Raw genomic sequence first — 46203 nt, forward strand, 5'->3', positions numbered from 1 at the left:
GCGGCAGCGGGCGGCCACCGCCGCCGATCTGGCCGCGCTGGCCGCGGCCGAGCGGGCGCTGTCCGGAGCCGCGGCCGGCGAACCGGCGGCCGTGTGCGGCCGGGCCCGGGAGGTGGCCGCGGCACAGGGCGCCCACCTGGTGCGGTGTGCCGTGCCGTGGTCCGGCGCCGCCGATCTGTCCGTGGAGGTCAGGGCCGGTCCGTACCGGGTGCGGGCGCGCTCCCGCGCAGCAGTGCCGTGAGCACCCGTATGGCGCCCCGCTTGTGCAGCGGCTCGTTGCCGTTGCCGCACTTGGGGGACTGGATGCAGGACGGGCAGCCGTGGTCGCACTCGCAGGCGGCGATGGCGTCCCGGGTGGCGGTGAGCCACTCCCTGGCGGTGTGGAAGCCGCGCTCGGCGAAGCCCGCGCCGCCCGGGTGCCCGTCGTGGACGAAGACCGAGGGAAGGAGGGTGTCGGGATGCAGCGCGGTGGAGACGCCGCCGATGTCCCAGCGGTCGCAGGTGGCGAACAGCGGCAGCATGCCGATGGCCGCGTGCTCGGCGGCGTGCAGCGCTCCGGGCAGGAGCTCGGGTCCGATGCCGGCCGCTTCGAGCTGGTCCTCGGTGAGGGTCCACCACACGGCCCGGGTGCGCAGGGTGCGCGGCGGCAGGTCGAGCCTGGTCTCGCCCAGCACCTCGCCGGTGACCAGCCTGCGCCGCAGATAGGACACCACCTGGTGGGTGACCTGCACCGAGCCGAAGCACAGCCGGGCCTCGCCCCAGGGGATCTCCCGCTCGGTCTCCAGCACGCCGATCTCGGTGGTGTCGCGCGGCCAGGTGCTCCACGGCGGGCTGGACTCCTCGACCAGCGCCACATGGCCCGCCAGGTCCAGGTGGCGGACCACGTAGCTGCGGCCCTGGTGGAGGTGGACCGCGCCCTCGTGCACCGCGGTGTGCGCCGCGGCCTGGTCCACGGTGCCCAGCAGCCGCCCGGTGGCCTCCTCGACGACCTGCACCTGCTCACCGCCGCTGCCGCGGATGTCCACCAGGCCGGCGGGCCGCTCCCGTCTGGTCCAGTACCAGGCGGTGCCCCGGCGGCGCAGCAGGCCCCGCCCCGCCAGCTTCTCGGCCAGCGCCGCCGCGGACGGCCCGAACAGTGCCAGCCCGTCCCCGGTGAGCGGCACCTCGGCAGCCGCCGCGCACAGGTGCGGCGCCAGGATGTACGGGTTGGCCGGGTCCAGCACGGTGGACTCCACCGGGCGGCGGAAGAGGGCATCGGGGTGGTGGACCAGATAGGTGTCCAGCGGGTCGTCACGGGCCACCAGCACGGCCAGCGCGCCCTGCCGGTGCCGGCCCGCCCGCCCGGCCTGCTGCCACACCGAGGCCCGGGTGCCGGGGTAGCCGGCCAGCAGCACCGCGTCCAGCCCGGCGACGTCCACGCCCAGCTCCAGGGCGTTGGTGGCGGCCAGCCCCAGCAGGCCGCCGCTGTGCAGGGCGCGCTCCAGGGCGCGGCGCTCCTCCGGCAGATAGCCGCCCCGGTAGGCGGCGACCCGCCGGCCCAGCGCCGGGTCCCGGCGGCCGAGCTGCTCCTGGGCGATGACCGAGATCAGCTCGGCCCCCCGGCGGGAGCGGACGAACGCCACGGTGCGCACCCCGTGCCCCACCAGGTCGGTGAGCAGCTCGGCGGCCTCGGCGGTGGCGGTGCGCCGCACCGGGGCGCCGCGCTCGCCCCGGCCCTCGGTCAGCGGCGGCTCCCAGAGCGCGAAGACCAGTTCGCCGCGCGGCGACCAGTCCTCGGTGATCTCGGTGACCGGCACGCCGGTGAGGCGCTCGGCGGAGACGGCCGGCTCGGCGGTGGTGGCGGAGGCCAGCAGGAAGGCGGGTTCGGTGCCGTAGTGGGCGCACACCCGGCGCAGCCGCCGCAGCACCTGGGCCACGTGCGAGCCGAAGACGCCCCGGTAGACGTGGCATTCGTCCACCACCACATAGCGCAGCGAGCGGAGGAAGGAGGACCAGCGGCGATGCCCGGGCAGCAGCGAGCGGTGCAGCATGTCCGGGTTGGTGAGCAGCAGATTGGCGTGCCGGCGGGCCCAGGTGCGTTCCTCGGGCGGGGTGTCGCCGTCGTAGCACACGGCCCGCACGGCGGCCGGTCCCAGCGGCCCGGCCAGGGATTTCACCGCGCGCAGCTGATCGGCGGCGAGCGCCTTGGTGGGAGCCAGGTAGAGCGCGGTCGCGGTGGGGTGCCCGGTGGTGCCCCCGGCGGTGCCCCGGGCCCGGCGGGCCGCGGCACGCCCGGCGGCGGGGGCGGCTTCCGGGGCGGTTTCGGGGGTGATGAGGGCGTTGAGCACCGGCACCAGATAGCAGAGCGACTTGCCCGAGGCGGTGCCGGTGGCCACCACCACCGACTCCCCGTCCAGCGCGCGGGCGACGGCCTCCGCCTGGTGGCGCCAGGGGCGGTCGATGCCGGCCGCCGCCAGGGCCGCGGCCAGATCCGGGTGCACCGTCTCCGGCCAGGGGGAATGCCGGGCCGGACGAGCGGGCACATGCTCTGTGTGGGTGACACGTCCCGCGCGTTCGGCGCCGCTGCTCAGACGATCGAGCAGGGCGCGTGGCGCGGGGCGGACCGCCGCACCGCCGACAGCGGCGGCCGGGGCTTCTTCGTGGGACATCACCACGAGTGTGGCACCCGGCTCTGCCAGGTGTGGTTGTCACCGGTCCGACGGACAATGGCGCTAAGTCGTCGTCCCGGACCGGCGGTAAGTGATTGAATGCCATCGCGGCTGCCGAATCCGTCCCCGTGCCGCGCGGGGTCTTGCCGGGCGACCGTACGTTGGCTGAGGTGCTGGAGGTTCCGTGGACCTGTCCCTGTCGACCCGTTCCGTTGGCGACCGGACGGTCGTCGAGGTAGGCGGCGAGATTGACGTTTACACCGCGCCCAAGCTGCGCGAACAGCTGGTCGAGCTGGTGAACGAGGGCAACCATCACCTTGTGGTGGACATGGAGCGGGTCGATTTCCTCGACTCCACGGGCCTCGGTGTGCTGGTCGGCGGGCTGAAGCGGGTGCGGGCCCAGGAGGGGTCGCTGCGTCTGGTGTGCAACCAGGAGCGCATCCTGAAGATCTTCCGGATCACCGGTCTGACCAAGGTCTTCCCCATCCACGCCACGGTGGACGAAGCCGTCTCGGCGACCGACTGACCCGGCCGTCCGGCCGCCGCCCCCCGCGCGCCGTGCAGGCGCGCGAGGGGGGAGCCCGCCCGACCGGGCACGCCGCCTGTGCACGCCGAGCGGCGGTCGGCCCGGCCGGGAGGTGGGCCCTGCGCCGGACCAGAATCACCAACGCTGCGACACAAGCATCACCCGGATGCCGCTCCAGGCCCGTCCGTACCCGGCCGGCCGCCGGGGCGGCATCCGGACGCCGACCTGGAGGGGAATCATGGCCACCGTCGAACTGCGCTTCAGCGCCTCTCCGGAGCATGTACGGACCGCACGGCTGGTGGCCGCGGCGGTGGCCCGCCGCGCCGGGGTGGACGAGTCGGTCCTGGACGAGCTGAGGCTGGCGGTCGGCGAGGCCTGCAGCCGGGCCGTGGGCCTGCACGCGGTGCACGGCCTGACCACGCCGGTGCGGGTGACCCTGAGCGAGGGCGAGACGGCGTTCTCCATCGAAGTGGGGGACGACGCGCCGCTGCCCGGCGCGGCGGCCCCCGGCGGCCCGGCCGCCGGGCAGTCCGGGGAGGGCGAGGCGGACGAGCTGGGCCTGGCGGTGATCCGCGGCCTGGTGGACGATCTGGAGGTCACCTCGGACGCGCGCGGCGGGCTGATCCGGATGAGCTGGCCCGCCAAGCCGCCCACCCTGACCTGACCCCCGGGCGGGTCCCGGCCCGGCTCCCGGCCCGGCTCCCGCCCGTTCCACGGCCCGCCCGCCCACCCTCCTGCACACCCCGGCGACGGCGACGCCGGGGCGGCCGACGGGGGCCCGTCACGCTCCGGCCATCCTTCCGGCCCCCGCCGTCGCCGTCCGGTCCTCTCCGGGCCTGCGTGCCGCGGCAGAGGCATGCCGCGTGTGCATGAACCAAGCCGTGCTGCGGTGCGCCTGTTTGACTCCCTGAATCCCGACGACCAGGGAGTTTTTGCGTTGTGGATCTTTTTCGTGATCACTCGTCCGGCTGAACCACATGAATAATGATGGAGCTTTTCGTAACTCCATCCGCCCTTCCGGTATTCGCTCTGGTCTTTGCCAGTGAATTGCCCTACGTGGCCCCTGTCTGAATTCGGGTCCTCTCTCTACACTCCGGCCACACCTGTGTGTACTGGAGCAGCCCGAGCGTCAAGCCCGAGCGTCAAGGAGGACGAAATGGTGGGGTCACCAACCCCCCTGGGGAGTCTCACCGGGGCAGCGTCAGCAGCCGAGCTCACTAGCGGTAACCGTGTACTGGTCCTGGTCATCGCGGTGATCGCCGCGGCAGCCCTGGCACTCGCCGTGGTTCTGGTCAGGCAGGTCCTGACCGCGGACGAGGGCACCGACAGCATGAAGCAGATCGCCGCCGGCGTGCAGGAAGGCGCGAACGCCTACCTCGCCCGGCAGTTGCGCACCGTCTCCGTCTTCGCGGTGATCGTGGTGTTTCTGCTCCTTCTCCTTCCCGCCGACGACTGGAATGAGCGCATCGGCAGGTCACTCTTCTTCGTGATCGGCGCCGCATTCTCCGCGGGCACCGGCTACCTGGGAATGTGGCTGGCGGTGCGCAGCAATGTGCGGGTGGCCGCGGCCGCCCGCGAGGCCAATCCTTCCTCCGACGGCTCGGAATCCTCTCCCGCCGCAGTCGAGGCCGTCCGCCACAAGGCCATGAAGATCGCTTTCCGCACCGGCGGCGTGGTCGGCATGTGCACCGTCGGCCTCGGCCTGCTCGGCGCCACCTGCGTGGTGCTGGTCTACGCCGCCGACGCGCCCAAGGTGCTGGAGGGCTTCGGCCTGGGCGCCGCGCTGATCGCGATGTTCATGCGGGTCGGCGGCGGCATCTTCACCAAGGCCGCGGACGTCGGCGCCGACCTGGTGGGCAAGGTCGAGCAGGGCATCCCGGAGGACGACCCGCGCAACGCCGCCACCATCGCGGACAACGTCGGCGACAACGTCGGCGACTGCGCCGGCATGGCGGCCGACCTGTTCGAGTCCTACGCCGTCACCCTGGTCGCCGCGCTGATCCTGGGCTCGGTGGCGTTCGGCGACGCCGGCCTGGCCTTCCCGCTGCTGGTGCCCGCCATCGGGGTGCTCACCGCCATGCTCGGCATCTTCGTGGTGCAGCCGCGCGCCGGCGACCGCACCTCGATGACCGCCATCAACCGCGGCTTCTTCATCTCCGCGGGCGTCTCCCTGGTGCTGGTGGCGATCGCCGCCTTCGTCTACCTGCCCGGCACCTTCGCCGAGCTGACCGGCGCCTCCGAGGAGATCCTCGGCCACGACGCCGACCCGCGCTGGTTCGCCCTGGCCTCGGTCGCCATCGGCATCCTGCTGGCCGCGGTGATCCAGCAGCTCACCGGCTACTTCACCGAGCCGTCCCGGCGCCCGGTGCGGGACATCGGCAAGACCTCCCGCACCGGCCCGGCCACCGTGGTGCTCTCCGGCTTCTCCCTCGGCCTGGAGTCCGCGGTGTACACCGCGCTGCTGGTGGCGCTCGGCGTCTACGCGGCCTTCGCGCTGGCCGGCGGCACCATCATGCTGTCGCTGTTCGCGGTGGCGCTGGCCGGCACCGGGCTGCTCACCACGGTCGGCGTGATCGTCGCCATGGACACCTTCGGGCCGGTGGCCGACAACGCGCAGGGCATCGCCGAGATGTCCGGCGACGTGCACGGCGGCGGCGCCCAGGTGCTGACCGACCTGGACGCGGTCGGCAACACCACCAAGGCGGTCACCAAGGGCATCGCCATCACCACCGCGGTGCTGGCCGCCGCCGCGCTGTTCGGCTCCTACCAGGACGCCGTCATCGAGGCGGTGCGCGACGCCCAGCTCACCGCCTCGCAGATCGCCGACGAGACCGGCCTGTCGCTGGACATCTCCTACCCCAGCAACCTGGTGGGCCTGATCATCGGCGCCTCCGTGGTGTTCCTGTTCTCCGGGCTGGCGATCAACGCCGTCTCCCGCTCCGCCGGCTCGGTGGTCTACGAGGTGCGGCGCCAGTTCCGCGAACACCCCGGGATCATGGACTACTCGGAGAAGCCGCAGTACGGCAGGGTGGTCGACATCTGCACCCGGGACTCGCTGCGCGAGCTGGCCACCCCCGGCCTGCTGGCGGTGATGGCGCCCATCGCGGTCGGCTTCGGCCTGGGCATCGGCGCGCTGGGCGCCTACCTGGCGGGCGCGATCGGCACCGGCATCCTGATGGCCGTGCTGCTCGCCAACTCCGGCGGCGCCTGGGACAACGCCAAGAAGCTGGTGGAGGACGGGCACCACGGCGGCAAGGGCAGCGAGGCGCACGCCGCCACCGTCATCGGCGACACCGTCGGCGACCCGTTCAAGGACACCGCCGGCCCGGCCATCAACCCGCTGCTGAAGGTGATGAACCTGGTGGCGCTGCTGATCGCCCCGGCGGTGGTGGCGCTCTCCTACGGCGACGACGCCAGCGCGCCGCTGCGCGGCCTGATCGCCGGTCTGGCCGTGGTGATCATCGTGGGCGCGGTCTACGCCTCCAAGCGGCGGGACATCACGGTCGGCGACGACAACCCCGAGGACGGGGCGGAGCCGCCCGGCGGCGGCACGGGCCCCGGGAACGCCGCCCGGGCCGTGGCCGGGCCGGCCGGAAAGGAGTAGCCCCGGGCCGCGGGCGCCCGCCCGGTGCCGGAGACCTCCGCTCCGTGCCGGGCGGTCGACATCGAGTGACGAGCGCCGGGCGGGCGGTGTGCCGATGGCACGCCGCCCGCCCGGCGGTGCTAGGTTCCGGGGCCGAACCGGCAGAAGGGACCGAAACGGTGAAGAAGAAGCTCGCGACGGGGGTGTCCGGCTGGCTCTCCGCCTGCATGCTGCTCGTCCTGACCCTCACCGGGTGTTCGGACGACAGCGCGGGGAAGCGCGAGGCATGGGCCCGTACCTTCTGCGATCTGCGGCAGCCGCAGGCGGAGAAGATCGCCGCCGCCCACCGGTCGATCGCCGAGGTCAGCGAACGGGAGGACGCCACCCCGGAGGAGGTCAAGGAGGTCGACGTCCAGGCCTACCAGGACCTCTCCGAGGCCTATGCGGCGCTCTCCGACGCGCTCGGCGAGGCCGGTGACCCGCCGGTGGAGGACGGTGCCCAGCTGCGCGAGGACGCCCAGGGCGAGCTGCAGGCCCTCTCCGACGCGTACGAGGGGCTCCAGTCCGTGGCGGAGGAGCTGGACACCTCGGACCGCGCCAAGTTCGCCGAGGGCCTGCGGGAGCTGGCGGGCAAGGTGGAGGAGCTGACCCGGTCCGGGGACGCGGCGCTGAGCGAGCTCCAGTCCGGCCGGCTGGGCGAGGCGCTGGCCGCACAGCCGAGCTGCCAGACCCCCACCCCGGGCCCGCCGGACACCGGGGACACCGGGGACACCGGGGACACCGAGGGCACCGGGGACAGCGAGGGCTCGGCGGACACCGAGGGCTCCGGGAACGGCGGGGACGGCGGGGACGATGCGGCCCGGGACGAATCCGAGGAGGACCCGGAGAGCGGGGAGAGCGCCGGGAACGGGCAGGGGTGACCGGCACGGAAGGGAGAGCCCCTTCCGGGGCGAGGATGGACCTGTGACCAAGACCGAACTGCCCGTCGCCGGCCCGGACACCGCCCGGCTGCGCGACGCCCTGCTGTCCGCCTCCTTCACCGCCGACGGCGTGCTGGAACTGCTCGGCGCCCCCGCCTACGCGGCACTGGCCCGCAACGAGACCGTGCCCGCGCTGCGCACCACCCGGGACGGTTCCCCGCTGTCCGCGCTGATCCGCCTCTTCCTGCTCCAGCAGCCCGTGCCGCTCCGCCGTGCCGCCGCCGCGCTGCCCGTCCTGGACGCCGCGCTGGCCGACGGCTGGCTGCACCGGGACGGGGACGAGGTGCGCGCCACGGCCGACGTCCGCCCCTTCTCCGGCCCGGACGGCCAGGACTGGTGGATCGTCTCCGACCTCGGCTGCGCGGTGGGCGGCGCGGCCGGCAGCCGCGGCCGGGACCCGGACGTGGTGCTCGGCGTCGGCGGCGCCTCCACGACCCTGGCGCAGATCACCGTGGACGGCCCGGTGGGCCGCGCCCTGGACGTCGGCACCGGCTCCGGCATCCAGGCCCTGCACCTGTCGCAGCGCGCCGCCCGGGTCACCGCCACCGACGTGAACCCGCGGGCGCTGCGCGCCGCGCGGCTGACCCTGGCGCTCTCCGGGGCGCCCGGGGCCGAACTGCGGCAGGGCTCGCTGTACGAACCGCTCCGCACCTCCCGGGGCCGGGGCGGCAGCGCGGGTGATGAGCGGTACGACCTGATCGTGTCCAATCCGCCGTTCGTGATCTCGCCGCCCGGCGCGGACGGCCGGCTGACCTACCGGGACGGCGGCATGCCCGGCGACGAGCTGTGCCGCGCCCTGGTGCGCGGCTGCGCCGCCCACCTCACCGAGGGCGGCTGGTGCCAGCTCCTGGCCAACTGGGAGCACGTGGCGGGCGAGGACTGGCGGGAGAGGGTGGCCGCCTGGGTGCCGGACGGCTGCGACGCCTGGATCGTGCAGCGCGAGCAGCAGGACGTCACCGAGTACGCCGAGCTCTGGCTGCGGGACGCCGGGCTGCACCCGGACGGCGAGGAGTACGCCGCCCGGTACGACGCCTGGCTGGAGGAGTTCGCGGCACGCCGCACCACCGCCGTCGGCTTCGGCTGGATCACCGTCCACCGCACCGGCAGCGGCAGCGGGGCCTCGGGCTCGGCCGTGGTCGCCGAGGAGTGGCCGCATGCGGTGGAGCAGCCCCTCGGCCACGCCGTCCGGGACCACTTCACCCGCCAGGCGTTCCTGCGCGACCACGACGACGCCGCACTGCTCCAGACCCGTTTCCGGCTCGCGCCCGGCGTGGTGCAGGAGCAGATCGGCGAGCCGGGCGCGGAACATCCCGAGCATCTGGTGCTGCGTCAGCGGCACGGCATGAGGCGGGCGATGACGGTGGACACGGTGGCCGCCGGACTGGCCGGAAGCTGCGACGGCAGCATGACCGCCGGCACCCTGGTGGACGCCATCGCGCGGCTGCTGGAGGAGGACCCGGTGGTGCTGCGGGCCGCCGCGCCCGATGTGCTGCGTTCCCTGGTGGAGCAGGGCTTCCTGCGCCCGGCCCCGGCCGGGGGCTGAGCACCGCGCTCGGCCCCGCCGTCCCGCCGTCCGGCCGCCCCGGCGTCCGGCCGCCCCGGCGTCCCGGTGTCCCGCGCGGTCCCGTGCCGGGCCCGGAAACGCGGGCGGGCCGTGCGGGAGGAACCCGCACGGCCCGCACCGGGTGCCGCCGTGATGCCGTGATGCCGGACGGTGCGACGGCCGGAGCCGTCACCGCGGCGTCGGCGTGCCCGCGCTCAGGGCTTCAGGATGCGGCCCTGGGCGTCGGTACGGTCGTTGCTGGTGAGGAAGAGGATGCCGTCGATCAGCGCCCACACGCCGAGGCCGCCGCAGGTCAGGAGCTGCGCGATGGCGATGCCGGTGTGACCCGTGTACCAGCGGCCGGCGCCCAGGCCGCCGACCAGGATCTGCAGGATCCCGGCGACCATCTTCGACTTCTCGGAGTACGGCTGGCCGTTGGGGGCGGTCTCGTAGTTGGCCATGATGTGTGTGACCTCTATCTGGTGTTCCGTTGAGCGGTTTGACGGATGAAACGGTTGCTCATGGACGGGAACTTCTGTGCCATGAGCATCGTTTGTGACCCCTCACACCGGCGCGCGGTTGCGGAATTCGGCAGATCTTGATGCAACCGTGATCTCATCGGCTTTTCGCCATGATCGTTTCCTCTGCTGTATCTCAGCCGGTGAGATTGCGGACCACCGTCCAGAGCACGGCCAGACCCAGGACGACCGCCGTCCCGGCGGTACCGATCCGCGGCTTCCACCGCCGCCCGCGCACCCCCTCGTACAGCCAGCGCCCGCCCAGATACGCGCCCAGCGGCATGCCGAGCAGCAGCAGTGCGGCATTGTCGTGAAAGGCCGCGGCGAAGTCCCCGTGCATCAGGTCGTAGGCCATCCGGGTGCCGCCGCAGGCCGGGCAGAGCAGACCGGTGGCCCAGTTGAACGGGCAGCGCGGCAGCAGCTGACCGCCCTGGTGCGGATCGGTGTGCCACAGATGGACGCCGCCCGCCAGGCCCGCGCCCAGCACCGCCAGCGGCGGCACGGCCGGATGCGACAGCCACCCGGGCAGCGGCAGGGACCGCGAGGACCGCCGCGGCGGCGGCGACGACGGCGACGGCGACGGCGGCGACGGCGGCCGTGACGTGGCCCGCGGCACGGGCCCGGGCTGCGGCGGCGCGGTACGCGCGGGCGTCGGTGTCTGGGTCATGCCTGCCACCCCGGCGGGCTCAGCTCGACCGCAGCACGCGGCCGTCGGAGTCCGTGACGCCGTCCTTGACCAGCAGGTAGATGCCGTCGATCAGCGCCCAGATGCCCAGGCCGCCGCAGGTCAGCAGCTGTCCCACGGCCAGGCCGTAGTGACCGGTGTAGAAACGCCCCGCACCCAGGCCGCCCACCAGCAGCTGGAGCAGCCCGGCCACCAGCTTGGTCTTGGAGGAGTACGGCCGGCCGTAGGCGTCGTAGCCGTACGGCGCGTTCGGGTCGTAGCCGTACGCCGCCTGCTGCGGCGGGTAGCCGGCGGACCCCGCCTGCGGGTAGCCGTAGCCGGGCTGCCCCTGCGGCGGCGGCTGCTGCTGGTAGGGGTTGTTCCCCACGGGCGGCGGGTAGCCGTAGCCCGGCTGTCCGGGCTGGCCCGGCGCTCCGGTCTGACCGGGCTTGCCCGGCTGCTCGGACGGCTGTCCGTAAGGGTTCGGGTTGGACACGTCTCCCCCTGAGGGTCGATTCTTCCGTAAGGGTCGGAAGCCGGCAGGACGCACAGTGCCCGGGGCGGCGGCCCGGCACTGCGGCCGGTCCGCTCCGCACCGCACGGATCCGGGGTGACCGGCCACGCACATCCTGCCAGGGGCGATCGGGCGGCGGGAATGCCGGTCGTTCGGTTACCGTCGGAAGGCGTTGTGGGGTATTCCCGTTTGACACGCATGCGGGAGGTACCGTCACACTCCGCAGACAGCCGTATGTTCCCGGGCCGCCGCCCGGGGGAGCCCGGAAGGGCCGACACCGACCGGAGAGAGAAGAGCGAGAAGACGTTGTCCCCGACCAGCGACACCGCGAAGGGCGGACGCCGACTTGTGATCGTCGAGTCGCCTGCCAAGGCCAAGACGATCAAGGGCTACCTCGGCCCGGGGTATGTGGTCGAGGCCAGCGTCGGGCACATCCGCGACCTGCCGAGCAGCGCCGCCGAGGTGCCGGCCAAGTACAAGGGCGAGCCGTGGGCCCGCCTCGGGGTCAACGTGGACGAGGGCTTCGCACCCCTCTATGTGGTCAACAGCGACAAGAAGGACCAGGTCAGGAAGCTCAAGGAGCTGCTGGCCGAGTCCGACGAGCTCTACCTCGCCACCGACGAGGACCGGGAGGGCGAGGCCATCGCCTGGCACCTTCAGGAGGTGCTCAAGCCCAAGGTGCCGGTGCGCCGGATGGTCTTCCACGAGATCACCCGGGACGCCATCCAGGCCGCCGTGGCCAATCCCCGCGAGCTGAACCAGCGGCTGGTGGACGCCCAGGAGACCCGCCGCATCCTGGACCGGCTCTACGGCTTCGAGGTCTCCCCGGTGCTGTGGAAGAAGGTCATGCCCCGGCTGTCGGCCGGCCGGGTGCAGTCCGTGGCCACCCGGCTGGTGGTGGAGCGGGAGCGGGAGCGGATCGCCTTCCGCACCGCCGAGTACTGGGACCTGACCGGCACCTTCGCCCGCGACCCGGAGACCGCCGAGACCTTTGCCGCCCGGCTGGTCACGGTGGACGGCCGGCGCGTCGCCCAGGGCCGCGACTTCGGCCCGGACGGCCGGCTCAAGAGCGGCAGCGCCGGCGTGCTGCACCTGGACGAGCAGGCCGCCCGCGCCCTGGCCGCCGCCCTGGAGCGGACCGCGTTCGCGGTCCGCTCGGTGGACTCCAAGCCCTACCGCCGCTCGCCCTCCGCGCCGTTCCGCACCACCACCCTCCAGCAGGAGGCCTCCCGCAAGCTCGGCATGGGCGCCAAGGTCACCATGCAGGTGGCCCAGCGGCTGTACGAGAACGGCTTCATCACCTATATGCGGACCGACTCCACCACCCTCTCCGAGACGGCGGTGGCGGCGGCCCGCGCACAGGTCACCCAGCTCTACGGCTCCGGCTACCTGCCGGACAAGCCCCGCACCTACGCCAGCAAGGTGAAGAACGCGCAGGAGGCGCACGAGGCGATCCGGCCCTCCGGCGACCGCTTCCGCACCCCGGCCGAGACCGGGCTGCGCGGCGAGGAGTTCCGCCTCTACGAGCTGATCTGGAAGCGCACCGTCGCCTCCCAGATGAAGGACGCCACCGGCCAGTCCGTCACCGTGCGGGTCGCCGGCACCTCCGCCGACGGCCGGGACTGCGAGTTCACCGCCTCCGGCACCATCATCACCTTCCACGGCTTCATGAAGGCCTATGTGGAGGGCTCCGACGACCCGGCCGCCGAGCTGGACGACCGCGAGCGCCGGCTGCCGGCCGTGACCGAGGGCGACGCCCTGGCCGCCCGCGCCATGGCGGTGGACGGCCACGCCACCAAGCCGCCCGCCCGCTACACCGAGGCCACCCTGGTCAAGGAGCTGGAGGAGCGGGAGATCGGCCGCCCCTCCACCTACGCCTCGATCATCGGCACCATCCTGGACCGCGGCTACGTCTTCAAGAAGGGCACCGCGCTCGTCCCGTCCTGGCTGTCGTTCGCCGTGGTCAACCTGCTCAAGCAGCACTTCGGGCAGCTGGTCGACTACGACTTCACCGCCAAGATGGAGGACGACCTGGACCGCATCGCGGCCGGCGACACCGAGGCCGTGCCGTGGCTGCGCCGCTTCTACTTCGGCGAGGACGCCGGGGGCGGCGACCACCTGGCCGGGCTGAAGGACCTGGTCACCGACCTGGGCGCGATCGACGCCCGGGAGGTGTCGTCCTTCCCGGTGGGCGACGGCGTGGTGCTGCGGGTCGGCCGCTACGGGCCGTACCTGGAGGCGCCGCCCGAGCCCGGCGCCGATCCGGAGGCCCCGGCCCGGCGTTCCGACGTGCCGGAGGATCTGCCGCCGGACGAGCTGACCCTGGAGAAGGCCCGGGAACTGCTGTCCCGGCCGACCGGCGACCGCGAGCTGGGCACCGACCCGGCCACCGGCCACCTGATCGTCGCCAAGGAGGGCCGCTACGGGCCCTACGTCACCGAGGTGCTGCCCGAGGACGTGCCCCGGACCGGGAAGAACGCGGTCAAGCCGCGCACCGCCTCGCTGTTCAAGTCGATGAGCACGGACACCGTCACCCTGGAGCAGGCGCTGAAGCTGCTCTCCCTGCCCCGGGTGGTCGGCACCGACCCGGAGAGCGGCCAGGAGATCACCGCGCAGAACGGCCGCTACGGCCCGTATCTGAAGAAGGGCACCGACTCGCGCTCGCTGAGCAGCGAGGAGCAGATCTTCACGATCACCCTGGAGGAGGCGCTGGCCATCTACGCCCAGCCCAAGCAGCGCGGGCGGGCCGCGGCCAGGCCGCCGCTGAAGGAGCTGGGCGAGGACCCGGCCACCGGCCGGCCGGTGGTGGTCAAGGACGGCCGCTTCGGCCCGTACGTCACGGACGGCGAGACCAACGCCACCCTGCGGCGGGACGACGATCCGCAGGCCATCACCCCGGAGCGCGGCTTCGAACTGCTGGCCGAGAAGCGGGCCAAGGGGCCGGCGAAGAAGACGGCCAAGAAGACCGCCGCGAAGAAGACCGCAGCCAAGAAGACGGCCGCCAAGAAGACCGCGGCGAAGAAGACGGCCGCCAAGACCACGGCCAAGAAGACCACGGCCAAGAAGACGGCCGCCAAGACCACGGCCAAGAAGACAGCGGCGAAGAAGACGGCCGCGGCCGGGACGACCGCCGCCGCCACCCGGGAGGCCTCCGGCTGACCGTGTCGCCGAAGCGACATATCACTGGGCCCGCATTCTCGCGCGCATGTTCGGGGAGAGTGGCGGACCAGTGGGTGCGGACCGATACGCTGGCCGAATGACGCGAGCAGAGCAACCGAAGGTTGTTGACCCCACCGCTGGCGCCACCGACGAGACGCTCGCGGCGGACTCACGGCAGCGGGCGGTGCGCGCCCTGCTGCGCGTGCCGGACCTGCGCCGCCTGTGGGAGGCGCAGTTCTCCGGCGGCGTGGCGGACGTCGTCGCCACCCTCGCCCTGCTGCTCCTGGCCGTCCAGGCCGCCGCGGCCGGCGGCGGCGTCTTCGGGGACGACGACCGCGCGTTCTTCCTGGCCCTCACCGTGGCCATCGCCACCCGCCTGGTGGCCGGCCTGCTGTTCGGCGCGGTGCTGCTCGGGCCGCTCGCCCGGCTCGTCTCCGGCAGCGGCCCGCTGGACCGCCGCTGGACCATGGTGGGCGCCGACACCCTCCGCGTGGCCGCACTGATCGTCGCCCCGCTGTGGATCGACTGGGCACCCGGCAGCGCCTACATCTGGATCCTGGTGACCCTCTTCGTCACCGGCGCCGCCGAGCGCGTCTGGGTCGTCACCCGGGACAGCGCCGCCCCCGCGCTGCTGCCGGCACCCCCGCCCGAGGGCGCCGCGGTCCGCCCGCTGCCCGACCACCCCGAGGCGCTGCGCCGGCTCTGGCTGCGCACCGCGTTCCTCTCCGTGCCGCTGGGCGCCGCCGCCCTGGTGCTCGCCTCCCTGGTGAGCAACCTGCTGGCCACCGGGCTGGACTGGTTCGGCACCCACCAGGCCGCGCTCGCCTCCTACGTCGCGGCCGGCTTCTTCGCCGCCTCCGTCTCCGGCCTGATCTTCCTGAAGCTGCCCGGCAGCGAGACCCCGCGCCCGCGCTCCCCGCTGGAAGGGCTGCGCCGCCCCTCCGCCGGGACCGTACCGGAGAAGGGCCGCACCGGCGCCGTGCCGCTGCTGGTCGCCGGCTGCGCCGCGCTGACCGCCGGCATCGCCGCCGCGGTCGCCCTGGCCGTGCCCCGCGCCCTCTTCCTGGGCGGCGGCCCGGTCTCCTACGGACTGCTGGTGCTCGCCCTCACCGGCGGCACGGCCCTCGGCATCCGGCTGGCACCCCGCGCACTGCCGGGGCTGACCCGGCGCCGGCTGCTGGCGGTGACGGTGGCCGTCACCGGACTCGGCCTGTTCGCCGTCGGCCTGGTCTCCGACCCGGCCACCGTGCTGTTCTGCGCGCTGCTCACCGGCCTCGCCGCCGGGCTGGCCGCCCGCACCGGCCACACCCTGCTGGACCAGGAGACCGAGGAGTTCCGGCGCCCCCGGCTGACCCAGCACCTGCACGCCGTGCTGCGCCTGGCCGTCGCGCTGGCCGCACTGGCCGGTCCGCTGCTCGCCGCCCTCATCGGGCACCACCGGGTGGAGCGCGGCGACTTCGTCATCGACCAGGGCGGTGCCGGCTTCGCGCTGATGATCATCGGTGCGCTGCTGCTGCCGGTCGCCGCCCTGCTGCTGCGCGCCACCGACGACCGGCGCGGCGTGCCGCTGCGCCAGGACCTGCGCCGCGCCCTGCACGACCCGGAGCCGGAGCTCGCCCCGTCCGAGAACGGCTTCTTCCTCGTGGTCGAGGGCGGGGACGGGGCAGGCAAGACGACCCAGGTCGAGGCGCTCGCCGAGTGGATAAGGGCCAAGGGCCACGAGGTGGTCGTCACCCGGGAGCCGGGCGCCACCCCGCTGGGCCAGCGGCTCCGGTCCATCCTGCTCGACGTCGCCTCCGGCGGGCTGTCCCACCACGCCGAGGCGCTGCTCTACGCCGCCGACCGGGCCGAGCACGTGGCCACGGTGGTCCGGCCCGCGCTCGCCCGCGGCGCCGTCGTGATCAGCGACCGCTACATCGACTCCTCCGTCGCCTACCAGGGCGCCGGGCGGGATCTGTCCGCCACCGAGGTGGCCCGGATCTCCCGCTGGGCCACCGGCGGCCTCGTGCCGCACCTCACCGTGCTGCTGGACATCTCCCCGGAGACCGCCCGGGAACGCTTCACCGAGGCCCCGGACCGCCTGGAGTCCGAGCCCAGCGAGTTCCACCAGCGGGTCCGGGGCGGCTTCCTCGCCCTGGCCGCCGCCGACCCGGCCCGCTACCTGGTCATCGACGCCGGCCAGGACCCGGAGTCCGTCACCACGGCCGCCCGGCACCGGCTCGACCAGATGCTTCCGCTCTCCGAGGCCGAGCACAAAGCCCTGGAGGAGGCCCGCAAGAAGGCCGAGGAGGAGGCCCGCCGGCGCGCCGAGGAGGAACGCAGGCGCAAGGAGGAAGAGGAACGCCGGGAGCGCGAGCGGCAGGCCGAACTCGCCCGGCTGCGCGCCGAGGAGGAGGCCCGCAGGAAGGCCGAGGAGGAGGAGCGCCGGCGGCGCGAGGCCGAGGAGCGCCGCGCCGAGGCCGCCCGGCAGGCCGAGGAGGCCCGCCGCCGCGCCGAGGAGATGCGGCGCCAGGCCGAGGAGGAACGCCGCCGCCGGGAGGCCGAGGAACGGGCCCGCCAGGAGGAGGCGCGGCTGAGGCGCCAGGCGGAGGAGGAGGCCCGGCTGCGCCGGGAGGCCGAGGAGCGCCGCCGGGAGAAGCAGCGCAAGGCCGAGGAGGCCCTGCTGCGGGCCGAGCAGGCCCGCCGAGCCGCCGAGGCCGAGGCCGCACAGTCCGGCCCGTCCGGCCCGTCCGGCCCGTCCGGCCCGTCCGGCCAGGCTGCCGCCGCCCCGCCCGAGGCCGAGACCACCCGCCTGCCCAAGGCGCAGCCGCGGCCGCAGCCGGAGCAGCAGCCCCCCGCCGCCTCCCCGGACGACGAGACCACCGTGCTGCCCCGGATGAAGCAGGACGGCTCCGGCCCCGAGGACGAGACCGCGGTCCTGCCCCCGGTGTCCGAGGACGAGACGGCCGTGCTGCCGTCCGTCGGCCCGGCGGACGAGACCGCACGCCTGCCGCGCGCCGAGCGTCCGCCGTGGGCCGAGGAGACCCCGCTGGACGACCTGCCCACGCTCGCCGACGAACTGCTCGGCCCCCGCGACGACGACGCGGACGCCGGCCCGGACGGGGACGACGACGCGGACGGCGGCGGCCGGGGCCGCCGGGGCGGCCGCCGCCGCTGACCGGACCACGGGGCATCGCCGCTCCGTGCCCGGCCCCGTCCGGCCTGCCCTGTCCCTGCCCTGTCCCGTCCCGGCCGGACCCGGCCGGGACGGGACAGGACGCGGCCGCCCCTGCGCCGGTGGCACCGGCTGTCAGTCCCACCCCCCACAATGGGTCACGCCCCTCCACCGCGGCACCACGGCCCGGCGGCACGGCGGCACCGCGGCACGGCAACAAGGAAGGGCACGGCACACGGCAATGCCAGTCTGGGACGACCTGGTCGGGCAGGACCGGGCCGCGGCGCAGCTCGCCGCCGCCGCCCGGGACGCCGACGCCTACGTCACCGCGCACGAGCGCGGCGAGCAGCCCCCGCTCACCGGCTCGGCCATGACCCACGCCTGGCTGTTCACCGGCCCGCCCGGCTCCGGCCGCACCGCCGCCGCCCGCGCCTTCGCCGCCGCCCTGCAGTGCGTCAGCCCCGACCGCGCGCTCGGCGGGCAGCCCGGCTGCGGCTTCTGCGACGGCTGCCACACCACCCTGGTCGGCACCCACGCGGACGTCGAGATCGTCCGCACCGACCTGCTCTCCATCGGCGTCAAGGACACCCGCGAGCTGGTCCGCCGGGCGCAGCTCTCCCCGGCCGGCGGACGCTGGCAGGTGATCGTCCTGGAAGATGCCGACCGCCTCACCGAAGGCGCCGGGAACGTCCTGCTCAAGGCCGTGGAGGAACCTGCCCCGCGCACCGTCTGGCTGCTCTGCGCCCCCTCCATCGAGGACGTCCTGCCCACCATCCGTTCCCGCTGCCGCCTGCTCGCCCTGCGCACCCCCCCGGTGGAGGCGGTGGCCGACGCCCTGGTCCGCCGGGACGGCCTGGAGCCGGAGACGGCCGCCGAGGTCGCCCGCGCCACCCAGGGCCATCTGGAGCGCGCCCGCCGCCTGGCCACCGACGAGCGTGCCCGCGCCCGCCGCGCCGCCGTGCTCCGCGTTCCCGAGCGCGTCGCCGACATCGGCGGCTGCCTGCGCGCCGCCCAGGAACTGGTCGACACCGCCACCGAGGACGCCAGGGAACTCGCCGAGGGCGTCGACGCCAAGGAGACCGAGGAACTGCGCACCGCCCTCGGCGGCACCGAGGGGAAGCGCATGCCCCGCGGCACCGCCGGCCTGATGAAGGACCTGGAGGAGCGCCAGAAGCGCCGCGCCACCCGCGCCCAGCGGGACGCCCTGGACCAGGCCCTGACCGACCTGGCCGCCTTCTACCGGGACGTCCTGGCCCGGCAGTTCGGCACCGCCCCCGCCCTGGCCACCGGCGAGAGCGCCGCCGCCGTGGAGCGCCTCGCCGCCGCTTCCCGCTCCGAACAGACATTGCGCCGCCTCGAAGCCATCCTCCAGTGCCGGGAGGCCCTGGACCGCAATGTCGCGCCCCTGCTCGCCCTCGAAGCCATGACGCTCACCCTCCGCGCCGCCTGACGCCCGCCACCGGTTACCCTCCTACCTCTGACCTCCGACGCCAACTCACCTTCCACCGACCGGGGTTCCATGGCCACCGCCCACCCAGCACGCCGCCGCGCCCGCACCGCGCTGGCGGCCCTCACCGCCCTGCTGCTGCCCGCCTGCTCGGCGTTCGGCAGTGAACGCTCCCAGGGACCGGCCACCCCCGGCACCGGCAGCGCCACCGCCGCCCCCGCCGTCTCCGAGAGCCTGCGCCCCTACTACGAGCAGGAACTCAACTGGCGCCCCTGCGACGAGCCGGGATTCCAGTGCGCCACCCTCAACGTCCCGCTGGACTACGGCGACATCGACCCGGCCGAGGACCTCCAGCTCTCCCTCTCCCGCCGCCGCGCCGGTTCCCCGGCGGACCGCATCGGCTCCCTGCTGCTCAACCCCGGCGGCCCCGGAGCCTCCGGCATCGGCTTCCTCCAGGGCTTCGCCGCCCACGGCCTGCCCGCCGACATCCGCTCCGGCTACGACCTGGTCGGCTTCGACCCGCGCGGCACCGGCCGCAGCGAGCCCGTCGCCTGCATGGACGGCGCCGCCATGGACGCCTTCACCGCCACCGACCGCACCCCCGACGACGACGCCGAGATCGATGCCCTCCTGGACGCCTTCACCGCCTTCGCCGAAAGCTGCCGGGACCGCTCCGGCCGCCTCCTGGAGCACATCTCCACCGAGAACGCCGCCCGCGACCTCGACATCCTCCGCGCCGTCCTGAACGACGACACCCTGCACTACTACGGCGCCTCCTACGGCACCCTGCTCGGCGCCACCTACGCCGACCTCTTCCCCCACCGCGTCGGCCGCCTGGTCCTGGACGCCGCCGTCGACCCGTCCCTGTCCGCCTACGAGACCGACCTCCAGCAGGCCGCCGGCTTCGAGACCGCCCTCGCCTCCTTCCTGGCCTCCTGCCCCACCCTTGCCTCCGGCCCCTGCCCCCTCACCACCCCGGACTCCCTCTCCGCCCTCCTCACCCGGCTCGACGCCGACCCCCTCCCCACCAACGACCCCGGGCGCCCCCTCACCGAATCCCTCGCCCTCACCGGCGTGGCCATGGCCCTCTACTCGCCCTCCTCCTGGCCGCAGCTGCGCACCGCCCTCGCCGCAGCCATCGACGACGGCGACGGCGCCCCCCTGCTCGCGCTCTCCGACGCCTACCACGACCGCGGCCCCGACGGCAGCTACGGCACCCTGATGTACGCCTTCCCGGCCATCTCCTGCCTGGACCACCCCCCGGCCCTCACCGGCCCCGACGCCGTGGTCTCCGCCCTGCCCGACTTCACCGCCGCCTCGCCCACCTTCGGCGCCGACTTCGCCTGGTCCACCCTCCTGTGCGCCTCCTGGCCCGTCCCCTCCCCGCACGAGCCGGGCCCCGTCACCGCCCCGGGCACCCCGCCGATCCTCGTCCTCGGCACCACCCGCGACCCGGCCACCCCCCACGCCTGGGCCGAGTCCCTCGCCTCCCAGCTGGGGACCGGCGTCCTCCTCACCCACGACGGCGACGGCCACGGCGCCTACCCCGGCACCACCTGCGTCAACGACGCCGTCAACGCCTACCTCCTCACCGGCACCACCCCGCCCCCGGACACCACCTGCACCTGACCCCGGCGCACCCCACCCCTCGCCTTGTGTAAACTGACCACCGCCCCGCCGCCTTAGCTCAGTCGGCCAGAGCGACGCACTCGTAATGCGTAGGTCAAGGGTTCGATTCCCTTAGGCGGCTCCACAAAGGCCAGGTCAGGCCCCCTCTGACCTGGCCTTTACCCTTCCCTTCCCCTGACACCCGCCGAAGGCTGTGGCTGGGAACGCGAGATCGAACGCCACGAGTCCTTGCCGACCGCATCACCAGCCTCCTTGATGAGCCGGGCGAGCCCCATGACGAGCCTGCCGACTGAGCCGCGAGACCGGTTGCAGGCTGGTTGAACCGCGTCGCCCAGGACAGGAGGATTCACCCATGCGTTACGCCCATGAGGACCGCGAGTTGCTGCGCCTTGTCCGCCGCTACGTCGTGCCGGGACAGCGTTATCTCAAACTCGGCGGTGGCATCCTTGGCATGACCGGACGCGAGCGCGCCGCGTTCGCCCGGAAGCTGGGCGACGACGCGAACAAGATCGCATCCTACGAACTGGGCGCGCTACTCGAAGGGGGATGGCGCGAGCGCCAAACCGCGGCATGGTTCATCGCCGTAGCCCGCAGAACCGAATTTCGCGCACGTCTCGGTGAACTCCTGCTCGCCAGCGAAGTCTGCTTCGCAGGCCAGGCATACTCGTCGCCCTGGCCACCTTCGGCACGCCCGCGGACGCCGACCTTCTGGCCGCCTACCTCGATCGATATCTGCGCTGCCCGGACCTCGACTGCGACCAGGCAGCCGCCCTGGGGGCACTCCTGTACCTTGACACCAAACTCGGCCATGATCAGGCGACCCGATTCCTCGAGCCAGGCGGCCTTTGGCAGCAGTGGGTCGATGGGCCGCGCAGCCAGGGCTACGACGTCCCAGACAACTACCGCGAGATTATCGGCCAATTGTGTGCTTTCGCTGCCGAAAGTGCCGGTCAGGCCACTGGAGCGAATCGATGACTGCGCGCTCGGCAGGGTGACAACCTGATCGAAGGAAGCCACCACCGCAGACGCAAGACTGTCTACGCGCTCCCGGCGGTGGGGCGCTCCGACATCGGAGGTCCGAAGCATGCTGCATCGAGTAACGCGCCCGAGGTCGACCAGGGACCCGAGTACGGAATCCAGAGTCGCGCAGCAGGTAGGGCAAGCGTGGTAGTACCCCGGCCACATCTCTCCGGAGCTACCTTCGCCGGTTGTCCGGACGACAACCGTGAGGCCGGAAACCATCTGGGATCGGGTAACTCATCGATCTACGATTCGTGCCGTCTGTGACATCCGCTCTGGAGGTCCAGACCCGTAGACGTCAGTAGAGGTGGGACCGCATGAGAGGAGAGATTGATGCCCCCACGCATGTCCCGTAGTTCGGCTGCGAGGATTTGTGTGATCGCTCTGACGTTGCTCGTGATACCCGCATCCTTATCGGGAAGGGAGTACGGACCGCCCGATCCCGGAGTGATCCCGGCGTCGGCCACAGCGGAAAACCGTGTCATTCCCGATATGGGTGCCAAGAGCGAAACTCCGACCGCGGAGGAGATTCTCTCCGACCCTCGGTTGTTGGGCCAAGCAGCAGCTCAGCAGGTCGCCGACACGGTCCGTACCACTGTCGAGGAGAAAAACCTGACCGGCTTCGTGGACGCCAAAGTCGCCGCCGATTCCGTCGAAATTCTATGGCACGGTAAAGTGCCGGGAGCCATCAGGAGGATCGTCGAACGGACGGACGACGTCACGGTGACCCTCACACCGTCGGCGTACTCGCTGGCTGAGATCGATGCGGCTGTGGAGGCTCTGCTTGGCGAACTGGCGGAGCACTCCAGCGACGGGGTGGTCATGGTGGGGCCGACGAATGACTACGCTGCCCTGCAGGTCACTCTCGCTGAGCAGGCGACCAGAACTTTCCGCGCGCTGCCCAAGGAGTCACTGGGTATCCCAGTCGTCTACACGGACGGCCCGACCGCGGTTCCGGCGGTTCGCTGGGATGACACATCTCCCTTCTGGGGAGGCAGCGTGATCACCAACTCCTTCTCGGATTGCAGTACCGCCTTCGCCGTACGCCATGCGAACCAACAGAAGGGACTGCTCACGGCTGAGCACTGCCACAATCCCTCGGCGGGGAACACCTGGGTTGTGGCATTGGGTGGCCGCCCGGTCGGAGACCGTTACGCGTGGAACCGGGCGCGAGACGCCATGACCCTCTCCGGCGCCGATTACGCCAATCGCATCTATATCGGTCCATGGAACTCCGGGGTCAATCAGAGCCGTCCGGTGCACGGTGCCATTAACCCGAGTGTGGGTACCTTCGTCTTTCACTCGGGCGGCTACTCGGGGGCGCATGTGCTTCTGGTGGAAGCGGTGCGGCAGTACGTCATGATTCCGGATCGGAACGGCGAGCTGTACACCGTGGGGCCGGGCTTCGTCACCAGGGACGCAGATGGGCTCGCCTCCGTCGGCCAAGGTGACAGCGGCGGACCGGTGGCGGGGGTGTACAACGACGATCCCACCAAGGTGACTGCTCGCGGCCTGATATCCGCCATCTTCCTGGGCGACGATGTGGAGGGTCCGTGCCAGGGCGTTCCCATTGTGCGTCGCTGTTCTTCGCTGTCGTTCCACATCGGTATCGACAACATTGAGACGGCCATGAACCTCACGGTTCTCACCAGCTAGCCCTGACCGGGCAGGGCGGCGACAGCTGGGCATGTGAGCCGCCGCCCTGCCGCGGCGGACAGGACCCGGCGGAGACGGAGAAACCATGACGGAGGACGGGCACCGGGAAGAGGTGGACGTGGGCATGGAGGCGGCCTGCCGTGACATCGAAGCCCTGGGCGTGCGGGACTACCCCGAGGTGTTCACCGGATGTCTTCTCCACGGCGACGAACTGCACGTCTACCGCACCGCTACGGGGAGCACAGGACTGGAGGACACCATCGCCCAGTGCTTCCCCCACCTGCGGGTGAGATATGTGGCCTCGCAACGAAGCTGGTCACAGCTGGACGCGGTGCTGCAGGAGGTGCTGAGCGAAGCGACGCAGTGGCAGGACGCCGGCATCCGAATCGCAACTGTGGGGCACGACATCACCAGCGGCGTGATCACGGTTTCCACTCCGGATGTCGACCGTGCCCGCCGACTGCTGACTGAGCGTTACGGCAACGCCATACGAGTTGAATCGCTGATGGCACGCCCCTTGCCGGCCAGGCCGCGACATCTCCGGGAGCCACCACCGGCAGGTTCGTGAGTTGATGCGATGTGGTGGCAGGTGCAAGCGCCAAGTTCCGGTTCGTGGGGGTAGGTAGCCGCTCGTGAAGGGTGTCGTTCTGAGCGAGCCATGGCGGGTAGGGGAGCGCGGTGACCTGGGGGTGTCATGCACGTTTCCGTTGGGTAGTGCGACGTGCGGGGTGGGTCGCGCTGGACGCGGATGGCACAGCAGCGGGCCGGTTGACGCGGAACTGCTGGCTGCGGGCGCGGGCGGCCTGCGCCCGTATGGACGGGGCCCGGGTGGGTGGTTGTGCTGGCCTGTCCTCGGGCGGCGGTTCGGATGTGGCCTGCCGCCAACGGGTGCTGACCTCGTCCAGTGGGCGGAGGGCGTGGAGCGCGCGGCCGATCAGGCGGCCGGGGGTGAGGGCGTCGTTCTCGGCCAGAGAGCGGACGGTCCGCGCCGAGGCGGCGGCGACGCGGAGCAGGGATGCCCGGAGGACTTGTTCGGCCAGGTACTCGACTGAGCCGGCGCTGATGCCGGTGTCGAGGTCGCGGACCTCGTCGCTGGTTACGGTTCCGTCGGCGAGTAGCCCTCGCCGCTGGGCCTCCCAGAGCAGCGTGAGGCTGTCGACGGGGTCGCCCCGGTGGTGGAGGGCAGTCAGACAGAGGTAGAGCGGGCCATGCGCGGGAAGGGCAAAGTCCGCCGGACGCAGCCAGGGCGCTACCTCGTCGAGGCCGTCCGGGCGGGCGATCAGCGCGGAGAGCAGTAGCCGTTCCTCCGCCACCGCTTTCGCCTCCGGAGAACGATGCTCGGCGTCAGCCGGGCACGGTGTGGAACCGTGTGAGGTGGAGCCGGGTTCTGTTCCCCATCGCCGGCGGAGGTTGGTGAGGGATTCGGTGAGCACCTGGGCGTAGTGCAGGGGTGTCCTCGACCTCGCTGCGAGCAGCGTCGGTGCGGGCGGCTTGGTGGAGCCGGATGGCGTGCTCGGTGACGCGGCGGTGGATCGCGCCCTCCAGGACCATGCGCCCGTAGAAGGGAGCGTGCCGGGGGCGGGGGCAGGCCCGGACGAGGGAGTGGGCGTATGCCGATGTGAGTCCTCGGACGTGCTGGCCGGCCTCGGTGACCGCGTCGTTCACCCAGGACAGGGACGTCGCCGTGTCAGCGGCGGAAGTCATGCCGGGGTGGCCGTCCCGGTGGAGTTTGAGCAGGGCTGCGTAGAGCGCCTGGTGCATCGGGTGGTGGAAGTGGTCCGGTTCCAGCCAGCCCGAGAGCCCAGCCACCCGCTCCGGTTCGAGCAGTGCCGCTCCCAGCACCGCCTGCTCGGCCTTATGCAACGGCTTCATGCCGTCTGCCCGAAGTCATGGCAGGTGGGTCGGCCCTTGGCGAGGGCGCGGTCGGTGATGGCGGCGGTCGCGCGTGCGGAGGCGGCGCTGAGCCGCTGGGCGTCCGGCTCGCGGTACCAGGGTTTGAGGTTGATCAGTGCCGGCCGCACTCCGGTGGCCAGGAGCAGGGCGGAGCCCTTGGGCAGTGCGCGGATGGCGTCCGCGGCCAGGATGCGTTCCTGGCGCATTGAGACCGAGGTGGAGCGGCCGGAGGCGCCGTGCGACTTGGAGACGGTCTGCACGTCGTGGTCGCCGACCAGGCGGGAGAGTTTGTCGGCGAAGTCGGCGTCGTCGATTCCGGAACCGATCAGCTTGACGGTGGCCGCGGACCACAGGGCGTCCATGCCGGCCTCGCTCCACACCCGCACGCCCTGCCGGTAGGACTGCAGGATCGTGATGGGGATGACGCCTCGGCTGCCGAGGTGCGAGTACAGGTCGGGCAGATCGCTGATCTTGCAGACGTTGGCGGCCTCGTCGAGGATCGCCAGCAGGGGTGGGTCGAGGCGTCCGCCGTCGCGTTCGGCCTGTGCCACGGCGGCGCGCATGACGGCGTCGGTCGCGGCGGCGATGATCGCCGAGGCCGAGCCGCCGCCGTCCTTGGACAGCAGGAGAGTGTGTCGGTGCTGGTGGCGAACTCCCGGGGCCGGAACTGCGGGATATCGGCGGTGGGGGTGACCCAGGCGGCGATGTCCGGATCGAGGAGGCAGGCGGCGTACTGGCGGGCGGTTTCGAAGATGCCGTCGCGGGTCTCCACTGCGCCGGCCACGGTTCCCTGGAGCTGGGCGGCGACGGCGTGCAGCCCGGCGTCCTGGAGCACGTCGACCGGGGTGCGGTCGGCGGGGGAGGCGAGCCAGCCCAGCACGTCGGTGATCGGCCTGCCGTCCCGGGCCGCCGCGAGGAACAGCGCGGTGAGCGTGTTCGCCGCCGCGGTGGACCAGAAGTCACCGGAGGTGGATTCGTCCACTGAGGCGGTCACGAAGTGCTGGGCCAGGCGGCGGGCACCGGCCAGATCGTGGGCGTCGGCGAGGATGTCCCACCACATCTCGCGGGGCGCGTGGGCGATCTGCTGGGGGTCGAGTGTCCAGACGGTGCCGAGCTCGGCCCTCATCTCCAGCGTCGCCGTGTAGGCGTCCCGTGCTGCCTTGTTGGAGGTCAGCAGTACCGGCCCGGGGGCGCGGAGGATAGCGGGGATGGCCAGTCCGGACGTCTTGCCGGAGCGGGGAGCCATGATCGCCAGGAGCACGTCCTCCCACGAGGAGCGGACCTCGTCCTCACACGGGGGAAGCGTGCCGAGCAGCACGCCCCGGTCCTCCGGACGAATGTGCCGGGGCTTGTGCCCGGACAGACTCGGCCGCAGCTCGGCGGCCTTGGCGGCTGACTGCCTGGGCAGCAGCGCCGCGAGCTCCCGTCGACCGGCGAGGCCGGCGACGCCCAGGACCCGGCGGCCGGCATCCGCCCCGCCGACCCCCTCCGGGCGGCCGAGCACACAGCCCGCGCCACCCTCCCCGTCCTCCGCAACGGCGAGGACCCCGCCGCCCAGGCCCACCTGGCCGCCTACGGTGAACTCCTTCACAACGCCGCCCTCATCAGCCGGGATGCCGCCCGGCGCGAGTTCGCGCTCGCCGCGGCTGCCTTCGACCGCGCCACCCGCTCCGCCATCCGGGCCGAGCACCGCGCGGCAGCCCGTCTGCGCACGGCAGCCAAGGACCTCCTCTACGAGGTGACCTCCGACCGAGACGGAGCCGCCTTCAGCGCCCTTCTCTCCACCCTGATCCTCATCACCATCGCCGCCGCCAACTGGCACGAGCGGCGGCACCACGAGCAGCAGGTCGCCGCCGCCCGGCAAGCCCTCTCCCACCTGGAGAACGCCTACGGCCACATCAGTCGGCCCCACCTCGCCGCGTCCATGGCCCACGCGCCCGTACCCACGGAACTCAGCCCTTACGAGGCCATGCTGCGCGCCACCCTCCCGGCCCACGCCGACCGCATCCTCGCCGACCCCGCCTGGCCCGCCCTGGCCGCCGCCCTCTCCCACACCGAGCGAGCCGGCCACGACCCGCCGCCACCCTCGCTACCGCAGCAGCCCAACGCGAACTCGACACAGCCCACGCCCCCGCTCACGTCGTCATCTGGCGCATTGAGGGCAAGCGGGAGGCGCAGGACACCAGCCAGAAATGCAGGTCTGCCCCTCGCGCCTTTGCAGACCAGCACCCGGCGCCCTCGTTCGCGTTGATCTTGCTGCGCAGGGCACCGGCTTCCGAGCCGGTGCAGCCTTGTGCACCGCCGACCTTCTGTCTTCCGGGGTGACGGCAGGTGACCGACAGCTGGGTCAGCGTTCCGTCGAGCACAGGAGGATGCGTCCGTCACTGGTACCGATGAGCAACCGGCCCGGCTGGGTGATGGTGAGCGCGGTCGGTATCGCCGGCACCTTCCCGACGGTGAGGTACTGCCGCCAGGACACGCTGCCGTCGGCGAGTGCGAGCGCGACGATCTCGCCGTCGTCGTAGGCGATATAGACGGTGTCCGGGTCGGTGTCCAGCGCGGTGGCCTGCCTATCGGTGCGGAAGACCCAGCGCGGCGCTCCGTCAGTCAGGGACCGCCGCACCACGAACGAGCCACCTGGCTGAAGTCCTTGGCCGTCGTAGACCGTTCCGGCATGGACCAGTGTCCCGTCGGCGGTCTCCACCGCCGGTCCGCCGAAGTGCGTCTCCCCGGGTATCCACGAGAAGGGGAAGAGGCGCTGGGCGTCGGGTCGCACGGGCTCCTCCGGGCGGCCCGTGCCGCCGTCGGGCAGGCCGGCCGCGGCAAGCCACTGCTTTCCCGGAGCTTGGCGCCCTGGCCTGCCCGGACCCTCCGCCTCCTGGAAGTAGATCCGGCGCCCGCGCCGGACCGGGAGGGAACTGCGGACACCGTTCGTACCCCTGGGCATGAGAACGGGCCGGCCGTCCGCGGACCGCAGCAGGGAGACGGGGCGGGAGGGGACGACACGGTCCAGTTCGCTTCCATCGACGAGGGAGATCCGGGCGAGGAACCGTGGGGTCCGGTACCCGCCGGCATCGCGGGACGCGGCCACGCTGACCCAGGCCGACTGTTCACCGGCGGCGACCACGATCTCCCGTCCGCCTTCCTCGTCGGCGACCGCCCATTCACGCTCGCCCGACGGCAGCCAGGATTCGAGCCGCACTCCGTCGAGAGCAGCCAGGCACCGGCCGTCCGCCAGCTGCTCGACGGCGCGCACGTCGTGGCGTGGCGTCCACTCCGGCGCCAGTTCCTCGACCAGCCGACGGGCGGTCCGGCTGGTCTCGCGGCGCGGCGCAGGCCCGCGCGGCCCGGCCAGCTCTTCATGGGCGAGCGGCCGTGGGGCGAACAGGCGCCAGTCGGGCCGGGTCACCGTCGCGGTGTGCCCTTCGTGGTGCGCCTGTTCGTCGCCCCAGTCATCGGGCGGGGCCATCGTCAGCCGCAGTTCGGTCCCGCTCAGCCACTCCAGCTCCAGCACCTGCCGGCCGAGCCCCTCCTCGAAGGCGGAGACGACCTCGCCGGTTTCCAGGTTCAGCAGGAGAAGTTCCCCCTCGAAGAAGTAGCCGCCGTCGTAGCCGCCGGCGCCGATGGCCAGAAGGCCCTGCGACGGGTGGAACGCCATGGCGCGGACCGGGTAGCGGCAGCGGACCAGCGCACGGCAGGTCTGGTCGCCGATGCCGTAGACCCCGACGGGAGCACCGCTGACGAAGCCGTAGCGGTGCCTGCCGGCAATGGCGAGCATGCCACGCTCCCGGTCGGCGACCACCAGGGCGGGATTGCCGGTCTCCGCGAAAGGCCGGTCCCCGAGAATACGATCGACATGCAGCGGCGAAGTCATGTTCTCGATCATCCCAAGGGCTCCGAGCTGAGGGCGTTCGATGCGGTCGGCAGGATACGGGTGGCAAGAGGTGCCCACGCTGGTCAGGCTGCCTGACTCCTGGGCCGCAAGGCGGGCGAGTTCTCTGCGCCTTTGAAGCTCGTGATTTCTACCTGTTCAGTCCCGGGAGCGGCGCGACGCTGGCACGGATGACGGACTCGCTGGTCGTCAACGCGGTGGTCAGTTCCGTCCCCAGGTCATCAGGAAGGATGCCGGAGCCGAGGGCGCAGTGCTGGAGAAGGTTGGTGCAGTCTCGTATCTGCTGGTCGGTGGCGAGCGTACGGAACCGGGGATGGGCGAGGCATTCCCGGGCCGCGTAGCCGTCCGTGGCGGTGACGGTGCGGTGGTGCAGGCGGTTGATGACCTGCCGAGCGGAGCGGTCGTGTGCTGCGTCGGTGGCATCGAGGATGGACAGGCCGAGACGGATGTCGAAGACGGTCAGGCCGGGTTCGGCCGCTCTGCGGGCGTAGCCCTCGATCAGCGTGGCGAGAAGTTGGTCTGCGGGGCGGCCGAGGGCCTGTTGGCAGAGCAGGGAGAGGCAGTGGGTGACGGCCTGTTCCCATGGAGTGCCGGGTGTCGTGGCTGCCAGCAGGGCTTCGGCGGCAGCCGCGTCTTCGGAGACCAGAGCCGCGACGATGGCGACTTGGCGGCCGTCGAGTATGTGGTTTCCCAGGCCGCGGTGTGCGGTGATGTGTGCCAGGGCCTCGGCCCATCGGCCGGCCGTGGTGAGGGTGCGGGTGCCGTCGGCGAGCAGCACTCGCCACAGCCAGGCGCGGACTTCCTGGCTGTCCTCGGCGGTCGGGGTGAGGTGCGCGGGAATGGTGACGCCTTCGATGTGGGTGGCGGTGCCGTTGCTGACGGCTTCGTAGAGGGTGAGGAGGTGTTGGCGGCCGTGGTCGCCTTGGCCGGCGCGGATGTGCAGGCGGGCGAGGTTCACGACGGGTTCGAGGGCGCGGATCGCGGTCATGCCGGACAGGGGGCAGGCGTGGAGGCAGGCGGCGGCGTGCTGGAGGCACATCGTGCGGGCCAGGCCGGGCAGGCCGAGGTCGGAGGCGATGAGTGCGGCCTGGTTGAAGACTGCCGAGGCCAGGCCCTGGTCGGCCTCGCGCCGGGCCCGCCGGGAGAGCTCGGTCAGGGCGGCGACGCGTTCGGGCAGCGGCAGGCATGCGGGCCGGAAGCGGGCGACGAGCGGGAAGCGCTGGGCCGTGGGGCCGTGCGGGTCCATGAGCCCTCCGAGGGGCGGGCGGGCGAGGCGTGTGGGCGGGTGCCCGCCGGGGCCGGTCCGGCGGGCACCGTGTGTCCGGGCGGGTGCCGTCAGGTCCAGTCGACGACGATCCGGTTCAGCGGGGTCGTGAGGGCGAACACGCCTGGGCGGTCTTCTGGGGCGGGGGCGTCGAGCGGCTGGATCTCGAAAGAGGCGGTGCGGTCGCGGTATTCGCGGTCCCAGGTGCGGATGGCGTCGGCGACCTTGGCGGCGAGTTCGTCGCTGCCGGGGCCGTGGCCGATGACGCCGAATTCCCAGAGCTTGCCGCCCTCGGGGGTCTTCTCCGGGGACAGGCGGCGTGCGAGGTAGGTGAGGGCGCCCTTGTCGACGGCCGCGGTGGAGGAGGGGTAGGGGTCCTCGGTGAGGAGGGTTCCCTTGGCGGTGGGCGGGAAGAGCATGCGGATCAGGCCGCAGGGCAGGGAGCAGGTGACGAACAGCTCCATCCACTCCGGGGATTCCATCGCCCGGACCGTCATTCCGGTCCACTCCTCGGTGCGTGGCTGGTCCAGGACACCGGCCAGCGCGTCGGCGTCGATGTGCTGCCCGGCGGGGGCCTGGAGGCGCACGCTGCCGTCCGCGCTGAGCGGGACGACGCGGCGGTCGTCATCCGCGATGCCCCGGCGCAGCGGCATGAAGGTGTTCATCTCGCTGCTCAGGGAGACCCACCGGTCGTCGTGACGTTCCCAGGCGATGGAGCGGGCGACGCTGCCCTTCAGGCGCTGCGGGACCAGGAGGCGGCCCCCGGGGGCGAGCTGGTCGAGCCAGGCGTGGGGGATGCCGTGGGCGCCGACCGTGGCGATGATCCGGTCATAGGGTGCGCCCTCGGGGTGTCCGAGGGCGCCGTCGCGGGTCAGGGCGTGGACGTTGGCGCATCCGGCGGTGGCGAGGTGTGCGCGGGCGCCTTCCACCAGGTCCTCGTCGACGTCGATGGTGGTGACATGTCCCTGGGGGCCGGCCAGGTGGGCGAGGAGCGCGGCGTTGTAGCCGCTTCCGGCACCGAGTTCGAGGATGCGCTCACCGGGTCGGACGTCGAGCTGGTCGAGCATGAGGGCGACGACGCCGGGCTGGGAGGCGCAGGAGATCGACGTGCCGTCGGTGTCGTACTTGATGTGCACCGGCGCGTTGGCGTAGGCGTCTTCAAGCGTGGCGTCGGGCACGAACAGGTGGCGCGGAACGGTCCGCAGGGCGTTCTCGACCGGGGCGGTGCGGGCGTGGCCGTTGGCGCGGATGCGGTCGACCAGGGCGTTGCGGAGCCGTTCGGCGTCGGTCTCGCGGGGGGCGATGGTGCCGGTGTTCTGGGAAGTCACCGCGCCGACGTTAACGGCCGGGGGCGTGCCCTCGGCGGGCGACGCGGTGGTGTCACTCGATCCCATGACTACCTCTCGTGCGATGTGGGAGATGGCGTGCTGGTCGCCGCGGGGGAGACCGGCGCGGTTGGCGTGGAAGACCAGATGGTGGGCGAGGACGGCCCGCAGCCCCCGAGACAGGAGACCGTCGGTGGCGAGGCGGGCCAGCGCGGCGCCGGTCTGTTCGAAGGCGGCCACCCACCCCGCGTGCCCGTGGAGCGGCCCGCCCGGACGGCACAGGCTGCGGGCCTCGACGGTCATCAGCCGACCCATCGCGGGCGCCAGGGCAGCGGCTCGTCCGGGGACCAGGGGTTCGGCGGCTGGACGCAGGTCGGCGACCTTGGCCCAGACGTCACCCTGCTCGAACCAGTCGAGACCGGCCGCCCGCATCATCGCGCTCGCCAGCAGAACAGCGGTCTCCCGGCGGCCGAGCCGCGCGGGCCGGGGCTGGTGGGCGAGCAGGTGGCGGCTGTCCTCGTGGAACAGTTCGTGAGCGGCCTCCATGGCTTCGGGGCCGCCGAACGCGAAGGTCTCCGGCTCGTAGATGCCGCGTGCCGAGGACAGGACGGTACCGTCGGCGATGAGTCCGCTGAGCAGCGAGACGATGAGCGGGGACGGCTCGGCGGCTCGGTATCGCAGCGGCCAGGGCTGCTTGTTCATGAACCACCAGCCGGTGAGCTGCCCGGCCTCCTCGGCCGCGAACAGCACCGGGCCTAGGTGCTCGATGATGGCGCGCTGCCCGGCCTCGCGGTCGGCGAAGGTGATGCTGTGCTGCTGCCAGCGGTCCTGGGACATATCGGGGGACCTTCGGTGAGTGGATCAGGCGAGGAGCAGGCAGACGCCCCAGGCGGAACGGGGCGGCGTCGTGGTGGCCGGGGACACGAGCGCCAGCGCTGTTCCTGCGGCGCCGTTGAGGAAGCCGGGGCCGGCCGCCTTGTCCCGCGCGATGGCGGCGGCGGTCTCGGCCGGGTCGGCTCCGGGCGGGCATACGGCGCTCAGCAGTGACGGGAGGGTGGCGCGGAGCAGTGCGGCGGACTCGGGGCGGGCGTCGTCGGCGGTCCGGGCGGCGATGTGGGCGAGACCGGCGAAGCCGTGGCACAGGCCGCGGTCGGTCGTGGCCCGCAACTGCGCGGGATCGGTGAGAGCGATGGCGATGGCGCTCTCCGCCTCGGCCTGCCGGTCGGCGTCTTCCAGCACGATGGCGGCCAGTTGCTGGGCGCGGGCGAGGCCGGCGGTGCCGTAGCACCAGGACGGACGGCGGGGCCCGCCCGAGGAGAGCCGTCCGCTGCGCAGCTCGGCCCGCGTCACCCAGTACGGCCACAGGGGTACCCGGCCTTGGTCCTGCTGCCAGCGGTCCAGCCACGCGAGGAGCGTGCGGATGGCTTCACGGTGCCCGTTGACGAGGATGCCCTTACGGGCGGCCAGGGCCAGAAAGGCCAGGACTCCGCCGATGCCATGGGCCACGCCGTTGTTGGCGTGCCCGCCGGGGTACCGCTCGTCCGGCCGTCCCGAGGGGCCGCTCGCCGTCCACCAGCCCGGAAGCAGGCCACCGCGGTCGGTGATCGGTTCGGTCAGCCGCACGCAGTACTCCAGGACGCCGCGCAGCAGCGGGCTTGCCGGGGTGTGGTGCAGCAGGTGGGCGCCGTAGCCGGCCAAGCCCCGGATGACGTCGAACTCGGCGAGCGCCGGGAGATGCCCGGTGTCGATGCGCCGGTGGGCGGCGTCCAGGCGTCGGCGGACATCCTTGGCCACCTGGGCATCCAGCGTAGCGAGAGCCCGCTGGTAAGAGCCGGGCTGGTGCTCGGCGGCGCAGGCCAGGACGTACGCGAAGGCGGGAGCGCCGTAAAACGGGTGGCTGTCGGCGCCGCTGGTGAGCGGCTCCCGGGTACCGGCGGCGAGCCAGTCGTGGGCGCGCTGCCACGGACCCAGGCCGGCCGCGGCCCGTTCGATGTGCAGCAGAGCGATGCCGGGCACGCCGTACGCGAGGTGCTGCCGGTCCGCCGCCCCACGCCACCCCGTGGGTGCGGTTTCCGGATCGGCGAGCAGGTCCGCGACCGCCTGTGTCAGTTCCAGTGCGGGGTGGGCCGTCACGGTGACCTCCGGGCGGTGCGGGCGGCCCAGGCCATCGCGGCGCAGCGGGCGAGGTACAGGCAGACCTCCTCCTCGGGGAAGTTCACCGCGACATGTCGCACGAAGTGGGTGTGGAGGAGAGAGGTCAGCACGTCGTCGGGATCGATGCCTCTGGTGTCCGGGCCGGGGAGGTGGGCGCGGTAGGCGGCAAGGGACATGTCGCGGTCGGCCCAGGCCGCCACGGTTTCCTTGCCGCCGGGGACGCTGCGCAGTGCCGCCCAGCCGTCCGAGGGGTCGGCCAGCCGTACGGCCTCGGTGAGCTGCGGGCGCGGCACGGGCGTGGGCGAGGCCGGCGGAATGTGGTCGATCAGCCAGCGTGTCCCGGCCTCGACGCTGCCGAGGAACGCGGCAGCGATGGCGAGGAAGTGTGCCGCCACCAGGGCTCGCTGACCGGGGCGGTGCCGCTGGGAGAGCTGGGCGACGACGGCGCGCGAATCCGCGCGGAACACCTCCTCCGCCGCTTCCCAAGCGGCGCCCGATCCCCAGCGGCCCATCTCCCGGTAGGAGGTGGGATAGCGCAGGTCCGACAGCAGCCCAAGGCCGCGCAGCTCGCCGGCCCACGCACTCACCGTGCGTACGGTGTCCGCGAAGGCGTCGGCGCTGGGCAGCGCGATACGCAGGCGGAGGTGCTGCTCGGGGTCCCGGAAGCGGATGAACCACCAGGGCGGGCCGCCGAGTCGGCGCAGGAGCTCCGGCAGGTGCCGGGTGAGCAGGGCGTCCTGGCGGCGGAGATCGCCGTACAGGGCGGCCAGCAGCAGAGACGAGACGCCGGGGGACTGCGACTGCGCCGCGGTGAGGGTGCGCTCCGGGGTGGGAGCGGGCAGGGCCGGCCAGGACGGCGGCCGGGTGGCTTTGAGAGGCACGACAACCTCGTGGGCAGGTCCACCGCACCAGCCGAACGCCTCGGCCGGCGGCGCCTCGACCAGAACGGCCACCGGGGACCGGCGAAGATGACGACGCAGCAGGGCCCGGTGTCCGGATTGATCGAGGTCGAGCAGCAGACGCCGGTCGTCCTCGGTCAGGTAGACGCGCTGCGGCAGCCGCCGACGGACCCGCCAGTCGCCGAGGGCGGCATCCCACTCCTCCCGAGGGTTGTCGTGAGCGGGTAATTCGGCCGCCGTCAGGCGCCAGCGGGCGGGAGCGAGCACCGTGCGCCCGTACCGCAGCCTGGGCAGGAACGGCATTCCGGCCGCCGCGCCCCAGTCGAAGGTGGTGACCTGGGCGCACTGGGCGCGGGGCAGTTCTGTGAGGAAGCGGACCAGGGGAGGGGTGTGGGTGGTGAGGTTCAGGGCGTGCATCCCCACGGGCTCGATGCGCCGGCCGAGCTCGAGGGTGGCCAGGTACGTGCGGCGGCCGTCACAGCCCACGGCGAGATCGCCGGGCGTGAGCACGTGACGAGCGGGGGCGCGGTGCTCCTGCACGCTCAGTACGACCGGCAGCACCTGCGGTGTGCGGGTCACACCCGCGGTCCCGGGCAGCAGCGGCGGGAAGGAGAGCTGCACGGGAATGGTGCCGTCATCGGCGGTCGGCAGCTCAGCCAACTCCGCCATCAGAGCCTGTCGCTCCTCGGAATCCAGAACGCCGAGGAAACGGCCGGTGGATACGCCGACGCCCCGCGACACGCTCACTACCTCCAGCCGGAACCTCCCGCGCTGCAACTCCTCAATCCCGGTGGCATACACACGCACGCCGACCTCCACGTGCGGTGGCAGCCGGGGGTCTTCCGGACCCAGGTCCATGGCGGCGATCAGGTCTTCGGTGAGGACCACCTCCTCGTGTCCGTCCAGTGCTGCTGATTGCGCCAGATGCACGAGGACGTCGTCCCGGGCGGAAAGGCGCGGGCGGCGGGCCTCGGCCGGAGTGCCCGGGTAACCGTCAGGAAAGCCGGTGCCGCTGTCGGCCAGAACCTCCTGAAGCGGCACCATCGTGCCGATGCCGTAGCGCTCGTAGAACCGCTGGTGGTAGGCACCCCAGGCCGCGGTCCCGTACGGGCGGGCACTCACCCGGGCCAGCACCAGGGCAGCTCGCTCGACCTCACGGGCGACTGCCTCGGGAACCTCGATCCGTGCACCCAGGCGCAGATCGAGTGAGAGCGGATGACGACGCAGACCCGGCTCGATGGCACGCATCCGGGTCGCGACGTTCCGTCGGCCGCCGCGTGTTCCGCAGCCGTCCAGGCCCACCCGGATCTCTCGTAGCCGGCGCACCATCTCCGAGATCGCCGGGATGGCTTCCGCCGCCACGGAATCGAGCTGACCGAGCAGGTACGCCAGGGCATCGGGCTCCGTTCCCGGCGCGCGCAGGCTCGTCATCAGCACCTGCCGCTTCACCAGCTCCCGCAACAGCGTCCGCACCTTCTCCCGCCCAGCCGCAGGGAACTCCGCTTCGATCTTGTCGGCCAGCACGCCGAAGGGGATAGGCGCGCGGGCCACTGCCAGGGCCGCCTGAACCGGCTCCGTCAGGGCAAGGGAGACCTCGACTGCCCGCGTACGGTCCTCCTGGGCGTCGAGCTGGTAGGGAACGACGAGCCGGTCATCGCGTCGGCTCACGGCGTTGTTGACCACCACGGGGAGCCGGTCGAGCAGCTCGGGGCACGACTCCAGCCGCCCGACCACCGCAGTCAGCCACGCCGCGCTCGCGCGGGCGGTGACGACAGGACCGGAGCCCCACGCCACGCGCGCTCGCGTCCCGAAAGCAGCCGTTGCCACGCCGGCGAACAGGCCGAAAGGCGTTGCCCGGTGTTCAGCACGCTGGACGTATCGGGCCACGGACGCCACCGCGCGCCGTACCTCCCGCGCCCCCGGATTCCTCGACGAGCACAGAGCCCGCACCTGATCGGCGAGGCCGGGACTGGCATGCTCCAGGGATTCCGCAAAGTCGGCACTGGCCCACACCTCCCGCAGCCAGACGATCTGGGCGGCCGTTGCCTCGGGCGACGGATCTTCCACGTCAGGGCACGGCGGAACGGACAACACCGGCCGTGCGACAGCGCGCACGAGCACGGCTCTGCCAGCTCGGAACGTGGTGCTCGGGGCCATCACTGCCTCTTCCACTACCTCTGGGGCCGGAGGCCGGTGCCGCCGCACGGTGGCGCGCGGTGGCACCGGCCCGGGATCGGTTCTGGAGATCAGGCGACGTTCGTGGTGCAGGCGCCGCAGGTGGTGCCGCAGTTGTCGTCGGTGAGGTTGGTCAGACCGGCGACGTCGCCCACTTCCAACAGGGCCACGTCCAGGTCGAAGCCGTCCCCCGACGGGGACGACGGCGAGATGCCGTTCTGCACAGGGACGTTGGACATCAACACTCCTCACATCGGTCGTCAGGACCGGGGTGTCAACCCGCTTCGAGCGGAGCGTATTCACGCAGCTACGCTCCCGACTGCTTATCGGCCATCCTGTCCGCGAGGCTCTCGCCTCCGCGCCGCGTGCGTACAAGTGGACAGGGGCGGATGGATTCCGGCCGATATGGTCTCCGGGCCCGACGGCGGCCCGCGACTGCGAAAGCTGGGCTGCTCCACCAGAGCGGGACAGGCCAGGCGGCTGCTCACTCATTGCCTCCGATCGCGGCCGTGAGAGCGACCGGCAGATGATCGGAGGCCGCTCGGGTGTCAGGAGTGTCACAGGTGGTGTACGACAGCGGCCGGATGCGGCCGGTGGTGAGGATGTGGTCCAGGCGGAGGGGGACGGGCTCGTTGGCGTACCAGTAGCCCACAGTCGCCGCTCGGGACCGGTCCACCTGGGTCTGCGGGTCGGTCCAGCCGGCGTTCAGCAGCACCCGCAGCGCACGGCGGTCGGCCGGTCCGAAGGAGCCGTCGGCATGGACAAGCCGGTACCGGGCGTGAAGGTTGCGCGGCACGAGTGTCCAGTCCGGTTCCGGGTCCTGCTCAGCGAGGGTGTTGAGGTCGCCCATGAGCACGGCACTGTCGGGCCGGCCCGGGAAGGGACCTGCGTTGTCGGTCAGCCAGCGCGCTTCGCGCAGCCGGGTGTCTCCGTCGCTGTAGGCCAGGTGCGTGGCCAGCACCGCGAACTCCTGGCCCTCCACGGCCAGCCGGGCGCGGGCAAGTCCGTGGTGGAAGGCTCCTTGGCCGACATCCGGCCGGTAGCGCACGACCCGGACCGTCTCCGGCCGGAACAGCAGGGCAAGGTGATTGCGGCCGTCACCAATGCGGGAGGTGACCGGCGGCAGCGGGACCATGCCCAAGGAGTCCGCCAGTTCCCACAGCCGCCACCAGTCGCCCTCGTCCCAGTTGGTCAGCTCCTGAAGGGCGAGCACGTCGGCGCCGAGCTCGGCCGCGATGCCGATCTGGTTCTTGCGGCGGGACTCGTCACCTCCGGCGTCGATGCCGCCGTTGCCGAGATTCCATGACACAAAGCGCACGATGGTCACGCTGGCCCTCCGTTCTCGCGGCTCTGACGCTGCTGTGGCGCGGCTTCCTCGACGGCGGTGGCTTCGACGAGGAGGTAGAGAATCGACTGGACGGCGGTCGCCAGCCCGCGCACGTGGGCCCGCGCCTGGCTGTGGGTGACCGGCAGCGGCCGTTCCCGGAGCCGCCGCGCCCGCCCGATGGCACGCTGCTCCTCGTGCGACGCGGACCCGCCGGCCTTCTGCCGCAGCACGGGAACGAGCTGCACCAAGTGCTCGCGCAACCGGGCGTCGAGCTTCGCCAGCTCGGGACCGCTCAGGTAGGCGTCGTCACCAAGGACGTCCTCCAGCGTCTGGTACACCTCGTCCAGCGAGATCACCGGCCCGCCCGGCTCCCACTCCCGCAGGGCGGTCAGCAGCCGTTCCAGCACCTCCCGGCCGTGCGGCGGCTGCCACTTCCTCGCCGGGACCGCGCGGTCGGGAGCCCGCTGGACCAGCCGCGCACCGCCCGCCGAGGGCGTCGCCGCCATCACCGGCCCCCGCCGGGCGACACCGCCAGCCGGACAGCCGAATCAGAACCCAGCTCCGCCACGGAACCAGCGGCCGGCGGCCCCGTCCCCTCCCCGGCGCAGCCGGCGCGAAACCAGACCACCTTCCCGCTCGGGCTGGGCGCGACACCGAACCCTTCCGCCAGAGCCTGGAGCAACGGCAGACCCCGGCCCGCCTCGGCCAACTCATCTGGAACCCGGACCGTCGGCAGCCGCGGATCAAAGTCCGCCACCGTGACGCAGACACCGTCCACCGTGGCCTGCACCAGCAGCCGGGCCTCCTTCACCGCGGCGTGCCGGAGCACGTTCGCCAGCAGCTCCGTGATGCCGAGCAGCACCACCGCTTCCGCCTGCGCCATCCCCCAGCACCGCAGGTGCGCACGGGCGAGGTCCCGGACGGGCCCCAGACATCGCTCGGTCACCGTCAGGGTCATCTCCCACTGACTGCCGAACGTGCGTGAACGGGCAGGTCGGGACCGGTCCGACGAGTCCTGCTCCACCGACCGGTTGAGAAGTTCGGGCATCGGGGGTTCCATTTCGTCAGCGAGAGGTTCACGGAGCGCGGTGTACTGGGTACGAAATGCTCAACCCCTATTTGGCCCTCAGGAATCGCCTGTGTGCAGTGCGTGATGCCAACTCCCCGGAAGTTGTCATCAGCACAAGGAGAGGACATGCCGCAGCCACCGAAACAGCTCGACGACGCCGCCTCCCCAAGGGAGTGGTTCGGAGCGGAACTGCGCCACTGGCGCAAGAACGTCGCCGGCCTGTCCCTCCAGCAACTCGCCGCGAAGGCGCACGTCAGCCGCGAGGTCATCCGCCGTATCGAGGTCGGCGACTACAACTGCCGCCTGGAAACCGCGATCGCCCTGGACCGCGCCCTGAACACCGGAGGCGTCCTGGAACGCGGCTGGGGCCACGCCTTCGGCGACAACAAATGCCACCGCGATGACAACTTCCGCGCCTCAGCCCCGTCTGTGGTTGCGGTCGCCTCCCCTGCCGGCCGCATGCTTGCAGGAGACCCATCGACCGCACAGGGGAGCATCGAACCGGTGGACCGACGCACCTTCTTCGCCGTTCCAGGGCTGGCCGCGCTGGCGGCGAGCCCCGGCGCAACCCGCCTGCTCTCGCCGGCCCAGCCCACTCCCCTGCCTCGCGAAATCCGGCCGCACGACGTCCGGGAGCTCATCGAGGCGGCGACATTCATCTCGGGCCTCGATAACCAGTACGGCGGAGACGGCATCGTCAAACAGACCGCCTCCACCGCGATGATGTGGGCCGAAGACCTGCTCCACGTGAGCTGCCCCGCAGCCCTCCGGCAGCCACTCTTCGCCGCCGTGGCCCGCTTGGGCGTCGTCGTCGGAGCCAGCCAGTTCGACGCCTACGCTCATCAGGACGCACGGCAGACATTCCGTTTCGCCGCCGCCTGCGCCGAGGAAGCGAAGGAGTGGCACCTGCGCGCCAAGTCCTACTCGTTCCTGGCCCGCCAGGCGGTGTGGAACGGCGAGCCGGACGAAGGGCTCACCTTCGCCGAACTCGGCCTGGCGCGTGCCGATCGCCTCACCGCCACGGAACGCGCCATGCTCCATACCGCACGAGCCCGCGCCTTCGCCAAGATGGGCGAGGTCCAGCAGACCCTCTCCGCAGTGGGCGATGCCGACGACGCCTTCGCCCATGCCCGCCCGGAGGAAGACCCGCCCTGGATGGCCTACTACGACGAGGCCCAGCACAACGGCGACACCGCCCACGCCCTCTTCGACCTCGCCATCCGCGGACACGACCCCACCCACGCGGCCCAGCGCTTCATCACCGCCGTCAAGGGACACGGCGACCGCTATGCCCGGTCCCGCGCCATCAGCCGAACCAAACTCGCTTCCCTCACCATGGCCACCGGTGACCCCAACCAGGCCGCCCACATCGGCCACCAGGCCCTCTCGGAGGTCGGCAACCTCCACTCCCGTCGAGCCGCCGACGATATCCGCGAACTCGGCCGCCTCGCTGCCAAGCACCCCACCAACGGAAACGCCGTCTCCCTGCGCGAACGCGTCACCGCTACGGTTCCCGCATGACCGGCCCGCACGACGAAACCCTCGCCATCCTCACCACCGCATGCGCGGCCGTCGGCCTGGACCCCGCCGGCGCCGAGCCGATACGCCTGGCCGAGAACGCCATCTGGCGCCTCCCCGGCGGCATCGTCGCCCGCATCACCAAGGCCGGCCAGCACCAGCAGACCGAACGCGAACTACGCCTCGCCCGCTGGCTCTCCTCCCAAGGACTCCCCGTCGTCCGCCCCCTCCCCGACATCGACACCCCGGCCACCGCCACCGGCCGCCCCGTCACCTTCTGGGATGAACTCCCACCCCACACCCGCGGCACGGTCCTGGACGTCGCAGCCCTGATCCGACAGCTTCACAACCTCCCGCTCCCCGATTTCCCCGTCGGTCGCCTCGACCCCTTTGTCCGCATCCGCGACCGCATCGACGCCGCCGTCACTCTCGCCGACGCCGACCGCGACTGGCTCCGCAATCGCCTCGCTGAACTCCAATCCGCATGGGCCTCCCTCCCCGACGGCCTCCCGGAATGCCTCGTCCACGGCGATGCTTGGACCGGCAACGTCGCCCGTCCTCTGATCGGCGGCCCAGCCCTCCTTATGGACCTGGAACGCTGCTCAGTGGGCCGCCCCGAGTGGGACCTGGTCTCCACCGCAGCCAAGCTCACCACCACCGGCGCTATATCGAAGGCCGAGTACAAAGAGTTCTGCACCATCTACGGCCACGACGTCCTGGCCTGGCCCGGCTACGACACCATGCGAGCCACCCGAGAACTGCGAATGACCACCTACGCCGCCCAACACGCTGCCACCAACCCCGCGTGGCGCCCCGAGGCCCAACACCGCCTCGACTGCCTCCGTGGCCGCAACGGCCCCCGCCCCTGGAAGTGGACAGGCATCACGTAGACAAGGAGCCTTGTCCATCCTCAGTCTGAGCTGGTCGGATGAAGGGTGAGGGTGGCTGGACGAGACTGGTGATCCGGGTCGAGCACCTCAACTTGCGGAGAATCCGCCAGGTCTTGAGGGTGGCGACGGCCTGTTCGACGAGGATCCGGAACTTTGCGTGGGACTGGCTTACCGCCTTCTGGCCTGCGGAGAGGATCTCCCACCGTCCCCAGCACGGAAGGCGGACCGTGCCGTCGGCACCTCGGTGACCCTTGTCGGCCCAGCACCGGATGCCAGCCTCGGCGAGCTTATTCACGATTCAAGGGGCGCAGGTGACCGACGCCCAGAGCTCCGGTACGAGATCTGCACCGAAGCCAAAGTTCCTCTGAAAGGGCGTTTTCTCCCGTTGTTTCATCCCGGGATGCGGCTTTGGTTCGGTAATGTCGGGTCGCGCCAGGAGATGGTGGCTTCGCCAGTGAGGCGGCGGGCCATGAGGTCGGTCATGGCGACGTGGATCATGGCTTCGGAGCGGGCTGGGAGGGTCTCGTAATCGCGGGCTAGGTGGCGGTTCAGCATCAGCCAGCCGTAGGTGCGCTCCACGGCCCAGCGTTTGGGTATGGGAGTGAATCCCCTGGTCCCGGGGGTGCGAGCGGTGATCTCCATGTCGATTCCGAGGGGGGCGGCGTGCTCGACGAAGTGCTTGCGGTAGCCGCCGTCCACCCAGGTCTTGCGGATCGTGGGGTGGTCGGCGGCGACCTGGTCGAGCAGGCGGGGGCCGGCGTTGGAGTCCTGGACGCTGGCCGCGGTGACCAGGACCGCGAGCAGGAGGCCGAGCGTGTCGGTCACGATGCTCCGCTTGCGGCCCACGATCTTCTTGGCGTTGTCCGTGCCCTGGCTCGCGACGGGGACGCTGGTGGAGGTCTTCACGCTCTGTGCGTCGATCATGCAGGCCGTGGGCTCGGCGTCTCGACCCTCCTGCTCGCGGACCAGCTCCCGTAGCAGGCCGTTGAGCTGGGCGAAGATGCCGTCCTTCTAGCACTTGGCGAAGTAGCCGTAGACGGAGTTCCAGTGGGGGAAGTCGTGCGGCAGGTAGCGCCACTGCACCCCGGTGCGGTCCACGTACAAAATCGCGTTCATGATCTCACGCAGGTCGAGCTCGGCGGGCCGGCCGAGGCCCAGCGCCCGGCCGTGGCGCTCGGAGCGCCAGGCGGCCAGGACCGGCTCGATCAACTCCCAGCGCGCATCGGACAGATCACTCGGATACGGGCGACGGTCAGCCATGACCTGGGAATACCGCCGTTCAGGGGCGTGCCCAGGCGTGCGTGCGGCCGTATCGGAGCACGGAACGGACCCGGGCGTCCTGGGATGAGACAGGCGCAAGCCGTCCTCCGCCCCAGGTGTCACACCATTCGTCTCGGCATCCACCACCAGCCCGACAGCCTCACCAGCAACAGATCGGCGGATGGTAGAAACATGGCCTCTTGCTGTCTGCCAGGGTTTGGCTCAACACAGCACCTGGCGACCTCACTTGGCACTAGGCTGATCCATCAGTCAGCAGCGCTGCGTGCGTCTTGTGACACTCAGCGTGCTACGAGATTATTGATCTTATCGGTCAGATGAGCAGGGGGTTTCTGGTGGGTGCGTTCGGAGCGGGTGGAAAGTGACGGAATTCATTCCCGGCGTTGGCGCCGGGTCTTTGCTGCGGTCTGAGCTGCTTGCCGATGGTCGGTCGACCCGGATTGGCGCGATTCACCAGATCGACTACGGTCAGGCCGTCGTGCTGACTCACGATCGCTGGAAGTTCGACGCCGGTGGCATTCCGCAGTTCTCGTTCCTCCTCGCGACCGCGCAGGACGTCAACGACCCACACGTCGACGATGACGAGGTGCTGCTTCTGCGTGTCGAGGGCACGTCGCCTCTGTCGCTTGAGCGCGACCTGCATGCCGTGCGCGAGGAGTCCCTGCGAACGGCTCTGTCTAACAACCAGGACCCATCGCCATCCGCCGTGCTCGATGCGGAGCTCGACCCGTTCACCAAGAACCGCGTGTCGTTCACTGGCGTGCGATGCAAGATCCTCGGCACCTTCTACGAAGACGACGTGGATGGGCAGAAGGTGCTGGAGTTCGGGGCCGACGTGGACAACTTCTACGCCACGTCCACGTACCGAGTCCTGAAGCCTATCGGTGACGGCCTCGCCACGATCGCCTCCTACCTCAAACCGACCGGACGCCTGGTAGAACGTGTACGTATCGGTGCGGTGCGGTACTCCGCGACGCGGCGGCGAGCTAAAGCCTCCAAGCAGGCCGACGCGGCAGTCGAAGTCAACATCCGGGACTTCATCGGCAACAAGACCGCCCTGCTCGGCATGACTCGGATGGGTAAGTCGAATACCGCGAAGATCATCATCGCGCGCACGTTCGTAGTCTCCGAACGACAGCGCGCCGCTGGCGGTCACCCCATCGGTCAGCTGATCTTCGACCCGCAGGGGGAGTACGCCAACCCAAACGTGCAGGATGGTACCGAGATTGCGGCGATCGGTGCGAACCATGTCCGTATCTTCAAGTTTGGTGCGGACGGTACACAGCCACACGTTAAGCCTCTCAATATCAACTTCTTTTCTGAGAATCAGATTGACGCAGTCCAGGGGTTGATTTCTGACACTCTTAGTGGCGATGAGTCTGGTTACGTCAAGGACTTCGCGGGTATGTCCTATGCGGATGTGCCAGGAGATCGCTCCACCACCACGCATGCCCAACGTGCCCGACTTGTTCTCTATGGCGCGCTGATGCGCGCGGGGTTCGCAGTGCCGACAAAATTCCGCGCGCGAATCAATATCAGCGCCGTTTTTCAGCGAAAGATTGTCGCCGGACTCGGACGTAACCCGTTTGTGCAAGTCGGGAGCAGTGCCAACTTCGTGGCCGTCGCTGCATCAGACGTCGAGAATGTCGTCGACAAGATCGTGGAGCTGCGCGACGCCGGAGACACCGACGCGACCAACTTCGCGAAGGATGTCCGCTGGAAGAGCGTTGAGCCAATTTTCACGACTCGCAGTGGGAACCGCCGCGTCCGAGGCTGGCGAAATCTGAATCCACTGCGCTCGTTTCACAGCCCTGCGACACAGAACGACCCTGCGATCGAGATCTACGAGGAGCTTCTCCGGGGGCGCATTGTGATCGTCGATTTGCATGTCGGGGCCGAAGCTGTGACCAAGGCGCTGAGCGAGTCGATTACGCGTCGGCTGCTCTCTAAGCAGACCGAGGTGTTTACCTCTGGGCAGGAACCGCCGCATATTCAGGTGATGCTTGAGGAGGCTCACAACCTGTTCTCGTCGGATCGCTATAAGGATGACCTCGACGTCTGGGTCAAGCTCGCCAAGGAAGCGAGCAAGCTGAATCTCGGCATGACCTACGCGACGCAGGAGGTCTCGGGGGTGGCGCACCAGGTCAAGGCGAATACTGCCAACTGGGTTGTCGCCCATTTGAACAACACGACAGAGGTGCGGGAGCTGGCCAAGTTCTACGACTTTGGGGCGTTCTCAGATGCGATCATCGCCTCCGAGGACCGCGGGTATGTGCGGCTCAAGACACTGTCCTCGCCGTACATCGTCCCCGTCCAGATCGATCGGTACGACATCGCACTCGTCAACGAAGCACGAGCAGCAGCTGGTGACACGCCATTGGCACTGAATGGGACGGCACTCTGATGCCATACGGGACTGTCGGCGGGGCTCACGAGATCGCATCGCGGCTGGGGCATTCGGCGGCCGCCATTCGGGCGATCGCGGACCAACGCACCTTCCATGTCCCGGCTGAGGCGATCCAGGACCTGGATTCGATCCGCAAGCGAATCCGTCCGCGGGGCGACTTCGCTGCCCCGCCTGTGCCACACCGACTCACCGCTGCGCTGGCGATCGACGGTTCACACGTCGTTGAGCAGGTTCGTGACGGCCTGCCGTCGGTCCTGTACGGGTTTGCGCAAGCCGCCGCAGCGTACGTGGACCTCGGTGTTATGGAATCGCAGCGGGCCGAGAGGTTTGTGGACCCCTACAAGATCGAACGTGCGGTCAACACCGCCCTCATAACGCTGGACCTGCCTGTCTCTGGCGCGTACGTACGCGCCGAGGTCGACATCGTGACCTCGTGGCGCGAGGTCATCAATGAGCTGTTTCGACAGAAGAAAATCGACGTCAACCGTCTTGACCAGCCGCTGATGGACCTGCTCTTCCTTCTACACGGCGTTCCCGGGGCGCCAGCGGCCACAGTGCCGGTTAACTGCCCGACGCAGGACTGCAAAAAGGACGTTCCTGTGCCGCCTGCTGGTGCCGACTGCGACGTGTGCGGCGTGCATCTTTTTCCCACCGACGTGCTCCGTATCCACGAGGAGGTTGGCGAAGAGGGCACGAACCAGTCAGCTCTTGGGCGGCTCATGTCGGTGATTGAGCTGTTGGTGCTGGTCGGTCTGGCGACGCTACTGTGGGAGCAGTCACGCCATAAGGCATTGCCCACGACGCTGTTCATCGTCGATGGCCCGCTGGCAGTGTTCGGCACACCAGCAAAGCTGCGCGGGCGAGCCCTTGAATACTTTCAAGGAATGGGCACCACTGCTCCGGGGGAAGCACCATATATTGAGCCGGAACTATTGGGTTGCCTACATGATCGTGTAGCGGACGTGTCGGGTGTGGAAGTAGCCGCGGACGATGTGGGGTTGGCGCTGTCGGCGGCGGAGGAAACGGCGAGTCTCGTGGGCGAGGTCGTCTACTGAGCGCGCGCGGGAGGCG

The 46203-nt window shown here is 71.4% G+C and carries 31 protein-coding genes, 1 tRNA gene and 5 pseudogenes; 19 read left to right on the forward strand and 18 right to left on the reverse strand.

Annotated features, from left to right (window positions below):
- Window positions 1-241, forward strand: a pseudogene (locus tag GQS09_RS29190) (helicase); the annotation flags it as partial.
- Here the strand turns inward: GQS09_RS29190 and GQS09_RS07135 are convergent.
- On the reverse strand, window positions 189-2648 hold the full coding sequence (locus tag GQS09_RS07135) for a DEAD/DEAH box helicase (protein ID WP_165985144.1): 2460 nt from the start codon (window positions 2646-2648) through the stop codon (window positions 189-191). The pseudogene GQS09_RS29190 and the gene GQS09_RS07135 overlap by 53 nt on opposite strands.
- A 184-nt stretch (window positions 2649-2832) precedes the next feature.
- Between GQS09_RS07135 and GQS09_RS07140 the strand changes: the two genes are divergently transcribed.
- The 5 genes from GQS09_RS07140 (at window position 2833) to GQS09_RS07160 (ending at window position 9280) form a co-directional block, all read left to right on the forward strand.
- The gene (locus GQS09_RS07140; protein WP_165985145.1) at window positions 2833-3174 is read left to right on the forward strand and encodes an STAS domain-containing protein; all 342 of its coding nucleotides are present in this window, start codon (window positions 2833-2835) and stop codon (window positions 3172-3174) included.
- 238 nt (window positions 3175-3412) lie between these two features.
- Window positions 3413-3838, forward strand: a complete 426-nt coding sequence (locus tag GQS09_RS07145; protein WP_165985146.1) for an ATP-binding protein — start codon at window positions 3413-3415, stop codon at window positions 3836-3838.
- Between the two features lie 492 nt (window positions 3839-4330).
- The gene (locus GQS09_RS07150; RefSeq protein ID WP_165985147.1) at window positions 4331-6778 is read left to right on the forward strand and encodes a sodium-translocating pyrophosphatase; all 2448 of its coding nucleotides are present in this window, start codon (window positions 4331-4333) and stop codon (window positions 6776-6778) included.
- 158 nt (window positions 6779-6936) lie between these two features.
- Window positions 6937-7677 carry a small secreted protein gene (locus tag GQS09_RS07155; protein ID WP_165985148.1) on the forward strand — a complete coding sequence of 247 codons (741 nt, stop codon included), beginning with the start codon at window positions 6937-6939 and terminating at the stop codon, window positions 7675-7677.
- 43 nt (window positions 7678-7720) lie between these two features.
- On the forward strand, window positions 7721-9280 hold the full coding sequence (locus GQS09_RS07160) for a methyltransferase (protein WP_313896026.1): 1560 nt from the start codon (window positions 7721-7723) through the stop codon (window positions 9278-9280).
- Between the two features lie 215 nt (window positions 9281-9495).
- Here the strand turns inward: GQS09_RS07160 and GQS09_RS07165 are convergent, their stop codons facing one another.
- The 3 genes from GQS09_RS07165 to GQS09_RS07175 all read right to left on the reverse strand — a co-directional run bounded on the left by GQS09_RS07165 (window position 9496) and on the right by GQS09_RS07175 (window position 10958).
- Entirely contained in the window at window positions 9496-9741 is a 246-nt protein-coding gene (locus GQS09_RS07165; protein WP_165985150.1) for a TM2 domain-containing protein, read from the reverse strand.
- A gap of 193 nt (window positions 9742-9934) precedes the next feature.
- Entirely contained in the window at window positions 9935-10414 is a 480-nt protein-coding gene (locus GQS09_RS07170; RefSeq protein ID WP_399552435.1) for a DUF2752 domain-containing protein, read from the reverse strand.
- Window positions 10415-10484: 70 nt separating this feature from the next.
- On the reverse strand, window positions 10485-10958 hold the full coding sequence (locus GQS09_RS07175; protein ID WP_313896027.1) for a TM2 domain-containing protein: 474 nt from the start codon (window positions 10956-10958) through the stop codon (window positions 10485-10487).
- A 324-nt stretch (window positions 10959-11282) separates the two neighbouring features.
- Here GQS09_RS07175 and topA point away from each other — a divergent pair, with 324 nt between their 5' ends.
- From topA to GQS09_RS07215, 8 genes and pseudogenes are all read left to right on the forward strand, one after another.
- Window positions 11283-14135, forward strand: a complete 2853-nt coding sequence (gene topA, locus GQS09_RS07180) for a type I DNA topoisomerase (RefSeq protein ID WP_165985153.1) — start codon at window positions 11283-11285, stop codon at window positions 14133-14135.
- A gap of 97 nt (window positions 14136-14232) precedes the next feature.
- Entirely contained in the window at window positions 14233-17292 is a 3060-nt protein-coding gene (tmk, locus tag GQS09_RS07185) for a dTMP kinase (RefSeq protein WP_165985154.1), read from the forward strand.
- A 238-nt stretch (window positions 17293-17530) separates the two neighbouring features.
- The gene (locus tag GQS09_RS07190) at window positions 17531-18739 is read left to right on the forward strand and encodes a DNA polymerase III subunit delta' (RefSeq protein WP_165985155.1); all 1209 of its coding nucleotides are present in this window, start codon (window positions 17531-17533) and stop codon (window positions 18737-18739) included.
- A 69-nt stretch (window positions 18740-18808) separates the two neighbouring features.
- Window positions 18809-20365 carry an alpha/beta hydrolase gene (locus GQS09_RS07195; protein ID WP_165985156.1) on the forward strand — a complete coding sequence of 519 codons (1557 nt, stop codon included), beginning with the start codon at window positions 18809-18811 and terminating at the stop codon, window positions 20363-20365.
- A gap of 47 nt (window positions 20366-20412) precedes the next feature.
- A tRNA-Thr gene (locus GQS09_RS07200) sits at window positions 20413-20489 on the forward strand.
- A 228-nt stretch (window positions 20490-20717) separates the two neighbouring features.
- A pseudogene (locus GQS09_RS07205) lies at window positions 20718-21340 on the forward strand (DUF6000 family protein).
- A 420-nt stretch (window positions 21341-21760) separates the two neighbouring features.
- Entirely contained in the window at window positions 21761-23041 is a 1281-nt protein-coding gene (locus GQS09_RS07210) for a hypothetical protein (RefSeq protein ID WP_165985157.1), read from the forward strand.
- 85 nt (window positions 23042-23126) lie between these two features.
- Window positions 23127-23609 carry a hypothetical protein gene (locus GQS09_RS07215; protein WP_165985158.1) on the forward strand — a complete coding sequence of 161 codons (483 nt, stop codon included), beginning with the start codon at window positions 23127-23129 and terminating at the stop codon, window positions 23607-23609.
- 124 nt (window positions 23610-23733) lie between these two features.
- Here GQS09_RS07215 and GQS09_RS29195 read toward each other — a convergent pair whose 3' ends face one another.
- The 3 genes and pseudogenes from GQS09_RS29195 to GQS09_RS07225 form a co-directional block, all read right to left on the reverse strand.
- A complete protein-coding gene (locus tag GQS09_RS29195; protein WP_313896028.1) occupies window positions 23734-24354 on the reverse strand; it encodes a DnaB-like helicase N-terminal domain-containing protein in 621 nt (206 codons plus the stop codon).
- Between the two features lie 31 nt (window positions 24355-24385).
- Window positions 24386-24913, reverse strand: a complete 528-nt coding sequence (locus GQS09_RS29200; protein ID WP_243761188.1) for a DnaB-like helicase N-terminal domain-containing protein — start codon at window positions 24911-24913, stop codon at window positions 24386-24388.
- Window positions 24910-26375, reverse strand: a pseudogene (locus tag GQS09_RS07225) (type IV secretory system conjugative DNA transfer family protein); the annotation flags it as partial. The gene GQS09_RS29200 and the pseudogene GQS09_RS07225, both read right to left, overlap by 4 nt.
- A 297-nt stretch (window positions 26376-26672) precedes the next feature.
- Between GQS09_RS07225 and GQS09_RS07230 the strand changes: the two are divergent.
- On the forward strand, window positions 26673-27185 hold the full coding sequence (locus GQS09_RS07230) for a hypothetical protein (RefSeq protein WP_165985159.1): 513 nt from the start codon (window positions 26673-26675) through the stop codon (window positions 27183-27185).
- Window positions 27186-27281: 96 nt separating this feature from the next.
- On the opposite strand, the gene GQS09_RS07235 is transcribed toward GQS09_RS07230, so the two are convergent.
- The 9 genes from GQS09_RS07235 to GQS09_RS07275 form a co-directional block, all read right to left on the reverse strand.
- Entirely contained in the window at window positions 27282-28808 is a 1527-nt protein-coding gene (locus GQS09_RS07235) for a PQQ-like beta-propeller repeat protein (protein WP_165985160.1), read from the reverse strand.
- Window positions 28809-28956: 148 nt separating this feature from the next.
- Window positions 28957-30072 (reverse strand): hypothetical protein, encoded by a 1116-nt coding sequence (locus GQS09_RS07240; protein WP_165985161.1) that lies wholly within the window; start codon window positions 30070-30072, stop codon window positions 28957-28959.
- 89 nt (window positions 30073-30161) lie between these two features.
- Window positions 30162-32252, reverse strand: coding sequence for a methyltransferase, FxLD system (gene fxlM, locus GQS09_RS07245; RefSeq protein ID WP_165985162.1), 2091 nt, complete (start codon window positions 32250-32252; stop codon window positions 30162-30164).
- Window positions 32253-32276: 24 nt separating this feature from the next.
- The gene (locus GQS09_RS07250) at window positions 32277-33548 is read right to left on the reverse strand and encodes a lanthionine synthetase C family protein (protein WP_165985163.1); all 1272 of its coding nucleotides are present in this window, start codon (window positions 33546-33548) and stop codon (window positions 32277-32279) included.
- Entirely contained in the window at window positions 33545-36499 is a 2955-nt protein-coding gene (locus tag GQS09_RS07255; protein ID WP_165985170.1) for a lantibiotic dehydratase, read from the reverse strand. Before GQS09_RS07255 ends, GQS09_RS07250 begins: the two co-directional genes overlap by 4 nt.
- Before the next feature lie 215 nt (window positions 36500-36714).
- Complete coding sequence (locus tag GQS09_RS07260; RefSeq protein WP_093840813.1) at window positions 36715-36882, reverse strand: FxLD family lanthipeptide; 168 nt, start codon at window positions 36880-36882, stop codon at window positions 36715-36717.
- 245 nt (window positions 36883-37127) lie between these two features.
- Entirely contained in the window at window positions 37128-37961 is an 834-nt protein-coding gene (locus GQS09_RS07265; protein WP_313896029.1) for an endonuclease/exonuclease/phosphatase family protein, read from the reverse strand.
- Between the two features lie 5 nt (window positions 37962-37966).
- Window positions 37967-38476, reverse strand: coding sequence for a DUF6415 family natural product biosynthesis protein (locus GQS09_RS07270; protein ID WP_165985165.1), 510 nt, complete (start codon window positions 38474-38476; stop codon window positions 37967-37969).
- Complete coding sequence (locus GQS09_RS07275) at window positions 38476-39030, reverse strand: ATP-binding protein (RefSeq protein WP_313896030.1); 555 nt, start codon at window positions 39028-39030, stop codon at window positions 38476-38478. Before GQS09_RS07275 ends, GQS09_RS07270 begins: the two co-directional genes overlap by 1 nt.
- A gap of 111 nt (window positions 39031-39141) precedes the next feature.
- Between GQS09_RS07275 and GQS09_RS07280 the strand changes: the two genes are divergently transcribed.
- On the forward strand, window positions 39142-40560 hold the full coding sequence (locus GQS09_RS07280; RefSeq protein ID WP_243761189.1) for a helix-turn-helix transcriptional regulator: 1419 nt from the start codon (window positions 39142-39144) through the stop codon (window positions 40558-40560).
- Window positions 40557-41447: a phosphotransferase enzyme family protein gene (locus GQS09_RS07285; RefSeq protein WP_165985167.1), complete on the forward strand. Its 891-nt coding sequence runs from the start codon at window positions 40557-40559 to the stop codon at window positions 41445-41447. The genes GQS09_RS07280 and GQS09_RS07285 overlap by 4 nt, the downstream gene beginning before the upstream one ends.
- Before the next feature lie 20 nt (window positions 41448-41467).
- On the opposite strand, the pseudogene GQS09_RS07290 reads toward GQS09_RS07285, so the two are convergent.
- Window positions 41468-41733 (reverse strand): annotated as a pseudogene (locus GQS09_RS07290) (transposase family protein); the annotation flags it as partial.
- 104 nt (window positions 41734-41837) lie between these two features.
- A pseudogene (locus GQS09_RS07295) lies at window positions 41838-42707 on the reverse strand (IS5 family transposase).
- Window positions 42708-43086: 379 nt separating this feature from the next.
- On the opposite strand from GQS09_RS07295, the gene GQS09_RS07300 reads away from it, so the two are divergent.
- Window positions 43087-45129 (forward strand): helicase HerA domain-containing protein, encoded by a 2043-nt coding sequence (locus GQS09_RS07300; protein WP_165985168.1) that lies wholly within the window; start codon window positions 43087-43089, stop codon window positions 45127-45129.
- Window positions 45129-46187 carry a hypothetical protein gene (locus GQS09_RS30600; RefSeq protein WP_165985169.1) on the forward strand — a complete coding sequence of 353 codons (1059 nt, stop codon included), beginning with the start codon at window positions 45129-45131 and terminating at the stop codon, window positions 46185-46187. Before GQS09_RS07300 ends, GQS09_RS30600 begins: the two co-directional genes overlap by 1 nt.
- Window positions 46188-46203: the final 16 nt, after the last annotated feature.

The organism is Streptomyces sp. YIM 98790 (genome assembly GCF_011421595.1).
Taxonomy (GTDB): domain Bacteria; phylum Actinomycetota; class Actinomycetes; order Streptomycetales; family Streptomycetaceae; genus Streptomyces.

What these genes read in the sequence shown, in the direction of transcription:
- GQS09_RS07135 (WP_165985144.1), bottom strand. Translation starts at nt 2,648, where the DNA reads ATGTCCCACGAAGAAGCCCCGGCCGCCGCTGTCGGCGGTGCGGCGGTC.
- GQS09_RS07145 (WP_165985146.1), top strand. Translation starts at nt 3,413, where the DNA reads ATGGCCACCGTCGAACTGCGCTTCAGCGCCTCTCCGGAGCATGTACGG.
- GQS09_RS07150 (WP_165985147.1), top strand. Translation starts at nt 4,331, where the DNA reads ATGGTGGGGTCACCAACCCCCCTGGGGAGTCTCACCGGGGCAGCGTCA.
- GQS09_RS07165 (WP_165985150.1), bottom strand. Translation starts at nt 9,741, where the DNA reads ATGGCCAACTACGAGACCGCCCCCAACGGCCAGCCGTACTCCGAGAAG.
- tmk (WP_165985154.1), top strand. Translation starts at nt 14,233, where the DNA reads ATGACGCGAGCAGAGCAACCGAAGGTTGTTGACCCCACCGCTGGCGCC.
- GQS09_RS07190 (WP_165985155.1), top strand. Translation starts at nt 17,531, where the DNA reads ATGCCAGTCTGGGACGACCTGGTCGGGCAGGACCGGGCCGCGGCGCAG.
- GQS09_RS07195 (WP_165985156.1), top strand. Translation starts at nt 18,809, where the DNA reads ATGGCCACCGCCCACCCAGCACGCCGCCGCGCCCGCACCGCGCTGGCG.
- GQS09_RS07215 (WP_165985158.1), top strand. Translation starts at nt 23,127, where the DNA reads ATGACGGAGGACGGGCACCGGGAAGAGGTGGACGTGGGCATGGAGGCG.
- GQS09_RS29200 (WP_243761188.1), bottom strand. Translation starts at nt 24,913, where the DNA reads ATGAAGCCGTTGCATAAGGCCGAGCAGGCGGTGCTGGGAGCGGCACTG.
- GQS09_RS07235 (WP_165985160.1), bottom strand. Translation starts at nt 28,808, where the DNA reads ATGACTTCGCCGCTGCATGTCGATCGTATTCTCGGGGACCGGCCTTTC.
- GQS09_RS07240 (WP_165985161.1), bottom strand. Translation starts at nt 30,072, where the DNA reads ATGGACCCGCACGGCCCCACGGCCCAGCGCTTCCCGCTCGTCGCCCGC.
- fxlM (WP_165985162.1), bottom strand. Translation starts at nt 32,252, where the DNA reads ATGTCCCAGGACCGCTGGCAGCAGCACAGCATCACCTTCGCCGACCGC.
- GQS09_RS07260 (WP_093840813.1), bottom strand. Translation starts at nt 36,882, where the DNA reads ATGTCCAACGTCCCTGTGCAGAACGGCATCTCGCCGTCGTCCCCGTCG.
- GQS09_RS07270 (WP_165985165.1), bottom strand. Translation starts at nt 38,476, where the DNA reads ATGGCGGCGACGCCCTCGGCGGGCGGTGCGCGGCTGGTCCAGCGGGCT.
- GQS09_RS07275 (WP_313896030.1), bottom strand. Translation starts at nt 39,030, where the DNA reads ATGGAACCCCCGATGCCCGAACTTCTCAACCGGTCGGTGGAGCAGGAC.
- GQS09_RS07285 (WP_165985167.1), top strand. Translation starts at nt 40,557, where the DNA reads ATGACCGGCCCGCACGACGAAACCCTCGCCATCCTCACCACCGCATGC.
- GQS09_RS30600 (WP_165985169.1), top strand. Translation starts at nt 45,129, where the DNA reads ATGCCATACGGGACTGTCGGCGGGGCTCACGAGATCGCATCGCGGCTG.